General features: G+C 71.8%; 45 protein-coding genes, 3 rRNA genes, 1 pseudogene and 1 riboswitch (1 of these 50 only partly in view). Of the genes and pseudogenes, 23 read left to right on the plus strand and 26 right to left on the minus strand.

What is annotated here, in order from left to right; all coding sequences use genetic code 11:
• Positions 1–150: 150 nt before the first annotated feature.
• From BS75_RS19545 to BS75_RS19580, 8 genes are all read left to right on the plus strand, one after another.
• Positions 151–996, plus strand: a complete 846-nt coding sequence (locus BS75_RS19545; protein ID WP_231607832.1) for a hypothetical protein — start codon at positions 151–153, stop codon at positions 994–996.
• A complete protein-coding gene (locus BS75_RS19550) occupies positions 986–2,293 on the plus strand; it encodes a hypothetical protein (protein ID WP_034089176.1) in 1,308 nt (435 codons plus the stop codon). The genes BS75_RS19545 and BS75_RS19550 overlap by 11 nt, the downstream gene beginning before the upstream one ends.
• On the plus strand, positions 2,290–3,828 hold the full coding sequence (locus BS75_RS19555; protein ID WP_034089177.1) for an SCO6880 family protein: 1,539 nt from the start codon (positions 2,290–2,292) through the stop codon (positions 3,826–3,828). Before BS75_RS19550 ends, BS75_RS19555 begins: the two co-directional genes overlap by 4 nt.
• 24 nt (positions 3,829–3,852) lie before the next feature.
• The gene (locus BS75_RS19560; protein ID WP_034089178.1) at positions 3,853–5,211 is read left to right on the plus strand and encodes an ATP-binding protein; all 1,359 of its coding nucleotides are present in this window, start codon (positions 3,853–3,855) and stop codon (positions 5,209–5,211) included.
• The gene (locus BS75_RS19565; RefSeq protein ID WP_052069549.1) at positions 5,211–7,043 is read left to right on the plus strand and encodes a TraM recognition domain-containing protein; all 1,833 of its coding nucleotides are present in this window, start codon (positions 5,211–5,213) and stop codon (positions 7,041–7,043) included. The genes BS75_RS19560 and BS75_RS19565 overlap by 1 nt, the downstream gene beginning before the upstream one ends.
• 103 nt (positions 7,044–7,146) lie before the next feature.
• A complete protein-coding gene (locus tag BS75_RS19570) occupies positions 7,147–8,496 on the plus strand; it encodes a glycerophosphoryl diester phosphodiesterase membrane domain-containing protein (RefSeq protein ID WP_034089179.1) in 1,350 nt (449 codons plus the stop codon).
• A 115-nt stretch (positions 8,497–8,611) separates the two neighbouring features.
• Positions 8,612–9,397 carry an aminoglycoside phosphotransferase family protein gene (locus tag BS75_RS19575; RefSeq protein WP_034089180.1) on the plus strand — a complete coding sequence of 262 codons (786 nt, stop codon included), beginning with the start codon at positions 8,612–8,614 and terminating at the stop codon, positions 9,395–9,397.
• Positions 9,398–9,505: 108 nt separating this feature from the next.
• A complete protein-coding gene (locus BS75_RS19580) occupies positions 9,506–9,958 on the plus strand; it encodes a hypothetical protein (protein WP_231607833.1) in 453 nt (150 codons plus the stop codon).
• Positions 9,959–10,065: 107 nt separating this feature from the next.
• Here the strand turns inward: BS75_RS19580 and rrf are convergent.
• From rrf to BS75_RS19605, 5 genes are all read right to left on the minus strand, one after another.
• A 5S ribosomal RNA gene (rrf, locus tag BS75_RS19585) occupies positions 10,066–10,182 on the minus strand.
• Between the two features lie 80 nt (positions 10,183–10,262).
• Positions 10,263–13,385 (minus strand): 23S ribosomal RNA (locus BS75_RS19590).
• A gap of 307 nt (positions 13,386–13,692) precedes the next feature.
• Positions 13,693–15,211 (minus strand): 16S ribosomal RNA (locus BS75_RS19595).
• The 16S, 23S and 5S rRNA genes sit together here, the layout of an rRNA operon.
• A gap of 530 nt (positions 15,212–15,741) precedes the next feature.
• Complete coding sequence (locus BS75_RS19600) at positions 15,742–17,643, minus strand: ATP-binding SpoIIE family protein phosphatase (RefSeq protein WP_034089181.1); 1,902 nt, start codon at positions 17,641–17,643, stop codon at positions 15,742–15,744.
• Between the two features lie 189 nt (positions 17,644–17,832).
• The gene (locus BS75_RS19605) at positions 17,833–19,179 is read right to left on the minus strand and encodes an NAD(P)/FAD-dependent oxidoreductase (RefSeq protein ID WP_042441102.1); all 1,347 of its coding nucleotides are present in this window, start codon (positions 19,177–19,179) and stop codon (positions 17,833–17,835) included.
• Positions 19,180–19,530: 351 nt separating this feature from the next.
• Between BS75_RS19605 and BS75_RS19610 the strand changes: the two genes are divergently transcribed.
• Both BS75_RS19610 and BS75_RS19615 read left to right on the plus strand, forming a co-directional pair.
• A complete protein-coding gene (locus tag BS75_RS19610; RefSeq protein WP_081982451.1) occupies positions 19,531–20,337 on the plus strand; it encodes a TetR/AcrR family transcriptional regulator in 807 nt (268 codons plus the stop codon).
• Positions 20,338–20,588: 251 nt separating this feature from the next.
• Entirely contained in the window at positions 20,589–22,571 is a 1,983-nt protein-coding gene (locus tag BS75_RS19615) for a sigma-70 family RNA polymerase sigma factor (protein ID WP_034089182.1), read from the plus strand.
• Between the two features lie 48 nt (positions 22,572–22,619).
• Here BS75_RS19615 and BS75_RS19620 read toward each other — a convergent pair whose 3' ends face one another.
• The 3 genes from BS75_RS19620 to BS75_RS46730 all read right to left on the minus strand — a co-directional run bounded on the left by BS75_RS19620 (position 22,620) and on the right by BS75_RS46730 (position 26,528).
• A complete protein-coding gene (locus tag BS75_RS19620; protein WP_034089183.1) occupies positions 22,620–23,294 on the minus strand; it encodes a DsbA family oxidoreductase in 675 nt (224 codons plus the stop codon).
• 38 nt (positions 23,295–23,332) lie between these two features.
• On the minus strand, positions 23,333–23,839 hold the full coding sequence (locus tag BS75_RS19625) for a universal stress protein (protein ID WP_042440630.1): 507 nt from the start codon (positions 23,837–23,839) through the stop codon (positions 23,333–23,335).
• A 127-nt stretch (positions 23,840–23,966) separates the two neighbouring features.
• A complete protein-coding gene (locus BS75_RS46730; RefSeq protein ID WP_052069550.1) occupies positions 23,967–26,528 on the minus strand; it encodes an asparagine synthase-related protein in 2,562 nt (853 codons plus the stop codon).
• 538 nt (positions 26,529–27,066) lie between these two features.
• Here BS75_RS46730 and BS75_RS19635 point away from each other — a divergent pair.
• The 6 genes and pseudogenes from BS75_RS19635 (at position 27,067) to BS75_RS43435 (ending at position 34,765) form a co-directional block, all read left to right on the plus strand.
• Positions 27,067–28,530 (plus strand): hypothetical protein, encoded by a 1,464-nt coding sequence (locus BS75_RS19635; RefSeq protein ID WP_034089184.1) that lies wholly within the window; start codon positions 27,067–27,069, stop codon positions 28,528–28,530.
• A gap of 74 nt (positions 28,531–28,604) precedes the next feature.
• Entirely contained in the window at positions 28,605–29,801 is a 1,197-nt protein-coding gene (gene lhgO / locus BS75_RS19640) for an L-2-hydroxyglutarate oxidase (RefSeq protein ID WP_034089185.1), read from the plus strand.
• 231 nt (positions 29,802–30,032) lie between these two features.
• Positions 30,033–30,683: a tRNA (guanosine(46)-N7)-methyltransferase TrmB gene (gene trmB, locus BS75_RS19650; protein ID WP_408022545.1), complete on the plus strand. Its 651-nt coding sequence runs from the start codon at positions 30,033–30,035 to the stop codon at positions 30,681–30,683.
• A gap of 71 nt (positions 30,684–30,754) precedes the next feature.
• Positions 30,755–32,539, plus strand: a complete 1,785-nt coding sequence (locus BS75_RS19655; protein ID WP_231607834.1) for a PrsW family intramembrane metalloprotease — start codon at positions 30,755–30,757, stop codon at positions 32,537–32,539.
• Positions 32,540–32,720: 181 nt separating this feature from the next.
• The gene (locus BS75_RS19660; protein ID WP_034093378.1) at positions 32,721–34,361 is read left to right on the plus strand and encodes a coiled-coil domain-containing protein; all 1,641 of its coding nucleotides are present in this window, start codon (positions 32,721–32,723) and stop codon (positions 34,359–34,361) included.
• Positions 34,362–34,454: 93 nt separating this feature from the next.
• Positions 34,455–34,765: pseudogene (locus tag BS75_RS43435) on the plus strand (hypothetical protein).
• 33 nt (positions 34,766–34,798) lie between these two features.
• Here the strand turns inward: BS75_RS43435 and BS75_RS19670 are convergent.
• From BS75_RS19670 to BS75_RS19690, 5 genes are all read right to left on the minus strand, one after another.
• Entirely contained in the window at positions 34,799–35,827 is a 1,029-nt protein-coding gene (locus BS75_RS19670) for a M23 family metallopeptidase (protein ID WP_052069553.1), read from the minus strand.
• A 12-nt stretch (positions 35,828–35,839) separates the two neighbouring features.
• A riboswitch (cyclic di-AMP (ydaO/yuaA leader) is annotated at positions 35,840–35,993 on the minus strand.
• A 156-nt stretch (positions 35,994–36,149) separates the two neighbouring features.
• Positions 36,150–36,572, minus strand: coding sequence for a VOC family protein (locus tag BS75_RS19675; protein WP_408022546.1), 423 nt, complete (start codon positions 36,570–36,572; stop codon positions 36,150–36,152).
• A 65-nt stretch (positions 36,573–36,637) separates the two neighbouring features.
• Positions 36,638–37,285: a thioredoxin family protein gene (locus BS75_RS46735; protein ID WP_052069554.1), complete on the minus strand. Its 648-nt coding sequence runs from the start codon at positions 37,283–37,285 to the stop codon at positions 36,638–36,640.
• 148 nt (positions 37,286–37,433) lie between these two features.
• The gene (locus tag BS75_RS19685) at positions 37,434–38,369 is read right to left on the minus strand and encodes an undecaprenyl-diphosphate phosphatase (protein ID WP_034089187.1); all 936 of its coding nucleotides are present in this window, start codon (positions 38,367–38,369) and stop codon (positions 37,434–37,436) included.
• Between the two features lie 187 nt (positions 38,370–38,556).
• Positions 38,557–39,933, minus strand: coding sequence for an MFS transporter (locus tag BS75_RS19690; protein ID WP_081983317.1), 1,377 nt, complete (start codon positions 39,931–39,933; stop codon positions 38,557–38,559).
• Between the two features lie 122 nt (positions 39,934–40,055).
• On the opposite strand from BS75_RS19690, the gene BS75_RS19695 reads away from it, so the two are divergent.
• Positions 40,056–40,619 (plus strand): MarR family winged helix-turn-helix transcriptional regulator, encoded by a 564-nt coding sequence (locus tag BS75_RS19695; protein ID WP_034089188.1) that lies wholly within the window; start codon positions 40,056–40,058, stop codon positions 40,617–40,619.
• A 117-nt stretch (positions 40,620–40,736) separates the two neighbouring features.
• Here BS75_RS19695 and BS75_RS19700 read toward each other — a convergent pair whose 3' ends face one another.
• A complete protein-coding gene (locus tag BS75_RS19700) occupies positions 40,737–41,696 on the minus strand; it encodes an ABC transporter substrate-binding protein (RefSeq protein ID WP_231607836.1) in 960 nt (319 codons plus the stop codon).
• Positions 41,697–42,000: 304 nt separating this feature from the next.
• Here BS75_RS19700 and BS75_RS51535 point away from each other — a divergent pair, with 304 nt between their 5' ends.
• The 4 genes from BS75_RS51535 (at position 42,001) to BS75_RS19720 (ending at position 46,340) form a co-directional block, all read left to right on the plus strand.
• Positions 42,001–44,514, plus strand: a complete 2,514-nt coding sequence (locus tag BS75_RS51535) for an ATP-binding protein (RefSeq protein WP_081982454.1) — start codon at positions 42,001–42,003, stop codon at positions 44,512–44,514.
• Positions 44,511–44,978, plus strand: coding sequence for a roadblock/LC7 domain-containing protein (locus BS75_RS19710; protein WP_034089190.1), 468 nt, complete (start codon positions 44,511–44,513; stop codon positions 44,976–44,978). Before BS75_RS51535 ends, BS75_RS19710 begins: the two co-directional genes overlap by 4 nt.
• Positions 44,979–45,247: 269 nt before the next feature.
• Complete coding sequence (locus BS75_RS50400) at positions 45,248–45,718, plus strand: DUF742 domain-containing protein (RefSeq protein ID WP_034093384.1); 471 nt, start codon at positions 45,248–45,250, stop codon at positions 45,716–45,718.
• Positions 45,719–45,812: 94 nt separating this feature from the next.
• Complete coding sequence (locus tag BS75_RS19720; RefSeq protein WP_231608151.1) at positions 45,813–46,340, plus strand: GTP-binding protein; 528 nt, start codon at positions 45,813–45,815, stop codon at positions 46,338–46,340.
• A gap of 42 nt (positions 46,341–46,382) precedes the next feature.
• Here BS75_RS19720 and BS75_RS19725 read toward each other — a convergent pair whose 3' ends face one another.
• Genes BS75_RS19725 through BS75_RS19735 form a run of 3 tightly spaced genes read right to left on the minus strand, consistent with a single transcriptional unit; the run spans position 46,383 to position 48,822 of the window.
• Positions 46,383–47,054 (minus strand): ABC transporter permease, encoded by a 672-nt coding sequence (locus BS75_RS19725; protein WP_034089192.1) that lies wholly within the window; start codon positions 47,052–47,054, stop codon positions 46,383–46,385.
• Positions 47,051–47,689: an ABC transporter permease gene (locus BS75_RS19730; protein WP_034093385.1), complete on the minus strand. Its 639-nt coding sequence runs from the start codon at positions 47,687–47,689 to the stop codon at positions 47,051–47,053. The genes BS75_RS19725 and BS75_RS19730 overlap by 4 nt, the downstream gene beginning before the upstream one ends.
• Complete coding sequence (locus tag BS75_RS19735) at positions 47,686–48,822, minus strand: ABC transporter ATP-binding protein (RefSeq protein WP_034089193.1); 1,137 nt, start codon at positions 48,820–48,822, stop codon at positions 47,686–47,688. Before BS75_RS19735 ends, BS75_RS19730 begins: the two co-directional genes overlap by 4 nt.
• Before the next feature lie 459 nt (positions 48,823–49,281).
• Between BS75_RS19735 and BS75_RS19740 the strand changes: the two genes are divergently transcribed.
• Entirely contained in the window at positions 49,282–50,979 is a 1,698-nt protein-coding gene (locus BS75_RS19740) for an LCP family protein (protein WP_231607837.1), read from the plus strand.
• A gap of 87 nt (positions 50,980–51,066) precedes the next feature.
• Here the strand turns inward: BS75_RS19740 and BS75_RS19745 are convergent, their stop codons facing one another.
• Positions 51,067–51,732 (minus strand): LysE family translocator, encoded by a 666-nt coding sequence (locus BS75_RS19745; protein WP_034089194.1) that lies wholly within the window; start codon positions 51,730–51,732, stop codon positions 51,067–51,069.
• A gap of 88 nt (positions 51,733–51,820) precedes the next feature.
• Between BS75_RS19745 and BS75_RS19750 the strand changes: the two genes are divergently transcribed.
• Positions 51,821–52,486, plus strand: a complete 666-nt coding sequence (locus tag BS75_RS19750) for a class I SAM-dependent methyltransferase (protein ID WP_042440631.1) — start codon at positions 51,821–51,823, stop codon at positions 52,484–52,486.
• 23 nt (positions 52,487–52,509) lie between these two features.
• Here BS75_RS19750 and BS75_RS19755 read toward each other — a convergent pair whose 3' ends face one another.
• The 8 genes from BS75_RS19755 to BS75_RS19790 all read right to left on the minus strand — a co-directional run.
• Positions 52,510–53,466 (minus strand): phosphotriesterase family protein, encoded by a 957-nt coding sequence (locus BS75_RS19755; RefSeq protein WP_034089195.1) that lies wholly within the window; start codon positions 53,464–53,466, stop codon positions 52,510–52,512.
• A complete protein-coding gene (locus tag BS75_RS19760) occupies positions 53,463–53,903 on the minus strand; it encodes a carboxymuconolactone decarboxylase family protein (RefSeq protein WP_034089196.1) in 441 nt (146 codons plus the stop codon). The genes BS75_RS19755 and BS75_RS19760 overlap by 4 nt, the downstream gene beginning before the upstream one ends.
• On the minus strand, positions 53,891–54,478 hold the full coding sequence (locus BS75_RS19765) for a DUF4865 family protein (protein WP_034089197.1): 588 nt from the start codon (positions 54,476–54,478) through the stop codon (positions 53,891–53,893). Before BS75_RS19765 ends, BS75_RS19760 begins: the two co-directional genes overlap by 13 nt.
• 30 nt (positions 54,479–54,508) lie before the next feature.
• Complete coding sequence (locus BS75_RS19770) at positions 54,509–55,075, minus strand: TetR/AcrR family transcriptional regulator (RefSeq protein ID WP_034089198.1); 567 nt, start codon at positions 55,073–55,075, stop codon at positions 54,509–54,511.
• Positions 55,076–55,126: 51 nt separating this feature from the next.
• Positions 55,127–55,885 carry an anti-sigma factor gene (locus tag BS75_RS19775; protein ID WP_034089199.1) on the minus strand — a complete coding sequence of 253 codons (759 nt, stop codon included), beginning with the start codon at positions 55,883–55,885 and terminating at the stop codon, positions 55,127–55,129.
• Positions 55,882–56,469, minus strand: a complete 588-nt coding sequence (gene sigK, locus BS75_RS19780; protein WP_042440632.1) for an ECF RNA polymerase sigma factor SigK — start codon at positions 56,467–56,469, stop codon at positions 55,882–55,884. The genes BS75_RS19775 and sigK overlap by 4 nt, the downstream gene beginning before the upstream one ends.
• Positions 56,470–56,567: 98 nt before the next feature.
• Positions 56,568–56,894: a hypothetical protein gene (locus BS75_RS19785; RefSeq protein ID WP_152646296.1), complete on the minus strand. Its 327-nt coding sequence runs from the start codon at positions 56,892–56,894 to the stop codon at positions 56,568–56,570.
• 118 nt (positions 56,895–57,012) lie between these two features.
• A protein-coding gene (locus BS75_RS19790; RefSeq protein WP_034089201.1) for a vWA domain-containing protein crosses the window boundary here: on the minus strand, positions 57,013–57,671 show its final stretch. The gene runs 1,168 nt beyond the window's last position; only the last 659 of its 1,827 coding nucleotides appear in the window; its start codon lies off the right edge, out of view; its stop codon occupies positions 57,013–57,015.

A 57,671-nucleotide genomic window follows, 5' to 3' on the forward strand; every position in this document is an offset into this window, starting at 1 on the left:
CGCGTCCTCCCATGAGTACCGGATCGGCCAAGCTCTCCCCACGGGCCGCCGTTCAGGTGACACCCTTCTACTCAGCCATGCCGTTCTGCCGCTCTGATCCGTCTCCGTCCACGTCCCGCCCACCCTCGTCCCAAGGGGGCCGCTGTGTCTGTGCCTGAAGACCAGCCGCACACGCGTACCCGCTACCCGGCGGGGGATGCGCCACCAGACCCGGCACCGGGCCGCCGTCCACTGCGGACGCTGGCGCTGGTCCTTGCTGCGGTGGTGGCGCTGTTGGTCGTGGTCGCGGTGGTCAACCGCACCAGCGGCAGCAGCACGCCGTCCGGCGCGGCGGCGGGCGGCAGCACCTCGAGCAACGGCGGCGGGAGCGGCGGGAGCGGGAGCGGAAGCGGAAGCGGAAGCGGTGCGAACGCCTCGGCGACCGCGCCGACCGGAACCAACCCGGTGACGACCTCTCAGGACGGCATCGCCACCGGCTTCCCGGACACCTCGGAGGGCGCGCAGTCGGCGGCGGTGAACTACAGCGTGGCGCTGGGCTCCAGCGAGATGTACGCGACGGACTCACGGCACGCGATAGTGGCCACGGTTGCCGACCCGGCAGATCAGAGTGCGCTGGACGGCCAGATGGATCCGTCCTACACGTCGCTGGCGGCAAGGTTGGGACTCCAGAACGGCGCAGGGCCGGCCGGGCAGACCTTCGTCTCACGAACAGTTCCCGTCGGAACCAAGGTCGACAGTTACAGCGATGACCACGCAACGGTGGAGGTCTGGTCGACAGGCATGATCGGCTTGGCAGGCACGGGTTCCACGAACCCGGTGACTCAGTACTGGTTCACCGTCACCATCCAACTTCACTGGACGGATGGCGACTGGAAGGTCACCTCCTTCAGCCAAAAGGACGGCCCCACACCAGTGTCCGGAAGTCAGGCTGCCTCCAGCGCCAACGACATCGCCAACGCCGTGAACCAATTCGGAGGGTTCCGCTATGCCCGCTAACCTCCGTCGGATCGCGGGCCTGAGCATGGCGCTGGCGACCGTTCAGCTCGTCGCTCTTACTGTCGCAGCTGCCGCCTTCGCGGCGCCCAGCCCGTCCGCGTCGCCCACCGCATCAGGTAGCGCAAGTTGCAGCGGGCTCATCGGCTTCGGCAAGACCGTCTGCGAGAACCAGAACAAGACCGGGTCCACCGGCGGCGGCAGCAGCATCCTGCCGAGCTCCGTGGACCCACTGCAGTCGCTGGCCAGCGGCTGCGCCACCGCCGCGGCGTGGGTGATCCGGAAGCTCTCCGACGGGATCAACGCGACCACCACCGTCGACTTCACCAACTCCTCCTTCCTCCGCGCCTACGCGGTGGTCTTCGCCGCCTCGACCTTCCTGACGCTGATCCTCTGGCTGCTCGCCGTCGCCAAGCGGGCGGTCCGCGGCGTGCCGTTCCACCAGGCGATCGGCGAGGCCATCGGCTTCCTCTGGCTGACGGTGATCGCCTCGGCGTTCACGCCGCTGATCCTCTACACCGTCGTCAGCGCCACGGACGGGCTGACCACAGCCATCGCGGCCGGCACCAAAACCAATACCGCCGACTATCTGGGCTCCTTCGCCAACGCCCTCACCAGCGGGAACATCGGCGGCGGGCCGATCATCCTGGTGCTGGTGTCACTCGTGGCGATCCTCGCCGCGGCCGTGCTGTGGATCGAGATGCTGATCCGCGCAGCCATGCTCTACGTCGGCGCACTGCTCGGCACCGCCGTCTACGCCGGGCTGGTCGACAAGCAGCTGTGGACGCACGTGCGCCGCTGGGCCGGGGTGATGGTCGCGGTGGACCTGATCAAGCCGGTGATCGTGATCGTGCTCGGCCTGGCCGGGGCCATCGCCAGCAACGCCGGGGCCAACGACGCCTTCTCGACCGTGCTCTCGGGCGTGGCGATCCTCGTCCTCTCCATCTTCGCCAGCAGCGCGATCTACCGCTTCGTGCCCGGCTTCGGCGACGAGATGGTCGCCATGCGCCGGGCCCGCGCCAGTGCGGTCAGCGCCGGCTCGGCCGTGGTGAACGGCCCGGCGAACTTCATGAAGCAGGGCATCAACACCCACGCCGGCCGGGACTCCGGCGACGGCGGCGGCGCCCCCAGCGGCAAGAGCGGCACCAGCGGATCGACCGGCGCCGGCGCGGGCATCGCCGCGCACGGCTCGCGGACCGCGCCCGCGCCTCCCCAGCAGTCCACCGGCAGCAAGGCTCCGGCCGGCACCGGCAGCAGTTCCGGATCCAACAGCAGCACCGCTCAGGGAGGCCGTCCGTGACCACCCAACCCGTCGGGGGTTACCGGCGTACGTATCTGATCGGCAAGGCCAAGCCGAACGCCGTCATCGGCAAGAACCGCGACAGCGGCGAGGTCTTCCTGATCATCTTCGGGGCCTTCCTCGGGATGATGTGGGGCATCCTGGTGCCGGTCCTGGCACTGCGGCTGCTCGGGCTGCTCTTCTTCCCGCTGGTGGCGTTCGCCATCGTGTACATGCCGTACCGCAAGCGGACCTTCTACCGCTGGGCGGAGATCAACCGCACCTACCGCCGCACCGTGCGCTCCTCCGCCGCCGCCTGGCGGTCGGATGTCCATGAGGCCGGGACCCGGCTGGACGGCCGCGAGGTCGAGATCGGGCCGCCGCCCGGGATCGGCCGGATCCGCTGGCTGGCCGCGCCCTTCGGCCCGGACGAGGTCGCGGTGCTGATGCACCTCAACCGCCGCACGGTGACCGCCGCGATCGAGATCGAGGGCCCCGGCGTCGGCCTGCGCGACTCGGAGGACCAGGAGGCCCTGGTCGAGCGCTTCGGCACGCTGCTCAAGCACGTGGCCAACGGCGACGGTTTCGTGACCCGGCTCCAGGTCCTGGCCCGGACCCTGCCGGCCGACCCGGACGCCCACGCCAAGGACGTCGCCCGGCGCGGCGACCCGGACGCGCCGCCGTGGCTGATGGACTCCTACGACCAGCTCCAGGCGATGGTCTCCACCTCCTCCGAGCAGCACCGCGCCTACCTGGTCGCCTGCATGCCCTACACCCGCGACCTGGCCGCCGAGGCCCATGTGATGGGCCGCACCGAACGCGGCGGGACCCGGGGCGACGAGGGCCTGGCCGCGGTGATGGCCCGTGAGCTGAACGACATCTGCGCCCGGCTGGCCGAGGCCGACATCCGGGTCCGCCAGCCGCTGGGACAGGCCCGGCTGAGCTCGCTGCTGCACTCGATGTACGACCCGGACCACCAGATCGACCACCTCCAGGCGATGTCGAGGCGCAACGCCTGGCCGGCCGAGCTGGACGCCACCCACCCCAACTACCTCCAGGCGAAGACCCGCGAGTCCGCCACCCGCGAGCCCTGGTGCCACGCCACCGCCTGGATCAAGGAGTGGCCGCTGACCCCGGTCGGCGTCAACTTCCTCGCCCCGCTGCTGGTGCACACCCCGGACGTGATCCGGACCGTGGGCGTCACCATGGACCTGGAGCCGACCGACGTCGCCATCGAGCGGATGCTGACCGAGAAGACCAACGACGACGCGGAGGCCAGCCGCCAGGCCAAGCTGAACCGCACCGTCGACCCCCGCGACGCCGCCCACAGCGGGCGCGTGGACCAGCGTGGGGAGGATCTCGCCTCGGGCGCGGCGGGCGTGAACCTGGTCGGCTACATCACCGTCAGCTCCCGTACGCCGGAGGCACTTGCCCGTGACAAGCGGACAATCAGAGCGTCGGCGGGAAAGAGCTACCTGAAGCTCGAATGGTGCGACCGCGAGCACCACCGCGCCTTCGTCAACACGCTCCCGTTCGCCACCGGCATCCGTCGCTGACCACCAGCCCACAGGAGGCACCGCATGCCAGCAGCACCCGTGGGCGGCCTGACCGAGGCCTTCACCACCTTCTTGTTCGGCAAGAACGAGACGACCCGGCTGCCCGTCCGCACCTCCACCGGACAGGCACAGGCCGTCTACCTGCCGACGGCGGCCCCGGGTCTCGGCGACTCCGGCGTGATCATCGGCCGTGAGGTCTACAGCGGCAAGGGCTACGTCTACGACCCCTTCCAGCTCTACGGCCAGCAGCTGCCGGCCCCGCACTGGCTGGTGCTCGGCGAGTCCGGCAACGGCAAGTCCGCGCTGGAGAAGACCTATGTGCTGCGGCAGCTCCGGTTCCGCGACCGGCAGGTCGTCGTCCTGGACGCCCAGGGCGAGGACGGCGTCGGCGAGTGGAACCTGATCGCCCGGGCCCTCGGAATAACTCCGGTCCGGCTGGACCCGCAGGCGGCCCTCGCCGGCGGGGTCAAGCTCAACCCGCTGGACCCGGCGATCACCTCGACCGGCCAGCTGGCGCTGCTGCGCACCATCGTCGAGGTGGCCATGGGCCGTGGCCTGGAGGAGCGGGCCGGCTTCGCCCTCAAGGCGGCGCACGCCCACATCCTGGCCACCGTCACCGACCGGCAGCCGGTGCTCGCCGACATCATCGACACCCTGCGCTCCCCCAACACCGACTTCATCGACCCGCTGGGCGTCTCGCTGCCGGACATCCAGACCTGGGGCCTGGATGTCGCGCTGGTCCTGGACCGGCTGGTCGACGGCGACCTCCAGGGCATGTTCGACGGCCCGACCACCACCGACATCGACCTCGACGCGCCGCTGATCGTCTTCGACCTCTCGCACATCGACCGCAACTCGATCGCCATGCCGATCCTGATGGCGATCGTCGGAGTCTGGCTCGAACACACCTGGATCCGCCCCGACCGGAAGAAGCGGATCTTCCTGGTCGAGGAGGCCTGGCACATCATCAACTCGCCCTTCGTGGCCCAGCTCTTCCAGCGGCTGCTGAAGTTCGGCCGCCGGCTCGGGCTCTCCTTCATCGCCGTGGTCCACCACCTCTCCGACGTGGTCGACGGCGCTGCGGCCCGCGAGGCCTCGGCGATCCTGAAGATGGCCTCGACCCGCACCATCTACATGCAGAAGGCCGACGAGGCCCGGGCCACCGGCCGGGTGCTCGGCCTGCCGCGCTGGGCCGTGGAGATCATTCCGACCCTCGCCCCCGGCATCGCGGTCTGGGACGTCAACGGCAACGTCCAGGTCGTCAAACACCTGATCACCGAGCACGAACGACCGCTCGTCTTCACCGACCGGGCCATGACGGAGGACGCCATCATCGAGCGAACACGGGCGTCGAAACAGCTGGCCGACGACCCGGCGGCGTGATGTCCGAGCAGACCTACCGCAACAAGGGCGGACGGCAGTCCCCCGGCTCCCCCGAGCCCTCGCGAGGCGTCCCCGACGGCGCGATCGTCGGCCTGCTGGCGGTGCTGCTCGGGACCACCGCGCTGGTGTGGACCTCGACGGCGCTGGCCGGCCTGGCCACCCACGGCCATCTGCCGCACCCGCTCCCCTTCGAGGACACCCCGGAGGCGATCCGGCAGCTGGCGACCGGCCCCGGCAACCTCGCCGCCGCCTGGTCCGACACCCCGGCGGCCCAACTGCCGTCGGCGACGGCCTTCTGGACGGTGTTCGCGGTCCTGCTGGCCGTGCTGCTCGCGGTGGTGCTGACCATACTCACGGCGTGGACCCGACTGCGCCGGGCCGCGCGCGACTCCGTCCGCACGACAGCGGGGACGCGAGACACGGAACCGGAACCAAGAGCGGGGCAGGGAGCGGGACCGCTGCGCGGAAGCACCGCCTCCGCCGCAGCGCCCGTGCACCGGCCGCCGGCCGATCTGCCCGCCCCACGCAGCGTCCCTTCTGTCCCGGCCACCCCAGCTGTCCCCGCCGCCCCGACCGTCACAGCGCCGGCCGAGCCGCCGGCCGAGCCCGCACCGAACCGTCCGTTCGCCCTGCCGGCCGGCGCGGTCTGCCTCCTCACCCCCGACCCGGTCGCCTCCGCCCCGGCGAAGCACCGCCTCCTGCACAAGGCCCTGCACAGCGCCACCGGGCCGGTCCTGGTCGTCAGCGACGACCTCGGCCTCTGGGAGGACCGTCCCCCGCACCGCGACGCCCGCCTCTTCGACCCGCTGCAACTGGTCGACGCCGACAGCGAGACCCGCGTCCGCTGGGCGCCGCACAACCACTGCGAGGACCCCGCCGTCGCCCTCTCCCGCGCCCGCGCCCTGCTCTTCCCGACCAGGCGCGGCGGGGACTCCGCCGGGGAACGCGACATCCAGGAGACCGCGCAGACCCTGCTCCGCTGCTGGCTGCACGCCGCCGCCCTGGACGGACGCCCGTTCCGGCACGTGCTGCGCTGGGCCACCGGAACCGCCCGGCACGAGGCCGTCACCGTCCTCCGCACCGCCGACCCGCTCGCCAGCGGCCCGGGCTGGGCCGGAGAGCTCCAGGCCGCTCTCTCCGGTACCGAGGACATGCGCGAAGCCGCCTTCGACCGGGTCCTGTCCGCCCTCGACGGCCTCTCCGACCTCCACGTCCTGAAGGCCTGCTCACCGGGTACCCCGCAGGACTCCCTCGACCTGGACAGCTTCCTGCAGAACCGGGGAACGCTGTACGTCGTCGGACGCGGCGACGAGTCCCGGGTCAGCCGCGCCACCCACAGCGCGATGCCACTGCTCACCGCACTGGTCGAGGACGTGGTCGAGCACGGTCGGCGGACGGCCGTACGGTCGGCCTCCGGCCGGCTCGACCCCCCGCTGCTCTGCGTCCTGGACCGGGTCGCGGCGGTGGCGCCCTTCCCCGGGCTCCCCGACCTGATGGCCCGCGGCGGCCCGCTCGGCCTCAATGTGCTGACCGTCCTCCGCTCCCCCGAGCAGGCCCGGGCCCGCTGGGGCGAGCGCGCCCTCCACAGCCTGTGGACAAACTCGGACGCCGGCGCCATCCTCGGCCCCGCCCGCGGACCCGTCGCCCTGCCCGGCGGCAGCACCGGCAGCAGCGGCACCCCCGGCACCCCCTCCGGCCAGGCTCCCGGCCCGGAGGCCGAGGCCGGCCTGGCCCAGGACGAGCTGCTGCTGCTCCGCCCCCGCCACCCCGCCGAGCGCTTCCAACTGCCTCCCGACGTGATATACGACGGATCGGCTGCCGCAAAGGCCTGAGAGTCACGTAATCTCGGGGGCCACAGGCGTCCGCACCACAATCGGTGGTACCGACGGCAAGCGGCGACGGCAAGCGGCGACGCAGGAAGCGAGCATCAGCAGTATGAGCACCTACGGGGGATGGCCGAGCCCGCCCACCGCGCCCGGCTGGAACTACCGGCCACAGGCACCACAGCCAGGGGTCGTTCCACTGCAGCCGCTGCGGGTCGGAGACATCGTCGGCGGGGTGTTCCGAACCCTCGGCCGCTACTTCTGGTCCGTCTACGGACCGATACTCCTGACCGCCCTGGCCTTCTACGCGGTCTTCGCGGTCGGCCTGGCCTTCAGCTACAGCCCGCTGCACGACGTCTACAACGACTTCCAGGCCCAGGACAAGCTGACGGGAGGCCAGGTGGGCGAGCTGCTGACCGTCGTCGGCCTGCTGTTCGTCCTGCTCATGCTCGGCTCCCTCGTCGGCTTCCTGGTGACCACCGTGACCTCGACGGCGGTACTCCGCCATGCCGTCATCGGGCGCCCGGTGACGCTCCGGCAGATCGTCCGTGAATCCGTTCCGCACCTGTGGCGGACGATCGGCACGGTCCTGCTGATGGTGCTCTGCGCCATCGCGGTCCTCTTGGTGCCCATGATCCTCTTCGTCGTCCTGGCCGCGGTCGGAGGCGGCGGAGGCGCGGCCTTCGGCTTCCTGCTGCTGCTCGCCGGCTACATCGTGATCTTCTACGCCGTGATCCGGCTGACCCTCGTCGTCCCCGTCGTCGTCCTGGAGAACCAGCGACCGGTGGCGGCCATTCGACGGGCCTGGCGGCTGAACCAGAACAACTGGTGGCGCACGCTCGGCATCACCCTCCTGGTCTCCCTCATCGGCGGCATCGCCTCACAGCTGGTCAACACCCCCGTCTCGCTGATCACCAGTGGCTCTGTCCTCACCACGCTCGTCCCGCAGCCGGGCACGACCTGGAACGTGGCCACCAACCTGCCCTCCTTCGGTTCGCTCTGGCTCTACGCCCTCGGGCTGGGCGTCAGCTCGCTGTTCAGCCTGTTGTTGATGCCGCTCACCGCGCTGACCAACGGCCTGCTCTACATCGACCAGCGGATCCGCCGGGAGAGCCTCGACGAGCAGTTGGCCGCCGAGGCCGGCATCACCCTGGTGACCACCCCGCCGGCCGGAGCCTGGGGCGCCGGCTGGGGCCAGCAGCCTTACGGCCAGGCCCCGTACGGCGGCCAGGCCCCGTACGGCCAGCCGTACGGCGGGTGGCCCGGCCAGCAGCCTCCGGCGTACGGCCAGCCCCCGTACTCCGCCCCGCAGGCGCCGACCGCACCTACCGGGTCGGGCGCGCCGACGGTCCCGCCCCAGTCCACCCCGGTCGACGAGCCCACCCCGGCCGCGCAGGCGACACCGGTGACACAGACCGAGGACACGGCGTCCCCCGAGGACGGCAGGCCGACGGCCGAGTAGCCCCTGCCGACGCCGAAGCACCAGGCCCTCTGCCCGATTCCTCCTCGGAGGGAGAGAAGCAGAGGGCTTCGTGCTGCTCCGGAAACCGATTGCTGCCCTGACTAGGGTCGTCTGCATGGAAGAGATCGAACTCGTCGGCGGGGTCAACCGCGTGATCCGCCGTGGTGCGACCGTCAGCCGTCCCACCGGACCGTGGACCTCCGCCGTCCACCGGCTGCTCGACCATCTCGCGGCACAGGGCTTCACCGGTGCCCCGCGCGTGCTCGGCACCAGCCCGGACGGCTCGACCGAGACCCTGACCTACCTCGACGGCGAGGTCCTCGACTACCCGCTCCCGGCCTACGCCCGGAGCGACGCCGCCCTCCGCAGCGCGGCCCAGCTGCTGCGCCGGTTCCACGACGCCACCACAGGCTTCGTCGCCGCTCCCGGGGACGTCTGGCAACTGCCCGCCCGCGAACCGGCCGAGGTCATCTGCCACGGCGACGCGGCCACCTACAACTGCGTCTTCCGCAACGGACTCCCGGTCGCCCTCATCGACTTCGACACCGCCCACCCGGGGCCCCGGCTCTGGGACGCCGCCTACACCGCCTACCGGTTCGTCCCACTGCACGCGGCCCACGCGGACGAGGGCACGCTGCCCCTGCCCGAACAGGCCCGTCGACTGGCCCTGTTCGCCGCGGCCTACGGCTTCGACGAGACGGAACTCGGCCGGCTCCCGGCCATGGTGGCCGACCGGCTCCAAGCCCTGGTGGACTTCATGACCGCCCGAGCCGCCGAGGGCCATCCGGCCTTCACCCAGCACCTGGCCGAGGGCCACCACCAGCGCTACCTCGCCGACGCCGACTACGTCACCAGCCATGCCGACGCCCTCGGCGCAGGCACGTCACAGTCTCGGCCATGACAGCTGTCATGCCGGACTGAGGACAGCTGATCCTGACGGCAGCAGGGGTGACTACGGAAGACTCTTCCTTGTCGGCAGGGGCCGACTGAGGATCCATCAGGGGGAATCATGTCCATCGCCGCCACCGCCACCGCTGACACCCAGCCGAGCGAGGTCACCGCCGCGCCTGTGGACCCGCAGCTGCGGCCGCTGCCGGTCTGGTACTTCGCCCTGGAAGGGATCCTCGGCGGGACCTACGACATCTGCAAGGCCGACCCGCAGCTCTTCCCCTACATCGTCGGCATGATCGCAGTGAACGCCGTCATCTCCATGACCGTGCTCCGCAAGCGCCTCCGGCTGGTCCGGAAGATGCTCAAGAACAGCCGCACCCGATTCATTGCCATCGGCCTGGTTGCCCTCCGCTTCGGGGTGCACTTCCTGCTCGCCTTCCTCGGCACCATGTTTGCCGGCGCCACCGGGCACTACCTGCTCGCCGGCCTGATGTCCGTCACCACGGTCACCCTGCTCTGGTTCGACCAGCGCGTGAGCTTCCGCGCCCTCGGCCTCGACCTCAAGCGCTGAACCGGACGGGACCCGGGCACCCAGGGGGTGCTCGGGTGTTTCCGTCTGTGTCCGGACATGCCGAAGAGCCCCCTGACCACTGGTCAGGGGGCTCTTCGGCAAAGGTTGTTCGGCGGCGTCCTACTCTCCCACAGGGTCCCCCCTGCAGTACCATCGGCGCTGTGAGGCTTAGCTTCCGGGTTCGGGATGTAACCGGGCGTTTCCCTCACGCTATGACCACCGAAACACTATGAAGATATCGACTAACACGCTGCCGGAAGCAGGGGTCGTTTCTTCAGAACAACACAGTGGACGCGTAGCAACTATGGACAAGCCCTCGGCCTATTAGTACCGGTCAGCTCCACCCCTCACAGGGCTTCCACATCCGGCCTATCAACCCAGTCGTCTACTGGGAGCCTTACCCACTCAATGGTGGTGGGAGTCCTCATCTCGAAGCAGGCTTCCCGCTTAGATGCTTTCAGCGGTTATCCCTCCCGAACGTAGCCAACCAGCCATGCCCTTGGCAGGACAACTGGCACACCAGAGGTTCGTCCGTCCCGGTCCTCTCGTACTAGGGACAGCCCTTCTCAAGACTCCTGCGCGCGCAGCGGATAGGGACCGAACTGTCTCACGACGTTCTAAACCCAGCTCGCGTACCGCTTTAATGGGCGAACAGCCCAACCCTTGGGACCTACTCCAGCCCCAGGATGCGACGAGCCGACATCGAGGTGCCAAACCATCCCGTCGATATGGACTCTTGGGGAAGATCAGCCTGTTATCCCCGGGGTACCTTTTATCCGTTGAGCGACGGCGCTTCCACAAGCCACCGCCGGATCACTAGTCCCTGCTTTCGCACCTGCTCGACCCGTCGGTCTCACAGTCAAGCTCCCTTGTGCACTTACACTCAACACCTGATTGCCAACCAGGCTGAGGGAACCTTTGGGCGCCTCCGTTACATTTTAGGAGGCAACCGCCCCAGTTAAACTACCCACCAGACACTGTCCCTGATCCGGATCACGGACCCAGGTTAGACATCCAGCACGACCAGAGTGGTATTTCAACGACGACTCCACAACCACTGGCGTGGCCGCTTCACAGTCTCCCACCTATCCTACACAAGCCGAACCGAACACCAATATCAAGCTATAGTAAAGGTCCCGGGGTCTTTCCGTCCTGCTGCGCGAAACGAGCATCTTTACTCGTAATGCAATTTCACCGGGCCTATGGTTGAGACAGTCGAGAAGTCGTTACGCCATTCGTGCAGGTCGGAACTTACCCGACAAGGAATTTCGCTACCTTAGGATGGTTATAGTTACCACCGCCGTTTACTGGCGCTTAAGTTCTCAGCTTCGCTCCGTCGAAACAGAACTAACCGGTCCCCTTAACGTTCCAGCACCGGGCAGGCGTCAGTCCGTATACATCGCCTTACGGCTTCGCACGGACCTGTGTTTTTAGTAAACAGTCGCTTCTCGCTGGTCTCTGCGGCCGGCCCCAGCTCGGAGTGCAAGACTCGTCACCAGTTCCGGCCCCCCTTCTCCCGAAGTTACGGGGGCATTTTGCCGAGTTCCTTAACCATAGTTCACCCGAACGCCTCGGTATTCTCTACCTGACCACCTGAGTCGGTTTGGGGTACGGGCCGCCATGAAACTCGCTAGAGGCTTTTCTCGACAGCATAGGATCATCCACTTCACCACAATCGGCTCGGCATCAGGTCTCAGGCTCATGTTGTGCGGATTTGCCTACACAACGCCCTACACCCTTACCCCGGGACTACCACCGCCCGGGCTGGACTACCTTCCTGCGTCACCCCATCGCTCACCTACTACCCTGTTGGGTCAGCGGCTCCACCACTCCTCATCACCCGAAGGATCCGAGACGGCTTCACGGCTTTAGCATTCAGAGGTTCGACGTTGGCGCTTCAAAGCGGGTACGGGAATATCAACCCGTTGTCCATCGACTACGCCTGTCGGCCTCGCCTTAGGTCCCGACTTACCCTGGGCAGATCAGCTTGACCCAGGAACCCTTGGTCAATCGGCGCAAGAGTTTCCCACTCTTGTATCGCTACTCATGCCTGCATTCTCACTCGTATACCGTCCACGACTGGCTTCCGCCGCCGCTTCACCCGGCACACGACGCTCCCCTACCCATCACAGCCCCCGTTAGGAGTTAAGCTGCAATGACACGGCTTCGGCGGTGTACTTGAGCCCCGCTACATTGTCGGCGCGGAATCACTTGACCAGTGAGCTATTACGCACTCTTTAAAGGGTGGCTGCTTCTAAGCCAACCTCCTGGTTGTCTCTGCGACTCCACATCCTTTCCCACTTAGCACACGCTTAGGGGCCTTAGCCGGTGTTCTGGGCTGTTTCCCTCTCGACCATGGAGCTTATCCCCCACAGTCTCACTGCCGCGCTCTCACTTACCGGCATTCGGAGTTTGGCTAAGGTCAGTAACCCGGTGGGGCCCATCGCCTATCCAGTGCTCTACCTCCGGCAAGAAACACGCGACGCTGCACCTAAATGCATTTCGGGGAGAACCAGCTATCACGGAGTTTGATTGGCCTTTCACCCCTAACCACAGGTCATCCCCCAGGTTTTCAACCCTGGTGGGTTCGGTCCTCCACACGGTCTTACCCGCGCTTCAACCTGCCCATGGCTAGATCACTCCGCTTCGGGTCTTGGGCGCGCTACTAAACCGCCCTATTCGGACTCGCTTTCGCTACGGCTACCCCACACGGGTTAACCTCGCAACACACCGCAAACTCGCAGGCTCATTCTTCAAAAGGCACGCAGTCACGACAGCTATGTGCAAGCACACGCTGCGACGCTCCCACGGCTTGTAGGCACACGGTTTCAGGTACTATTTCACTCCGCTCCCGCGGTACTTTTCACCATTCCCTCACGGTACTGTCCGCTATCGGTCACTAGGGAATATTTAGGCTTAGCGGGTGGTCCCGCCAGATTCACACGGAATTTCTCGGGCTCCGTGCTACTTGGGAGAAACTCAAGAGAGCCGTACAGGTTTCGTCTACGGGGGTCTTACCCTCTACGCCGGACCTTTCGCATGTCCTTCGACTACCCATACGGTTTCTGACTCTCCGACCGGCCGGCAGACCGATCAAGAATTTTCCCACGACCCCGCAATGGCAACCCCTGCCGGGTATCACACCACTACGGTTTAGCCTCATCCGATTTCGCTCGCCACTACTCTCGGAATCACGGTTGTTTTCTCTTCCTGCGGGTACTGAGATGTTTCACTTCCCCGCGTTCCCTCCACACTGCCTATGTGTTCAGCAGCGGGTGACAGCCCATGACGACTGCCGGGTTTCCCCATTCGGACACCCCCGGATCAAAGCTCGGTTGACAGCTCCCCGGGGCCTATCGCGGCCTCCCACGTCCTTCATCGGTTCCTAGTGCCAAGGCATCCACCGTGCGCCCTTAAAAACTTGGCCACAGATGCTCGCGTCCACTGTGCAGTTCTCAAGCAACGACCAGCCACCCATCACCCCCACACCACAACGGCATAAAGTTCACTGGGGCCGGCGTACCGAAGACAGACCTTGCGGCCGTGCCCTCAGGACCCAACAACGTGCCCGACCCGACCAACACCCACAGAACTTTCCACGCCGAAGCAGTACTCGTGTCCATGACGATGATCGCGCCGAATAGTCAACGTTCCACCCATGAGCGAACCAGCACCGGACAGTCGCCGGTGTACTGGCCCTCTGCCCGACCGAAGCCGGGAGAAGAGCTCCTTAGAAAGGAGGTGATCCAGCCGCACCTTCCGGTACGGCTACCTTGTTACGACTTCGTCCCAATCGCTGGTCCCACCTTCGACAGCTCCTTCCCTTGCGGGTTAGGCCACCGGCTTCGGGTGTTACCGACTTTCGTGACGTGACGGGCGGTGTGTACAAGGCCCGGGAACGTATTCACCGCAGCAATGCTGATCTGCGATTACTAGCAACTCCGACTTCATGGGGTCGAGTTGCAGACCCCAATCCGAACTGAGACCGGCTTTTTGAGATTCGCTCCACCTCGCGGTATCGCAGCTCATTGTACCGGCCATTGTAGCACGTGTGCAGCCCAAGACATAAGGGGCATGATGATTTGACGTCGTCCCCACCTTCCTCCGAGTTGACCCCGGCAGTCTCCTGTGAGTCCCCGACATTACTCGCTGGCAACACAGAACGAGGGTTGCGCTCGTTGCGGGACTTAACCCAACATCTCACGACACGAGCTGACGACAACCATGCACCACCTGTATACCGACCACAAGGGGGCGACCATCTCTGGCCGTTTCCGGTATATGTCAAGCCTTGGTAAGGTTCTTCGCGTTGCGTCGAATTAAGCCACATGCTCCGCTGCTTGTGCGGGCCCCCGTCAATTCCTTTGAGTTTTAGCCTTGCGGCCGTACTCCCCAGGCGGGGAACTTAATGCGTTAGCTGCGGCGCGGACCACGTGGAATGTGACCCACACCTAGTTCCCAACGTTTACGGCGTGGACTACCAGGGTATCTAATCCTGTTCGCTCCCCACGCTTTCGCTCCTCAGCGTCAGTAATGGCCCAGAGATCCGCCTTCGCCACCGGTGTTCCTCCTGATATCTGCGCATTTCACCGCTACACCAGGAATTCCGATCTCCCCTACCACACTCTAGCCTGCCCGTATCGAATGCAGACCCGGAGTTAAGCCCCGGGCTTTCACATCCGACGTGACAAGCCGCCTACGAGCTCTTTACGCCCAATAATTCCGGACAACGCTCGCACCCTACGTATTACCGCGGCTGCTGGCACGTAGTTAGCCGGTGCTTCTTCTGCAGGTACCGTCACTTGCGCTTCTTCCCTGCTGAAAGAGGTTTACAACCCGAAGGCCGTCATCCCTCACGCGGCGTCGCTGCATCAGGCTTTCGCCCATTGTGCAATATTCCCCACTGCTGCCTCCCGTAGGAGTCTGGGCCGTGTCTCAGTCCCAGTGTGGCCGGTCGCCCTCTCAGGCCGGCTACCCGTCGTCGCCTTGGTAGGCCATTACCCCACCAACAAGCTGATAGGCCGCGGGCTCATCCTGCATCGCCGGAGCTTTCCACGCACACCCCATGCGGGGATGCGTCGTATCCGGTATTAGACCTCGTTTCCAAGGCTTGTCCCAGAATGCAGGGCAGATTGCCCACGTGTTACTCACCCGTTCGCCACTGATCCACCCCGAAGGGCTTCACCGTTCGACTTGCATGTGTTAAGCACGCCGCCAGCGTTCGTCCTGAGCCAGGATCAAACTCTCCGTGAATGTTCTCGGGATATCCCGATCGCACTCGCGTTGAGCGGCACAGCGACCGGCGGAATAGCCGATCCCGTGCACTGCGTCCTCGCTAGTGTTTACTACAGTTTTTCCCAAAGGAACCTCGACCGTCCACATGATGTGGCCGGACGGGGTATCAACATTTGGCGTTGACTTTTGGCACGCTGTTGAGTTCTCAAGGAACGGACGCTTTCTTCAAGACCCTTTCACCGGTCTCTCCGAGCGCTTCGTTTCGTTCTTCGTTGTTTAGCTTAGCAGACCGTTTCACCAGTCTGTTTCGCCAGTTCTTGCTCCGTCTTCCCGCGCCGTTTCCGGCCCGTTCCGACGAGTGAAACTCTAGCGGTTTCTCGTCAGTGACGCGAATTCCGCCGCATTCCCCGAATCAGGGCATCACGAACCAGAGGTCGCCTTGCGTCTGATTGATCAGGGGATGGCCGCTCCAGGACCGGCCGCGCTCAGCGCGTTCGGGGCTCCTGTTCTTGCAGCTCGACGTACATTAGGCGGCGGGTGAGTCGATGTCAAACCGATCGCTGACGGACCGTCTGGCGTGGCGTGGGCAGCAGGAAGTCGCACCAGACGGCCTTCCCGCCGTCCGGCGTACGACGGGTGCCCCAGCTGGAAGCGATGGTCGCGATGATGGCGATGCCCCGGCCGGACTCGTCCACCGGTTCGGCCCGGCGACGGCGTGGCAGGTGGTCGTCGGCGTCGGTCACTTCCACCGTGAGCCGGCGGTCGGTGCGGCGCAGTCGCAGTCGCATCGGCGGATGTCCGTGGGTGAAGGAATTGGAAACGAGTTCGCTCACCGCCAGTACGCCCAGATCGAGGAGTTCCTCGCCGAGTCGCCAGGAGGCGAGGACGCCGCTGGTGAAGGCTCGCGCACTGGAAACCGCCTCGGCGCCGCCGAGCAGGTCGAGCGAGGCGCTGCGGAAGAGCTCGGCCGAGTCGGCGTCCCGTTCGGGGAGCTGGAAGACCAGGGCGGCGACGTCGTCGTCGTGGTCCGGGGTGACGCCCATAGCACGGAGCAGCCGGGCGCAGATGACCTCCGGGTGGCCGGTGGCGCCCGCGAAGGTGCCGGCCAGTCCGTCCAGGCCCTCGTCGATGTCCTGGCCCCGGCGTTCCACCAGGCCGTCGGTGTAGAGGACGCCGGTGGCCCCGGTGACCAGGGCGACGTTGGCCGAGGTGTGCAGCCAGCCGCCGGTGCCGAGCGGCGGGCCGCAGGGGTCGTCGGGGCGGGTCACCGAGCCGTCGGGTTCGCGGATCATCAGCGGCAGGTGGCCGGCCGAGGAGTAGGTGAGCAGCTGCTCACTGGGGTCGTAGACGGCGTAGAGGCAGGTGGCGATGAGGGTGGGGTCGATCTCGGCGGCGAGGACGTCGAGGAGTTGCAGGATCTCGTGCGGCGGCAGGTCGAGCCGGGCGTAGGCCCGGACCGCCGTGCGGAGCTGCCCCATGACGGCGGCGGCGCGCATGCCGCGCCCCATGACGTCGCCGATGACCAGCGCCGTCCGGCCGCCGCCGAGGGTGATCACGTCGTACCAGTCGCCGCCGACGGCGGCGTCCGGGCCGCCGGGCTGGTAGGTGACGGCGACACGGAGGTCGTCGGGCTGTTCGAGCTTCTGCGGGAGCAGGCTCCGCTGGAGGGTGACGGCGGCCTCGCGGTGCCGGCGCTCGCTCTCCCGGAGCCGTTCGGTGGCCAGCACCTGGTCGGTGACCTCGGCCCCGAAGACCAGGACGCCGCAGACGTCGTCGGCACGGGTGGTGCGGCGCGGGTGGCCGAAGGGCGCGAGGGAGGTGCGCAGCAGGCCTCGTCCGCTCTGCTCGTGCTGGTCCCGCTCCTGGCGGTGGTCGGCCGCCAGGGCTTCCAGCTGCAGACCGAGGTCCTCGTTGTCGCGCACCGGGGCGCAGACGAAGGTGTAGAAGCGGGGGCGCTCGGCGGCGGCGCCATTGGTCGTACTGGCGCGCGAGGGGTGGGTGACCTTCCGCGCCTTGACGGTGCGGGGGCGGCCGGTACGGAAGGCCTGGTCCATCAGCGGCAGCAGTCCGAGCTCCTCCAGCTCCGGCATGACCTGGTGGGCGGGCACGCCTGTGGGGCGGGGCCCGAAGACGTCCGTGTACGCCCGGTTGAGGTAGCCGATCCGGTGTCCGGGGCCGTAGCTGACGGCGACCAGCGCGGGCAGGTGGGCCAGCACGTCGTGGACGGTCGGCTGGTCGTGGCTGCCGAACCCGTCCGAGTCGCTGTGCTGGGTCGGCAGCTCGGCGGCGGACAGCGGTTCGCCACCGGCGGCCGTCTCCGGCTCGGCCGGGGAGGTCCGGGGCGCGGCTGGGCCGGCGGTCGCGGTTGCAGCCGCGACCGCCGCCTTGGCCGAGGCCGAGGCTCGTCGCTGTCCTCCGGGTAGCCGGGCACTCCAGCGCGTGAGGTTCACAGGGCCTTTCCTCGGCCTTTCCGGGCGGGTCGGTCGGCACAAGCCGAACCACCGGAACGCCCCGGGACCTGGACCGGTACCGGGGCCGCGACGGCGGACGTTCGGACCAGTGTGACCGAAGTCCTGGGCGGGCGACATCATGACCGGGTACCCGACTCATTCCTCGCAGCGCGCTTTCAGGAATGATCCCTATCCACCATCGCCGTCCCGAAGCTCGCGTTCGACGAAGGTCTCGAAGACCGCGCGCGGCTGCTCCAGGGCGCCCATCGAGACGATCTCGCGCTTCAGCAGCCCGGCCAGCAGCCAGTCGGCCAGTACCCGGGCCTTCCGGTCCAGTGTCGGGACTCGCCGCAGGTGCACCGCGCGGTGCAGTAACCAGGCCGTCCGCCCGTGCAGCGCCCGGCCGCGCAGCTGCGCCACCCCCTGGTGCAGGCCGAGCGAGGTGAGCGAGCCCTTGAGCTCGTGCCGGTACTCGGTGGTCGGCTCGCCGCGCAGCGAGGCGAGCAGGTTGTCGGCGAGCACCCGGGCCTGACGGACCGCATGCTGGGCGTTGGGGGCGCAGCACTCCCCGGGCCGGGTGACGTCCGGTACGGCGGCGGCGTCCCCCGCCGCCCATACGTGTTCCGTACCGAGCACGCGCAGGGTGGAGTCGCAGCGCAGCCGCCCCTGGGCGTCGACGGGCAGCCCGGTCTCCCGGAGCACCGGGTTGGCGCGGACCCCGGCGGTCCAGACGAGGGTGCGCGCGGCGATCCGGGTGCCGTCGGAGAGCACCACCGCACCGTCCTCGTCGACCGAGATCAGCCGGGTACCGAGGCGCACCTCGATATTGCGCCCGCGCAGCTCCTCGGTGGTCCGCAGGCCGACGTCGGGTTCGGTCTCGGGCAGGATCCGTTTGCCGGCCTCGACCAGCACCCAGTGCATGTCCTCCGGCCGGAGACCCTGGTAGTGCCGGACCGCGTACCGGGCCATGTCCTCCAGTTCGGCGAGCGCCCCGGTGCCGGCGTAGCCGCCGCCGACGAAGACGAAGGTCAGCGCGGCCTCGCGGAGCGCCGCGTCCCTGGTGGAGGAGGCCAGGTCGAGCTGGGTGAGGACGTGGTTCCGCAGCGAGACCGCCTCCTCCACGCTGCGGAAGCCGATGCCGTGCTCGGCCAGTCCGGGCACCGGCAGGATCCTGGCGACCGCGCCCGGCGCCAGGACCAGGACGTCGTAGGGGATTTCGAGGTCGCGCGGCGGCCGTCCGGCGATGGCCGAGGGCACCGTGACGGTGGCCGTGCCGGGGGACGTCCGGAGCGAGCTCAGCCGCCCGTGCACCACCCGGGCGCGGGGCAGTACCCGGCGCAGCGGCACGATGACGTGCCGGGGGTCGACCGCCCCGGCGGCGGCCTCGGCCAGCAGCGGCTGGTAGGTCATGTACGACTTGGGGTCGACGACCGTGAGTTCGGCCTCCTCGGGGCGCAGCCGCTGCTGCAGCCTGAGGGCGGCGTAGAGGCCGACATGGCCGCCTCCGATGATCAGGATACGGGTGGGTGGGGTCACCGGTGTCACCGCTCCATTCCGCACCCTCGGCGGCTTCTTGTACATACTCTGTGCGAGATCCGTCGGGACGGCTGTGGTGAATGGGACTGCCCGAGCGGACCGGGCATGTGGACGTTAATCCACTGATCTGCGCATATGATCTACGCCGCGCCGGGCCCGCCCGGTGTGCAGCACCTAGGTGAGAGCTGACCAATTCCTTCAGGCAACCCCTGTTCGCTCCGATCTGCCCTCAACTATGGTCAGGAAGTCGTGAATCTATGGGGTGAGGCTTCGCCGCATGGTTCGCTACATCGAGTGCGTGTTGGGGGCATCGCATCCGAGCGGGGTGCCCACGGGGGGAGGACGATCGTCATGGTTCAACAGGAGCAGATTCTTCCGCATGTGGCGGAGGGTTCGATTCCGGAGCAGCGCAACGGGCTGTCACCGGCGCGGCGGGGCAACCAATTGCGGGTCGACGCGCGCCGCAATCTGGAGAGCGTGCTGCGGGCGGCCCGTGAGATCTTCGGCGAACTGGGCTACGGCGCACCGATGGAGGAGGTCGCCCGGCGCGCGGGGGTCGGGGTCGGCACGGTCTACCGGCGGTTCCCCAGCAAGGAGGTGCTGGTCCACCGGATCGCCTCGGAGGAGATCCAGTGGCTCACGGCGCAGGCCGAGGAGGCGCTGAGCGGCGATCAGCAGCCTTGGGACGCACTGGCCGGCTACCTGTCCCGCGCGGTCGCGACCGGCGCGGGGCGGCTGCTGCCGCCTGAGGCGTTCCAGCGCGCGCTGCTGCTGGACCGGGTTCCGCCGCAGTACGCGGGGGCGTCGCGGAGCGGCGAGGGCCTCCCGGCACAGCCGGCCGCGGACCCGACCGCCGGGCAGGCGGACGTCGATCCGGCCAGGCTGCAGGACCTGCTCGAACTGCTCTCCCGGCTGGTGGCGCTGACCCGGGCGGCCGGGGACCTGCGGCCCGGGGTGACCGTGGCCGACGTGGTGCTCGTGCTCACCGCCTCGGTGCCGGTGCAGCCGGCGGCGCCCGAGGCGGCACGGCCGGAGTCCAGGGGCGGTGCGGTCGAGCCGCTCGGCTCCGGGAACGGCCGGGCCGAGGCCGGAGCTGCTGACGGCACGTCGGCGCGGCTGCTGCGGATCCTGCTGGACGGGCTGCGGGCGGGCTCCTAGCCCGCCGCCACCGGACCACCGCCGAGCGCCGCCGGACCACCGCCGGGCGCAACGGGACCACCGCCGGGCGCCACCAGGTCCCGGAGCCGGGCCAACCCGGCTCCGGCGGAGGACCGGTGGTAGCTCCTGTCTGCGATCCTCGCTCAGGCGTATGACCCGACGGCTCACGGACGGGTGATCTGCGCCCGGCACAGCGGTTGCGGCCGGTCCCCCGTGGCAGTCTTCAGCCGTGGAGCGACACAGGGCCGACCATGCGGGCTGACGGCCAGGACGAGCATGTCCCGGACCCGGCCGACCCGGGTACGGACGGGCCGGAGGGTGCGGGTCGGCAGGCGCCGGCTCCGGAGCCCCACGCCTCCTCGGAGCCCCCGGTCGCGGCGCTGGCCCAGGTGCCGCCGCAGGGCGGCAGCCGCCAGGTCCGCGCCCGGGGCGCAGCCGCCTCCGCCCCGACGGTCCCCGCCCCCGGCGGTCCGATCGACGACGACCTCGGCGGCGAACTCCCGCCCTCCGACGCCGCCCTGGCGGCGGCGGTGCGGGCGGGTGACGACGACGCCTTCGAGGAGCTCTACCGGCGCCACAGCGCCGCCGTCCGCCGCTACGCCCGTTCCTGCTGCCGCGACAACTTCACCGCCGAGGACCTGGCCGGCGAGGTCTTCGCGCGCACCCTGCAGGCGCTGCGCGCGGGCCGGGGACCCGATCTCGCGGTCCGCGCCTACCTGCTGACGGCAGTCCGCAACATCGCCGCGACCTGGAGCCGCAGCGACCGGCGCGAGCAGCTGGTCGACGACTTCACCGCCTTCGCGGCCACTTCCTCGGCCGTGGCCGCCGTGGACGTCACCGACCCCGGCGCGGACACCCGGGCGATGGCGGAGCTGGACCGCTCGCTGGTCTGGCGGGCGTTCAGCCGGCTCGACGCCGACGACCGGATGCTGCTCTGGCACACCGCCGTGGAGCAGGAACCGCCGCGCCAGGTAGCCCTGCTGATCGGCAAGACCGCCAACGCCACGGCGGTGCAGGCGAGTCGGGCCCGCGACCGGCTGGCGATGGAGTTCCTGCAGGCCCATGTCTCGGACACGCAGGCCTCCGACTGCGAGCGCTACGCCAGCAAACTCGGGGCGTTCGCCCGGGGCTCGTTGGGCAAGCGCGCGGCCGGGGGCGTGCAGGGACACCTGGAGGACTGCGCCCGGTGCAGCGCCGCCTGCCTGGAGCTGGTGGACCTCAACCACACCCTGCGGGAGGTGCTTCCGGCCGGGCTGCTGGTCTGGGTCGGCTCGGGCTATGCCACGGCGCTCGCCGCCGGGCTCGCGGGCGGAGCCGTCGTCGGCGGCGCGGCGGTCGGCGGTGCGGCAGTGGCCGGCGGCACGACGGCCACCGGTGCGGCGGCCGGTGCCGGTGCGGCGGCCGGTGCCGGTGCGGCGGCCGGGACGGGTGCGGCCGGCTCGGGCGGGTCGGCGGCGGGCGGAGCGGCTGCGGAGGGCCTCGGCCTGCCGGCCAAGGCCGGCATCGCGGCGGCGGTGACGATCGTCGGGATCGCCGGAATCGCGTATGCGCTCTCCGGCAGCGACCCCAAGAAGCCGGCTCCGCCGAAGCCCCGTCAGGTGGTGGCTGCGGCACGTCCGACGGTGGCCCCGCCACCGCCCGCACCGAAGCCGACGCCGCCCACCCCGCCGCCACCGCCGCCCGTTCCGGCCCCGCCGCCGCCCAGGCCCCGGCCCACGCCGCCGCCGAGGCCCCGGCCCCGGCCGGCCGCCCGGCCCCGGCCGCGCCCGCGACCCGCACCGCCGGTCCCGCTGGCGGACTACTACGCGGACGCGCTGCCGTACGAGGGCTTCGGCAGCGTCGACGGGCCGAGCCTGAGCAACGATCCCGGCAGCGGGGTGTGGCAGCGGACCGGGGACGTCCGGGTCGGCGGCACCACCTATGCGCGCGGCATCACCATGAACGCCCCGGCAGCCACCACCATCGACCTCAATACCGGCTGCAGCGAGTTCGACGCCTACGTCGGGATCGACGATCTGACGATGGACATGGGGGCGGTGCAGTTCTCGGTGCTGGACGACGGCAGCGGTCGCACCCTGTGGCAGTCGGGTGTGGTGACCGGTGGCGAGGCCGCGGTGCCGGTCCGGGTCGGACTGCGCGGTGTGGCCGCGATCCGGCTGGTGGTGGTCCGGGCCGACGGCTCCTACCTCGGGGACGCGGCCGACTGGGCGGACGCCCGCTTCAGCTGCCGGTAGCCGCACCCCGCGCCACCCGCCGTGCCGGCGCCCCCGCGCCGGCGCGGATCAGATCGCGCAGCTGCCGTCGTCGCCGCAGGCGTCGCCCTGGGCCGACGGCGGCACCGCCTGCTCCAGCGCCTGCAGGAAGGCGGAGGTCTCCTGCGCGCCCTGGACCGCCCAGCTGCCGTCGAAGACGAAGGTCGGCACGGCGGTGATGCCCAGCGCCCGAGCCTCCGCCAGCTCCGCCCGGACCTCGGCCAGGCCCTCGTCCGAGGGGAGGAACGCCTCGACCCGGGCCCGGTCCAGGCCGGCCGCGACGGCGGTCCCGGTGAGCGCGGCGAAGTCGCCGACGTCCACGCCCTCGGCGAAGTGGGCGGCGAGCAGCCGCTCCTTGAGGTCGTGCTGGACCGACAGCGGGTACTCGGTGGCGGCGAGCCACAGCAGCCGGTGCGCGTGCAGGGTGTTCACGTGCAGCGCGGTGTCGAAGTCGTAGGTGATGCCCTCGCTGCGGCCGAGCGCCGCCACCCGGTCGTCCATGGCGCGGGACTGCGGCCCGTAGCGCTCGGCCAGCCAGGCGCGGTGCGGCACGGCCTCGGCGGGCGCTTCCGGGACCAGCTGGTAGGGCTTGTAGACGACCTCGACCTGCTCGGCGCGGGGGAAGGCCGCGAGCGCCCGCTCGAAGCGGCGCTTGCCGATGTAGCACCACGGGCACGCGATGTCACTGTAGATCTCGACCTTCACGGAACCGCTCCCAGCTGTCGTACTCATTGTCTGCCTTGTCAGGAATGAGAACGGGCGCCGACGTCCCGGTATTCCGGCGCCGGGACGATCAGCACCGGGCAGCTCGCGTGGTGGGTCAGCGTGCTCGCCACCGAGCCCAGCAGCAGCCGGGCGAAGCCGCCGTTGCCGCGTGCCCCGAGGACCAGGGTGTGGTGCCGGACGGAGGCGGTGAGCAGTGCCTCCACCGGGTTGCCCAGGATGATGTGCAGCGAGAGCCGGGGCGGGTCCGGGTGGCGGGCGAGGACGGCGTCCACCCCGCGCACCACGACCTCCGACATGCCGCCGATCAGCCGTTCGATGCTCTCCTGGACCAGGTCGGCCATGCCCGGCGTGTAGCCGCTGGGGGCGGGGTTGACGGAGGCGACGACGTACACCGGGAGGCCGTGGGCGGCGGCCTCGTCGACGGCGCGGTCCAGGGCCCAGAGCGAGCCGTCCGAGCCGTCCACGCCGACGACCACGCCGGGCGTCGCATTGGCGTCGGGGAGCTGGCGGGAGACGAGGTACATGCTGCCCATCGTGCGGCCCGGGGCCCTGCCGGAACGCGGGGCACGCCGGGACGCGGGACACGCCGGTCGCCGTCCGGCACGGGCCCCGGCCGAGCCGGGGGGGGTCAGGGCACGCCGATGCCGGGGGTCAGGGCACCCCGATGGGGTCGGCGGCCGGCGGGCTCTTCGGCCCCGAGGGGCCGGTGGGGCCCGGCGGGCCGCCCGGGTACGGGGCGCGCGGGTGCGGCGTGTGGGCGGCGGGGGCGCTGCCGGCGCCGTACACGGTGTGACCCAGGGGGCTGTGGGACGTCTGGGAGCCGTGGTCGGCACCCTCCGCCGGCACCGCCTGGCCCGGTGCGGTGTGCCCCGGCGCCGGCCGGGCGACCAGGGCGAGCCGTTCCCGCAACGGCATGCCGGTCCAGCAGGAGCCCTGCCGGGCGTGCAGCCGGCGGAGCCACAGCTCGGTGGCGACGATGTCGGCGAGCCCGTCGAGCGGGACCGCCCCGCCGCCGCAGGCGCGGTGCAGTGCGGCGCGGAAGACGTCCGGCTGGAGCAGGCCGAGCTCGGCCAGCAGCGGCGCGGCGAAGATCCGGTCCAGCGCGCCGGCCGAGCGGCGCAGCCCGGCGCGGACGGTCTCGACGGCGGCGTACGGGTCGGGCGGCACGCCGTTGCCCCAGCCGTCCGGGACCCGGTCGATGCCGACGCCGGTCAGTACCGACCGGAGGATCGCGTGCCGGGCGCCCGGCTGGACCCGGACCGAGTCGGGGACGAGTCGGCAGGCGCGGACGACCTGGTTGTCCAGGAAGGGGGCGTGCAGCCGCTGGCCGTGCGCCTCCTCGACTATCTGGGTGAGCACCCGGAACTCGGCGGCGTGCCGGTGCATCGCCTGCCGGGCCCGGCGCGCGCCGGGCCGCTCGTCCGGGGCGGCCCGCCGGGCGGCCAGCCGCAGCCGGACCGCGACCGCCGCCAGCGCGTCGTCGCTCAGCCAGCGGGCGGCGGGGCCCGGCGTGCACCAGGCGAGGGCGTCCACGGAGGCCCCGCCGGCGCTGTCCGGCTCGGAGGCGCGGCGGGCCATCAGCGCGACCGCCGCGTCCTCCAGCCCCTCGGCGTAGGAGGTGCGGGCGAGTCGGCGGGCGGCGCGCAGCACCGCGACCGGGGTGCCCAGGGTCCCGTGCACCGGGTGGCCGAGGCTGTCCGCGCGGGCGAGCGCGGCGACCGGACGCATCAGCGGCATCCGGTTGCGTTCCAGCAGCAGGTCGGCCAGCCGGGCCGGGTTGCCGTCCAGCACCTGGCGTCCGCCGTGGCCGCTGAGGTGGTCGGTGCCGGCGTCGGCGAACCGGTGGCGCTGGCGCAGCGCCGCGACCAGCGCGGACCCCGGCTCGTCGGTGAGCGGGCCGGCGAGCGGGCCGTCCAGCAGGTCGGCGTAGGGCAGTGCCTCGGGTCCGCCGGGGACGACCAGGTGCCGCAGTCGGGGATGGCCGGAGGCGAGGGCCTGGGCGCGGACCAGTTCGGCGGTGCGGGAGGGGGCGGGCGGCTCCTCCGTCGCCTCGTGGGTGTCGGTGTAGGTGACGACCAGCAGCAGCCGGTCGGCCGGGGCGGCGGGCGGTCCGCCGGGGCGGGCCCAGGAGCCGCGCACGGCGCCGGTGGTGCGCGGCTCCCCGCCCGGACCGGGCGGGCCGTGGTGGACGCTGCGGTAGCTGGTGGGGTCGCCCCAGCGCTCCTCGGTGGTCGGCCGCCGGGGCGCGCCGGCCTGCTCCTCCTCCTGCTCCTGTTCCTGCTCCAGGTACGGGTACCTGGCCGGGTACCCGGGGCCCGCGCCCCCGGGCCCGACGGCCGGGCGCGCGGGGACGGTCGGGACGGTGGCGGCGAGCAGGGTGAGCACGCTGGAGGCGCTGCCGCCGGAGAGGTCGGTGCTGACCCGGTGGTCCGGCACCGGCGGCGCGTCCGGCTCGCCGCGGACCCGGCAGCGGACGGCTCCGAGCAGGCTGCGGGTGACCTCGCCGGTGGCGGCGGCCTCGGTGACCGCGACGCTGCCGGGGGCTCCCGCCCCGGGTTCGTAGGCGGCGGTCTGCGGGCCGCCGGCGAAGATGCTGAGCGCGTACGCGGGCTGCACCCGGCGCACGCCCAGGAAGGGGCTGCCGTCGCCGAGGGAGTCGGCGGCGTCCGGCAGCGCGAGCCGGGCGGCCAGGTGCAGCGGGTCCACCGGGGCGCCGACCAGGTCGGCGAGCGGCAGGGCGGCGGTGGCGTAGGCGGTGCCGCCGCACCAGGCGGTGTGGAAGACCGGCCGGACCCCGGCCAGGTCGCCGAGGACGGTGGTGCGGCTGCCCTGCTGCAGCACCACCGTGTAGCTGCCGGGCCAGCTGGTGAGGTGGCGCAGCGCCCCGCCGCTGGCGGCGAGCAGCGCGGTGCGCAGCTCGCGGTCGCTGGCGCCGCAGCGGCCGAGGACGGCGAGCCGGGCGACGGCGCCGTCGGCCGCGGAGGGGTCCTCGGGATCGTCCGGCAGGTTCGGGAAGCCCCGGTGCACCCGGTCGCTGGCGTGGTGGTGCTGGCGGAAGACGGCGACGGTGTGGATCTCCTCGGGCCGCCAGTCGCCGACCGCCCAGAGCGGGTCGGGTCCGGGCCAGAGCAGCCGGCCGCCGAGGGGGCGCAACTCGCGCAGCCCGGGCTCGTCGGCGGCGGACGCGCCGTTCCATCCCACCAACCACCGCATGGCTGCCTCCACAGGCTGTGGACAAGATGCTCGCGGCCTGCTGTCGCACCGTCAGAACACATGGTGCCACCGGCCGGCCGAGTCATCCGCTGGGAAGACCGGACCGATTTGCGGAAGATTCAGGGTGTTAACAGTCCATCAACGGACGAAACGCCGTTCGTCGGACGCACACCCGTCCTGACCTGGACGGGAAAATGCAGATCCAAATGCAGACCGGGAGGCGTCCGCACACCCCCCGGTCCGACCCACCACCGCGCGGGGATGTACGGCGGCGGTCTCCCCCGACCTGCCGGGTCCTCAAGGCGCTCTGGCTCCGCGCCGGCAGGCCGACCCACACCGGTCATCCAACCCCCGGCCCGCGGCACCGGGCAGGGAGCACGACAGGGCGCACGGCCACATCGCACGGGGGCACGGCCGAAAGATATTTCGGAGCGGTATCGCGCCATCCGGCCCGCCGCCCCTTAACCCTGGGAACCTGGGGAACTACTCTGGGTGTACCGGGGCACCGTCGGCAGAGCGCGAGGGGGTGGAACCAGGCATGACCACCAGCGTACGAGGACCGAACGAGAAGCTCGGCACACTGCTGTCGCTCGCCGGGATCAGCAATGCCGGGCTCGCTCGCAGGGTCAACGACCTGGGCGCGCAGCGGGGGCTCACCTACCGGTACGACAAGACGTCGGTGGCCCGCTGGGTGACCAAGGGCATGGTCCCGCAGGGGGCGGTCCCGCATCTGATCGCGACCGCGATCGGCGGGAAGCTCGGCCGGAGCGTGCCGCTGGAGGAGATCGGGCTCGGCGGCAGCGACCCCATGCCCGAGATCGGCCTGGCCTTCCCGCGCGAGGTGCAGGAGGCCGTGCACCACGCGACCGAGCTCTGGCTGCTCGACCCGGACGCCGCCGGGGGCCGCAAGGGCGGGTGGTGGGACAGTCTGGCGGGTACGTTTTCGGTCACCGCGTACGCGACCCCGGTCTCCCGCTGGCTGATCACCCCGGCGGACGGCTCGGTCGCCCGGGAGGCGCCGGTACTGCTCGGCCTGGAGGACGCGCCGCGCACCCGGACCCTGCTGGGCACCGGCGAGCGCACCCACCGGGTCGGCCACACCGACGCCGCGAAGCTGCGGCAGGCGGCCGAGGAGGCCCGGCGCTGGGACTCCCGCTACGGCGGCGGCGACTGGCGGTCGTCGATGGTGCCGGAGTGCCTGCGGCAGGACGCGGCGCCGCTGCTGCTCGGCTCCTACAGCGACGAGGTCGGCCGGGCACTGTTCGGCGCGACCGCCGAGCTGACCAGGCTGGCCGGGTGGATGGCCTTCGACACCGGGCAGCACGAGGCGGCGCAGCGCTACTACATCCAGGCACTGCGGCTGGCCAGGGCGGCGGCGGACGTGCCCTTCGGCGGCTACGTGCTGGCCTCGATGAGCCTGCAGGCGACCTACCGGGGCGCGGCGGACGAGGGCGTCGACCTGGCCCAGGCTGCGATCGAGCGCAACCGGGGCCTGGCGACGGCCCGGACCATGAGCTTCTTCCACCTGGTGGAGGCCAGGGCGCACGCCCGCGCCGGGAACACCCAGGCGTGCGAGCTGGCACTGGCCGCCTCCGAGAGCTGCTTCGAGCGCTCCCGCCCGGGGGACGCCGATCCGGCCTGGATCGACTTCCACTCCTACGACCGGCTCGCCGCCGACGCCGCCGAGTGCTACCGCGACCTGGGCATCCCGGTGAAGGTGCGGGAGTACACGGCCTACGCGCTGGCCGCCCCGACCGAGGAGTACGTCCGCTCGCACGGGCTGCGGCTGGTGGTCTCCGCGCTGGCCGAGCTGGACGACGGCGACCTGGACGCGGCGGTGGCGGCCGGCAGCCGGGCGGTGGCGGTGGCCGAGCGGATCTCCTCCCAGCGCACCCGCGAGTACGTCCAGGAGATGCTCCGCCGGCTGGAGCGCTACCAGGGCGAGGGCCAGGCCGAGGAGTTGGCCCGGCGCGCCCGGATGGTGCTCGCGGCGCCGGTCTGAGCCGTCCGCCCCTGGCTGTCGGTCGCGCGTGGGACGATCTCTGACGTGCGGGGCCGGGACGGAAGGGGTACGGCGTGGGGTACGACTGCGACGTGGTGGTGATCGGCGGCGGGATCGTGGGCCTGTCCACGGCCTACGCCCTCAATCGGGCCGCGCCCGGGACCTCGGTGATCGTGCTGGAGAAGGAGACCCGGATCGCCGCGCACCAGACCGGGCGCAACAGCGGGGTGATCCACAGCGGCCTCTACTACCGCCCGGGTTCGCTGAAGGCCAGGTACGCGGTCGAGGGCGCCCGGGAGACGGTCGAGTTCTGCCGCGAGCAGGGCGTCCCGCACCGGGTCACCGGCAAACTGGTGGTCGCCACCGACAGCACCGAACTGCCCCGGCTGCACGCCCTGGCCCAGCGCGGGCGCGAGCACGGGCTGCCGATACGCGAGCTGGGACCGGCCGGGATAGTCGAGTTCGAACCGCACGCCGCGGGCATCGCCGCGCTGCACGTCGGCTCCACCGGCATCTGCGACTACCCGGCGATGGCGGCTGCGCTCGCCGAGCTGTCCGGTGCGCAGCTGCGCACCGGGGGCGCGGTCACCGCGGTCGTGCGCCGGAGCGACGGCGTCACCGTCACCACCCCGCTGGCCGAGGTCCGGGCCCGGGTGGTGGTCAACTGCGCCGGGCTGCAGAGCGACCGGATCGCCCGGCTGGCCGGGGACGAGCCCGGGGTCCGGATCGTGCCGTTCCGCGGCGAGTACTTCACCCTCGCCCCGCGCGCCCGCGACCTGGTCCGGGGGCTGGTCTACCCGGTGCCCGACCCGGCCTTCCCCTTCCTCGGCGTGCACCTCACCCGGGACCTCCACGGCGGGGTCCACGTCGGCCCCAACGCGGTGCCCGCGCTGGCCCGCGAGGGCTACCGCTGGGCCGACCTCAGCCCGCGCGACCTCGCCGGGACCCTGGCCTGGCCCGGCGCCTGGCGGCTCGGCGCCCGGCACTGGCGGGCCGAGGCGGCGGAGCTGCACCGCTCGCTCTCGCTCCGCGTGTTCGCCCGCGAGGTGCGCCGGCTGCTGCCCGAGTGCACCGCGGCCGACCTGGTCCCGGCCCCGGCCGGGGTCCGCGCCCAGGCCGTCGCCCGCGACGGCTCGCTGCTCGACGACTTCGTCTTCGCCCGTGCGCCGCGCACCGTCCACGTGCTGAACGCCCCCTCCCCGGCCGCGACCGCCTCGCTCCCGATCGGCCGCGAGGTCGCCCGCAGGGCGCTGGCCGCGCTGGCCGAGTGAGGCCGACCCGGACGGCTGCCAGAACCGGCACCGTAGACTTGGCGCCACTGTGACCAGCCATCTCCTCACCCCAGCCGACGCCGCCGGCGAGCCCGCTGCCGGGCCCGCCGACCGTGAGCCCGCCGACCGTGAGCCCGCCGACCGGCCGGAGCCGCCCCGCCCCGGGTCCCCGTCTCCCGGGAGATCCACACCGAGCAGCGGATCCGCAGCTTCCACCCGCGCAAGGGCCGGATGAGCGACGCCCAGCGCTCGGCCCTGGCCCGGCTGTGGAAGGTCTACGGCATACGCGTGGACGGCAAGGGCCTGCTCGACCTGCCCACCCTGTTCGGCTCCGCCGGGCAGCCGTCCGAGCTGCCGGTGGTGCTGGAGATCGGCTTCGGCATGGGCGACGCCAGCGCCGCCATGGCCGCCGCCGACCCGGCCACCGGCCTGCTGGCGGTGGACGTGCACACCCCCGGGCACGGCAACCTGCTGCGCCGGATCGAGTCCGACGGCCTGGCCAACGTCCGGCTCGCCGAGGGGGACGCGGTGGTGCTGCTGCGCGACCAGCTCGCGCCCGCGTCGCTGGCCGGGCTGCGGATCTACTTCCCCGACCCGTGGCCCAAGGCCAGGCACCAGAAGCGGCGGCTGGTCCAGCCCGAGTTCGTCGCGCTCGCGGCCTCGCGGCTGCGCCCCGGCGCGACCGTGCACCTGGCGACCGACTGGGAGCCCTACGCCGAGCAGATGCTCGAAGTCCTCAGCGCCTCGGCCGAGCTGGAGAACCTCCACCCGGACGGCGCCGGCTGGGCCCCGCGCCCCGACTGGCGCCCGGTGACCAAGTTCGAACGGCAGGGCATCGCCAAGGGCCACGTCGTCCACGATCTGCTCTTCCGCCGCCGCTGACGGTCCGGCCGTACCTCCGGGCTGCGGCAAACGCCTTACCTGCGGCTACGTGCCCCCGCTAGAGTCGTACGGTGAGCAGCTCCGAGCCCCAGCCGTCCCCGTCGCTCGACGACATAACCGTGGTGGCAGCAGCGGACCCGGCCGCGGACCTGCCGACCCACCCCGGCCCTCCACCGGAGGACGCCGGGCAACCGGCCGCCCTTCCGGTGCCCTCGGCCGAGGAGGGCAGCTCGGGCCTCGACCTGTCCGGGCGGTTCCGCTACAAGCCGCGCGGCAACCTGTTCGAGAGCAAGCTGCTGCGGCTGATCGCGCTGACGCTGCTGCTGGTCCTCTGCGGCGTCGGGATCCTGGCCAAGGTGCAGCGCCAGACCGGCACCTCCGAGATGCTGATCGGCATGGCGCTGGCGGTGCTGCCGGTGCCGCTGCTGCTCGGGGCGTTCTACTGGCTGGACCGGGTGGAGCCCAAGCCCCTGCGCAACCTGCTGTTCTGCTTCGCCTGGGGTTCGTGCGCCGCGACGCTGGTGGCCTTCGTCGCCAACACCTGGGCCACCGACCTGCTGATCAGCCATCAGATCGGCGGTGACGGGCAGACCCTGGGCGCCACCCTGGTCGCGCCGCTGGTCGAGGAGAGCGTCAAGGGATCCGCGATCCTGCTGCTGTTCCTGTTCCGCCGCAAGGACTTCAGCGGCATCGTCGACGGCGTGGTCTACGCGGGGTTCACCGCCACCGGCTTCGCCTTCACCGAGAACATCCTCTACCTGGGCCGCTCGGTGCTGGAGGGCCGTACCGAGGGCGAAGGCATCGCCTTCACCATCGAGACCTTCATCACCCGCGAGGTGATGTCGCCGTTCGCGCATCCGCTGTTCACCTCGATGACCGGGGTGGGCTTCGGCATCGCCGCGATGACCAGCAAGCGCTGGCTGAGGATCCTGGCGCCGATCTGCGGCTGGATCGTGGCGATGTTCATGCACGGCTCCTGGAACGGCTCCTCCGCGCTCGGCGGTCTCGGCTTCCTCGGCGTGTACTTCCTGTTCATGGTCCCGGTCTTCGGGCTGATGGTCTGGCTGGTGGTCTGGTCGCGGCGGAACGAGCTGCGGGCGGTGGGACGGCAGCTCCCGGTCTACGCCGGGGCCGGCTGGATCAGTCCGCCGGTGCCGCTGGTGCTCTCGTCGATGCGCACCCGCCGGCAGGCGGTCGACCTGGCCCGCTTCAACCAGGGCCAGGTCGGGGCCAAGCAGATGCGGGACTACCTGGGCTTCGCCACCTCGCTGGCGTTCCTGCGGCAGCGTGCCGAGCGCGGACTGGTCGGCGCCGAGTTCCCGGAGCGGGAGCAGGAGCTGCTGCACCACCTGTGGGAGCGCAAGGAGGCGGTGACCGGCGCGATCGCCCAGGTCGGCGCCCTGGAGTGGCAGCGGCTGCACCCGCCGCTGCGCCCGTTCCACGGCTACGCCCGGCCCCCGGGGGCCGGGTTCCCGCCCCCGCAGTACCCGGGTCCGGGATACCGCGGCCCGCAGTACCCGGGTCAGTACCCCGGCGCGTACCCGGGCGCCCACCCCGCGCCGGGCCGCGGCCCCTACCCGGTCGGGTACCCGGGGGCCTATCCGCCGGCCGGCTACCAGCAGCCGCCGGCGTACCTGCCCGCGCAGCCGCAGCCCGGCACCGGCTACCAGGCGCCGCCGCAGCCGTACCCGCAGCAGCCCTTCCCGCAGCAGCCGGCCCCGCAGCCGCACCACCCGTACCAGCCGCAGCCGCACCATCCGACCCATCACCACCCCGCGCCGCCGCAGTCGGCGGCGCCCACGGCCCCCGCGCCCGATCCGGGGCCGCCGGCCCCGCCGCCGCACCACCACCACTGACCGTTCCCCACGCGTCACTCCGCACCCTCGGGCCCCGGCCGGGCCGCACCTCCCGGCCGGGCACCGGATCGCACCGGAACCATCCGGGACACTTCCCGCGTTGTCCCTCTTATCCGCACGTCGCGTGCGGGACGCCGATATTGCGTCAGGAGGCCCGCGGATGACCGATGGCATCTATCGCATGGCTGTGACCAGCGGCCACGTCCACAAAGAGACGGTGTCGCTGGCCGAGGAGCAGGTCAGACAGTGGCTGAAGGCACAGCACTACGACGGCCCGGTCGGCGAAGAGGGACGGCACCGGGTCGGGGCGCAGGCCGTGCTCGACTGCTCGCTGAAGGAGCGCGTGCGCGGAGCCGGGGGCGCGAAGGAGTCACTCGCGCGCTGGCGACTTCGCGAGTTCACCACCCAGGGCATCTGGCAGACCACGCTCGCGGTGTCCACCCCCACCGGCGCGCGCACCTGGGTCCGGCTGGACACCGAGCTGCTGCCCGCCCGTGGCGTGCCCACCGCCAAGGCCCCCGTCCCCTCGCTCGCCCGCGGCCTGCTCGACGTCCTGGCCGCCACCGAGGGTGAGCACGCGGGCTCGGCCGCGGTGCACGGCATGCCGACGGTGATCGAGCGCGGCGCGCTGGACGAGGTCCTGGACGAGCTCTGCGACCCCGACCGGCGGCTGCCCATCGTCGTCGCCAGCACCCCCTCCCACACCGACTTCGAGGACTGGCTCGCCGAGACGGTCGACCCGCTGCTGCGGGGCTGCGCCGGCACCGCCGTCCTCTACGCCCTCGCGCCGGGCGCCGAACGGGAGTTCAACCGGGCCCTGGAGCACCACCGGGTCTACGGCGGCGCGGTGCGCACCTACCTCCCCGGGCTCGACCCGGCCTGGCAGCCGGACGCGCCCCGGCACCGGGTGATGGCCCGGCACACCTTCGAGACCGACCTGCGCCGCGCCTCCGGGCTGCTGGCCTGGCTCCCCCGGCGGCTGGCGGTGCAGACCCCGCTGCCGGAGGCGCTGGAAGCGCTCCCGCCGCTGCGCGCCCGGGGTCTGAGCGACGTCGGCGCCGAGATCGACGGGGTGCAGCCCGGATCGCTGCTGGTGGACGAGCACGAGGAGGAGGTGCTCGAACAGCGGGCCCGGGCCGGCGAGATCCAGGAGGTGCGGCGCTGGCTGCGCGCCGCCGAGGAGCGCGAGTCGGAGCTGGCCGCCGAGTACGACGAGCAGTACAGCGAGCTGCGCGCGGCCCGGACCCAGGTCCGCTCGCTGCGCGGACGGCTGGCCGAGGCCGGCTACTCGGACCTGCCGGAGCACGACCGGTTCGAGCGCGACCAGCAGCACGACCCGGCCTCGTTCGCCGAGCTGCTGGACCGGCTCGAAGGCGAGTTCCCGCTGCTCCGGTTCACCGGAGACGCCCGGCTCGGCCGCGACCTGGACCTCCAGACCGACCATCCGACCTGGGTCCGGATGGCCTGGGACGCGCTGCTCGCGCTCCAGGACTACGCGGCGGCGGCGGTACGCGGCGCCTCCGGCGGGGACTTCCGGCGCTGGTGCGAGAACACCCCGGCCGACTGCCACCCCTTCCCCCCGCGCAAGGTGATCCGGGACGAGTCGCGCACCGTCCGCTCGCACGGCAAGTGGAAGAGCGAGCGGGAGCTGCCGGTCCCGGTCGAGGTCAATCCGGCCGGCGAGGTCTTCATGGGCGCCCACCTCCGGATAGGCGGCGGCGGTACCGCTCCCCGGCTGCACTACCACGACGACTGCTCGGGGACGGGCCTGATCTACATCGGCTACATGGGCCTGCACCTGCACAACACCCGCACCAACTGACCGTCCGCCGGCCGGGTTAGGGTGCTGGGAGCGGATCCGGACCACCGGGTCCGGAGCCCGCACGCCCCACCCGTCCCCGGAGGTCGAACAACGATGGCACGCATTCCCTCGTCCCTGGTCGCCGCGAGCGGGCTGATCGGCGGCTTCGGCCTGGCCCGGCGACGAAGAAGCGCGAGCTCGGCGGCGCGGCACTGCTCGCCGCCGGGACGGTCGCGGCGGTGCAGTGGCAGCGGGCCGCCGGTCCGGCCGCGACGGCCGCACTCGCGGGGCTCTATGTCGCCGCGTTCGCCGGCTCGCACCCGCTGGCCAAGAAGCTCGGCGCCTGGCCGTCGGTGCTCACCGTCGCGAGCGGCGTGGCCGTGGCGTCCTGGGCGGTGGCGGACCGCCGGGTCGCTCCCCGCTGAGCCGGGGCCCTTCGGGGAGCAGCAGCGGCCGGGTCAGATACCGAGGCCGTGCTCGGCCAGCCAGACGGACGGGTCGACCGGCTCGCCACCGCCGGGGCGGACCTCCAGGTGCAGGTGCGGGCCGCTGACGTTGCCGGTCGCGCCGACCCGGCCGATCGGCTGACCGGCCGTCACCTCGCCGCCGCCGACGCCGATCGAGGAGAGCTGGCAGTACCAGATCTCGGTGCCGTCGGGCAGGGTCTCCACGATCCGGTAGCCGTAGGCCCCGGCCCAGCCGGCCGAGGTGACCGTGCCCCGGCCCACGGCCACGACCGGGGTGCCGGTGGCGGCGGCGAGGTCCAGACCGGTGTGGAGGTGCGACCAGTAGGAACCGGACTGTCCGAAGCCGGCCCCGGGCACCGCGCCCGGCACCGGGACGACCAGCTCACCGAGGTCCTGGGCGCTCCGCGCCTGCTCCGCCTCGGCATCGCGCGCCTGCTCCGCCGCCCGGGCCTCCGCCTGCGCTGCTGCCCGGGCCGCCGCCTGGGCGTTCTCCTGGGCCAGGGCCTCGGCCCGGAGCGCCTGCTCGTGCTGGACGGCCTGCTCCGCGGCCAGCTGTGCCGCCCGGCTCTCCGCCTCCGCCTGCGCCGCGGCCTCGGCCCGGGCCGCTGCCTGCGCCCGTTCCTCGGCCTCGGCCTTGGCCGTGGCCTCGGCCTTCGCCGCCGCTGCGGCGGCGGCCTGACGACGGGCCGCGTCGTCCGCGTCGGCGCGCTGCTGCGCGGACTGGGTCCGGATCCGCTCGGCCAGGGCCGTGCCCGGGTCGAGCAGTCGGCTGCCGACGGCGGTGGCCCCGGCGGGCAGCGCGTCGTTGCTGTGGTCGGCCACGCTCACCGTGCCCTTGTTGCTCAGCGTCAGCGTGTCGCTGACGGTCGCCGCTCTGGCGGGGGCCGCGAGGCCGATCGCCCCGGTCGCGCCGACGGCGGCCATGGCCGCGAGTCCGAGGACGGTGCCGGAAGCGATCCCGGCGGGGCGCTGCGGCACCTCGGTCTGTACAGGTGCCCAAGCGGACTGGTACGACGCCACGGCCGGCGTACTCCTTTCCTTCCCTCACGCCGACCGGGTTAGCTGACGGGTTCGGAGAGGAAGGTCCCCTACGGCCGCGAACGGCCGATTCACCCCAGATACGTGGTTCCCCGGCTCCCGGCCGTCACGGGAAGTGACGGCCAGCAGGATTAGGCGACAGCGCACGACGCCGTTCGTCGAACAGCAGAACTTCGTGCTGCGTTATCAAACGTTAATCCTAGAGGCGGTTGATTCCAAGTGGTTCGGGGAGCCAGCTGGGACTTGACGCACCGTCTGCGGCCTTTGTCCGTATTCGAGGCGTCCGGGTTCGTCCGGTCCGGACTCAGCGGACCAGGCAGAACTCGTTCCCCTCCGGATCGAGCATCACCTGGAACGCGCCCTCCGCGTCCCGCTGGACCTCGCCCACAGCCACCGCCCCGATCCGGAGCAGGGCCGCGCGCACCAGCGCGATGTCGGCCACGTCGATGTCCAGGTGCAGCCGGTTCTTCCGGCCCGGCTTTCCCTCCGGCACGGCCTGGAAGGCGAGTCGGGGCTGTCCTCCCGGCGGGTCCACGTAGGACCAGTCGCCGGCCCGGTCCACCGGGCTCCCGCCGAGCAGCGCCGCCCAGAACCGCACCAGCCGCGCGGGGTCCGCGCAGTCGACCACGATCTCGTCCAGCCGCCCTATGCCGAGGCCCACGACCGGCCCCGGATACGTGTCCGCACCTGTTCCGCTGTCCGTGTCGGTCTCCGCACTCGTCGCCACAGGGCCACGCTAGCCCCGGAGCGCCCCGCTGCGGGAGGTCCGTGCACGTGGGAGGCCGAAATCCGTCAGCCCCCGGTCGTGTAGAGCCAGTTCACCAGGGTGCCGGCCAGGGCGTCGGCGCTGAGGTCGCGGGCGTCGGCGTACACGCCGCCGGTGCCGGAGTTGAGCACCCGGCCGTCCGGGCCGAGTTCGACCAGCGCCGGGATGCCGACGGCGCTGAGCCGGAGGTAGCGCCCGGCCAGGTCGGTGTTCCGGTCGAAGTGCCCGACGTCCACGGTGACCAGGTGGTAGTTGCGGGACAGCACCTGGTGCACGCCGACGTTCTCCAGCAGCGCGGACAGCGCCTGGCAGTCCTCGCACCAGGCGGAGCCGAAGTCCAGCAGCACCGGCCGGCCGTCCGCCTTCGCCGCCGCGAGGGCCGAGGCGACGGCCGCCGGGGCGTCCGCCGCCGGGTTGTAGCTGTCGGGCACCGGCGCGGGGGTGACCGTGGGCAGCGGCGGGAACGGCCGGGCGACGCCGAGGTAGCCGGGCCCGCCCGCCCGGTGCGCGTCGTCGGCGCTGCCGTCCGAGGAGGAGGAGCGGGACGCGGCCGGGCCGGAGCCGGGCCGGGGGCGTCCGGTGCCGGCCACGGTGGTGCAGCCGGCCAGCGCCGAGGCCGCCAGCGAGCCGGCCAGGGCGAGCGCCAGCGTCCCGAGCAGTCCGCGGCCGGTCACGGCGGGCCCTCCCTCGTCCGGGTCGGGGCGAGGACCGCCCCTCGGACCCATTCGAGCAGGCCCGCCGGGCGGGGCGGGGCCGACCGTCCAGCCGCCGCGCGGCAATCACCCGTGCGGGTGAGCCAGGGGCGCACCGGTGCGAGCCGGTTCAGGTCAGCGAGAGGTAGGCGATGCTGCCGAGGCCGGCCAGGGTGCAGTAGATCGCGAACGGGGTGAGCGTCCGGGTCTCGAAGTACTTCGTCAGGAAGCGCACCGCGACGTAGCCGGCCACGAAGGCGGCGACCGAGCCGGCCAGCACCTGGCCGCGGATGCCGTCCCCGGCCGAGCCGAGCAGCGAGGGCACCTTGAGCAGCGCGGCCGCCCCGATCACCGGGGTGGCCAGCAGGAAGGCGAAACGGGCGGAGTCCTCGTGGCGCAGGCCCTTGAAGATGCCGGTGCTCATGGTGACGCCGGAGCGGCTGATGCCGGGCAGCAGCGCCAGGATCTGCGCGCCGCCGACCACCAGGGCCTGCTTCCAGGTCAGCTTGGCGGTGATCCGGCGGTCGGAGACCTCGTCCGGGTGCAGCGCTTCGCCGTCCGGGCCGTGCTCCTCGATCCCGGCGTCGCCGGCCCGCCGCCGGCCGCTGCCGCCCCGCTTCAGCCGCTCGGCGACATAGAGGACCAGGCCGTTGAGGGTGAGGAAGACCGCGGCCACGATCGGCGTGCCGAGGGCGTCCTGGAAGAACTTGTTCAGCGCCAGGCCGACGACGCCGACCGGCACGGTCGCCACGATCAGCAGCCAGGCGAGCTTCTCGTTCACCGTCTCTATGCGGCGGTGGCGGACGGAGCTGATGAAACCGCCGATGACCCTGACCCAGTCCCGCCAGAAGTAGACGACCAGGGCGAGCGCGGTGGCCAGGTGCAGCCCGATCAGCACGCTCAGGTAGGGCGAGCCGGCCGCGGAGACATTGAGGTCCCGCTTCCAGGAGCCGCCGATCAGGGCGGGCACCAGGATGCTGTGGCCGAGGCTGGAGACCGGGAAGAGCTCAGTGACGCCCTGCATGAGGCCGACGCCGATCGCTTCTGGATACGTGAGGACGGACATCGAAGGGCCTTCGGCTGTAAGGAATGCAGAGTCTGGGCAGTCAGAAAGTACTACAGCCGTGTAGACCCCTCGTGACCGGGCGACCCTTGTTCACCGCTCCGATGCCGGGTGTTCACCGGCATCACAGCGGGCGGTCGCCCGGCACTCGCGTGCCCGACGACCGCCCGCCGGAGGGGGTCTGCCCGGTTCAGCCCGCGTGCTGGAGCTCCGGCACCAGCCGCGCGCCCTCGGTCGGCACCGCGCCGCCCGTGCCCTCCAGGATGTGCTCCGAGCGCACGGCGTTGTCCTGGAGCGGGGTCAGCCGACGGCGCAGCCGCAGCGCCAGCACCATGATCAGCACCGTGCAGCCGACCATCACCAGCAGGTAGGGACCGGACAGGCCGGCTCCGACCAGCAGCACCCCGGCCGCCGGGCCCATCGCCACCGCGAGTTGCTTCACCAGCGCGAAGGCCGCGTTGTAGCTGCCCAGCAGCCGGCTCGGGGCGAGGTCGGCGACGATCGGCCCGAGGGTGGGCGCGAGCAGTGCCTCGCCGACCCCGAAGAGCACGTAGACCGAGATCATCGCCACGGTCGCGAACATCGCGTCGCTGCGGATCAGCCCGGCGACCCCGGCGGCGGCCCAGGCCGCGAGCCAGACCGCGCCGGTGGCGGCGATCGCGGTGCTGCGGCGGCGGCGTGCGGTGATCCGCACGACGATCATCTGCAGCAGCACGATGGCCAGGGTGTTGGCGCCCAGCGCGAAGCCGAGCATGGCCGGGGAGATCCCGACGACGCTGGTCCCGTAGGCGGCGACGCCCGACTCGAACTGGCCGTAGCAGGTGAAGAAGATCAGCGCGGCGAGCACGCAGACACTGATCATCGCCTTGTCGCCGAGCAGCGTCCGCAGGTCGGAGCGCGGTGCGCGCCGCTCCGCGCCGTCGACGGCGGCCGTGGACACGGCCGGCAGCGCCGGGGCGGCCGGGATCCGCACGCCGCCGGTGACCGCCCCGAGCACCAGGAACATCAGCGCCTCGATGGTGAACAGCAGCGTCAGACTCGACGGGTGGTGGACGTCCACGATCTGCCCGCCGATCATCGCGCCGACCCCCATCCCCAGGTTGACCAGGGTGAACTGCATGGCGAAGGCGTGCGAGCGGGTGGCCGGGGTGGAGCAGCGGACGATCATCGTGGCCAGCGCGGGCTGCACCGTGGTGACCCCGGCGCCGAACAGGAAGGCCGAGGCCAGGATGTGCGGGGTGCCGGTGGCGTGACCGAAGGCGAAGGCGCCGAGGGCCGAGACGACCGCCCCGGCGATCAGCACCGGGCGGGGCCCGTAGCGGTCGATCCCGCGCCCGCTGAAGGGCAGGACGACCAGGGCGGCCAGGGCGAACACGGTGAACATCAGCCAGGCGGTCATCGAGCCGAGCCCGCGCACCTCGTCCACGTAGACGAACATGTAGGGGACGGTGAAACCGCTGCCGAACGCGCTGAGCGCGTTGCCGACCTGGACACGGCGCAGCGTGGCCGCCGCCGTCGCGTTGCGCCCGGTCGTCCCGTTCCGCCCTGCCTGCTTCTGCTGCCGCATCGTGCGGGTCATGCTGCACCGCCTTCCACTCTCTGTTGCTCCGCCGGTTCCCCAGCCTCTCACTTTCTCAGGAAAGACTACACTACTAAAGTCTTAACAGAGCAAGGCTATACACTGGACGCATGACCGAGTCAGCGCAGGAGCCTCCCGCAGCAGTGTCCGAACTGGACATCAGCGAGCAGGTAGCGGCCTATCAGCGCGAGTTCCCCCTGGTGGACCCGCAGGTCGAGACGATCGTGAGCACCATGTCCCGGCTCGCCCGGCGGATGTCCGTCGCCTACGGGCGGCAGCTGGCGGACCTGGGCATCGGCTCGGCCGACTGGGAGGTGCTGAAGGCGCTGATCGTGGCCGGCGACCCGTACCGGCTGGGCCCCGGCGAGCTGGCCAAGCGGCTGGGACTGACCCCGGCGGCGATGACCCACCGGATCGACCGGATGGCGGCCGCGGACCTGGTCACCCGTACCCGTGACGAGAACAACCGGGTGCGCGTGATCATCGAGCTGACCCGGCTCGGCCGGGAGAAGTGGCTGGAGTCGATGCGGATGGCGGCCGTGTTCGAGGAGGCCCTGCTGCAGGACGCCGGCCCCGAGGAGCGCGCGCTGCTCGCCGGGCACCTGGGCCGGATGCTGCGGCGGGTCGAGGAGCAGCAGCCCGACGCCCTCGGCCGCTGCGACGACCTGGACTGATCCGCCCGACCGGGCCGCCCGGGAATGCGGAGAGGCCGCCCGTCGCAGCACAGCGACGGGCGGCCTCGGCCGTTCGCGGGCCGGTGGCCCGCGGATCGGCGGATCAGGAGATCAGGATCAGGAGGTCAGACCGACCGACTTCAGCCAGGTGTCCGCGACCGTCATCGGGTCGGAGCTGCCGACCTGGGTGTCCAGCTTCAGCAGGATGGGCGTGGTCAGCTGGGCCGAGACGGCGTTCAGCGCGGCCGTGACGGTCGGCGTCAGCGCCGACTTCTGGCCGACCGGGATCACGTTCTGGAAGCCGAAGAGGTCCTTCGGGTCCTGCAGCGTGATCCAGCCCTGGGCACTGATCGTGGTGTCGGTGGTGAAGATGTCGCCGACCTGGATGTCGTTGCTCTTCAGGGCGCCCTCGGTGAGCGAGCCGCCGGCGTCCAGCGCCTTGAAGGACTTGAAGGTCAGCCCGTAGACCGACTTCAGCCCCTCCAGGCCCTCCTCGCGGGTCTGGAACTCCGGCGAGGCGCCGATGGTCAGCTGACCCATGTCGGGGACGAGGTCGGCGATGGTGGAGCTGCTGGTCAGGTGGTACTTGGCCGCGGTGGCCGCGTTGACCGTCAGCGAGTCCTTGTCCTCGGCGGCGGCCGGGTTGAGGATCTCCAGGCTCGAATCGAGCTTGGCGCTGAGCTGGGTGTCGGTGTCGGCGGCGCTGGTCGGCGTGGCCTTCGGGTCGAGGTAGGCGAGCAGGGCCCCGTTGTACTCGGGCATCAGCTGCACGGCGCCGCTCTTGAGCAGCCCGTAACTCACCTCGCGGCTGCCGATGTTGGGCTTGTAAGTGACCTTGATGCCCTTGGCCTTCAGCGCTTCGCCGTAGATGTCGGCGAGCAGGGTGCTCTCCGAGAAGTTGTTGGATCCGATCACGATCGAGCCGCCGCCCGCCGCCGCCGGCGTCGGCGCCAGCGGGTTGCTGGCCGCCGTGCTCTTCGACGAGGAGGAGCAGGCCGACAGCGAGACGGCGACGGCAGAGGCGATGAGGAGGGCGGCAATACGCGTGGATCGGCCGCTGATACCGGTTGTAGTCACTGTTCCATTCCGCATGTTCGGTGAAAGGGGCGGTGCAGAGGTCGTGCCTCGCGTACGGACCGGACATCTGTCTGCAACAGGCGGTCAACTCCCGTACCTCAGAGATACTGGGGGGTTACAGGAGGTTCCGGAAGACTCTTGATGACTTCGTATCACAATGTTCACAGGGCCTTCTCTGACATCTGGAACCCCGACCCGGTAGTCTCCGCACGGTCACACGTTCGCCGGGCAGACATCCGAACGACCCCTCTGTGACTGATACATCGTCAATCGCGCAGGTGCGGAGCCGATCGAGGAGCCTTGCATGTCCCCCCAGGACGCGCCCCCGGAGCCATCCGGCGTCCCCGCCTCCCCCGGCCTGCGAAGGCGAGTGGGACGCAGCTTCGACCGGGTCCCCTTCCGGCGGAAGCTGAACACCCTCGTCCTGGTCCCGGTCGTGGTGATCTCGCTGCTCTTCGGGGTGATCATCGTCCAGGAGATCGGACTTGCCGAGACCTCGGGCACCCAGGCCGAGCTGATGCACAGCAGCAGCCAGGTGGCGCTGCTCGGCGACGACGTGATGGCGGAGCAGCAGCAGGCCATCCTGCTCTGGACCAACTACGACGCCCAGTCCACCAACCCGACCGGCTTCGTCCCCGACAGCACCCCCTACGTGCTGGCCCAGCAGGCGACCGACGCCCAGGCCGTCAAGGTGGTCCAGGCCTTCGGCTCGACCATCCCCGCCGCCGAGGTGGCGGCCCTCCAGCAGGTCTCCGCGCTGCGCAACGTCCGCTCCCGGATCGCCGCCGGCGAGCTCCCCGCCGCCGTCATCGACTCGGCCTACAGCGACGCCTCCGGCGCCCTGGTCGACGCGCTCGGCCTGGCCAGCGACAAGGACGGCGACATCGCCCTCTCGCAGCGGCTGGACGCGCTGCTGCGGGCCGACAGCGCCCACGCCGCCTTCGAGACCAGCCTGCTGTCCGCGCAGACGGACGACGCCAGCGCGCTGCTGGAGTACAACACCGCGGTCGGCGCCTACAGCCAGTACGAGTACCAGGAGCAGCGCTTCGGCGAGCTGGCCGACAGCGCGCAGACCTCCGCCTTCGCCGCGATCGACTACAACTCCGCGCAGACCCAGCTGACCGCCGAGTTCTCCATGCTGCAGAGCGAGCCGCAGTCGCTGGCCAGCGACGACAACGAGAAGGCCGGCGTCAAGGCGGCACTCGCGGCGAGCGAGGTGACCGCGCACGAGGCCACCATCCGCCAGCACACCGTGTCCACGCTGGCGCAGCAGATCACCGCGAGCGCCGACTCGGACGCCGCCGACGCCGGCTGGCAGGCGATCCTGCTGCTGGTGCTGGCCGTGCTGATCTTCGCCACCTGGGTGACCCTGTCGGTGCTGATCCGGCACTCGGTCGTCCGCCCGGTGCAGCGGCTCACCGCCGCCGCCCGCAAGGTCGCCGAGGTCTCCGGGCAGGAGCTGGCCCGGGTCGCCGACGAGGACGGCGAGGACGAGACGCCGCCGCAGCTGGAGGCGGTGCCGGTGCTCGCCCAGGACGAACTCGGCGAACTGGCCGTGGCCTTCAACCAGGTCCAGATCACCGCGGCCGGCCTGCTGGAGCGGCAGATCACCAGCCGCCGCAACATCGCCGAGATGTTCGGCAACGTCGGCCGCCGGGTCAGCAACCTGACCAACCGTCAGCTCTCGCTGATCGACGCGGCCGAGCGCAGCGAGACCGATCCGGAGCTGCTGGAGCGGCTCTACCGGATCGACCACATCGCGGTCCGGATGCAGCGCAACGCCGACAGCCTGATGCTGCTGGCCGGCATCCGCGAGACCGAGCTCGACGGCCGTCCGGCCCCGGTCACCCACGCGGTGCGCGCGGCCCTCGGTCAGATCGAGGGCTTCCAGCGGGTCTCGCTGCTGTCGGAGGCGGACGCGGCGGTCTCCCCGGACGCCCTGGGCGACCTGGTGCTGATGCTCGCCGAACTGCTGGAGAACGCCGTCTCCTTCTCCCCCGCGCACAGCGACGTCGAGGTGACGGTCCGCAGCGCGCCGGGCGGCCAGGCCGCCATCGAGATCGTCGACCACGGCCTGGGCATGGGCTCCGACCGGCTGGCCGAGGAGAACGCCCGGCTGGTCCGGCGTGAGCGGCTCGACCTGGTGCCGACCAAGGTGCTCGGCCTGTTCGTGGTCGGCACCCTGGCCCGGCGCTGGGGCATCACGGTCACCCTGGCCCGGACCCCCGGCGGCGGCGTGACCAGCCTGGTGACCGTGCCCTCGGCACTGCTGTCGGACCTGACCGCGGTGCCGTCGCCGGAGCAGTCGCCCGCCCCGGTGCCGACCGCGCTGGTCCAGGCCGCGGTCCCGGCCCCGTCCCCGGCCCCAGCGCTGCCGACCAGGCCACAGCCACAGCCACAGCCACAGCCCGCTCCTGCGGCTGCCGTCGCGGTGGAACGGACCGGTCCCGCACCGGCGCCGGTCACCGCCCCCGCACCGGGCGGCGCGCTGCCGCGCCGCGAGATCCGGCGTCCGATCGACGAGCCGGTGCACAGCCAGGCCGCCGCCGAGACCGTCGAGATCGGCGACACCGCCCGGCCGGCGGCCGAACCCGGCGGCGGCGGACTGCGCCGACGGGTCCGCGGCGCCACCCTCGAAGGCCGTCCTGATGCCCTACAGCTGTCGGGCGTACCGTTCGTCTCGCCCCCCAGGGAAGTCGATGCCGAGGCCGTACGCGACTCCATGGAGGAGTTCGAGGCCGCCATCCGGCGCGCCGAGCTGGACAGCACCCGCAACGATCTAGGCACACCAGAACGTCCGGAAGGAACGGGCTCATGACCTCGCCCACTGAACACACCCCCACCGAGCCCGCCGACCTGCGCAGCGCCGCAGCCGACTTCACCTGGCTGCTCAACCGCTTCGCCACGGAGACCGCGGGGGTCGTCGACGCCATCGCCGTCTCCTCCGACGGGCTGCTGATCGCCGTCTCCCGGCTCCGCGACCCGGCGGACTCGGAGCGCCTGGCGGCGATCGTCTCGGGGATCACCAGCCTCGCGGCAGGCGCCTCCGGCAACTACGGCCTGGGCGGCCTCAACAAGGTCATCATCGATCTGGAGGGCGGCCACCTGCTGGTCTCCGCGATCGGCCACGGCTCGGTGCTCGGCGTGGTCGCCTCCAAGGAGGCGAAGCTGGGGAACATCGCCTATGAGATGACCCTCTTCGCCAACCGCGCGGGGGCGGCGCTCAGCCCGCAGCTGATCATCGAACTCAAGAACGGCGTCGGCGCACCGGCCACTCGCTGAGTCGGCGGTCCGGCGGATCAGGTCATCAGTTACGGGGGGCAAGAGATGAGAGGACGGGCATCGTGGCCAGCGCACCACCCGCCGAGGGCGCGCAGGGCTCCCCGCATCAGGGCCTTATCCGCCCACTGCGCCCCTATGTCATGGCGGACGACAGCACGCCCGCGCCCGCCGCGGCCGAACGGGTCGACCCCGCCGTCCGCGGGGCCGGAGCGCGTGACGACGTCCCGTTCGACCCCGGTCACCGGCCTGTGGCGGAGCCCGGGGCTGCCGTGCGTCCGGAACCGGACCGAACCGCGGCTGCTCCCGCCGCCGGCTTCGACGACGGCGAGGCCCAGCCCGCCGGGCGGAGCAGCCTCGCGCTGCGCCCGTTCCTGCTCACCGCCGGCCGGGTCGCCGGGGGCAGCGCCGGCAGCAGTGCCGTGCCCCCGCTCCCACTCGAGACCCAGCTCGTCACCACCGCCGAAGGGCTCGCCGCGCTCAGCGGCCTGACCTTCGAGCGCCAGGCCATCGTCGCCGCCTGCCGGGTGCCGCTCTCACTGGCCGAACTCGCGGCCCGGCTGCACCTCCACCTGAACGTGGTGCGGGTGATCGCCGGAGACCTGCACAGCGCACACCAGTTGGCCGTCTACATACCGCAGGCCAGCACTGCCCAGGATGTATCCGTACTGCGAAGGGTTATCGATGGTCTCCGCGCCGTCCCCGACTCCCGAGGGCTCCCGCGTGGCAACCGCCCCGCCTAGCGCCGCCGCTGCCACCAACCCAAACCATGCTTTGCCCCAAGGGAGTTCCGGTCGCCACGCCGCCCCGCAGCTCCGCCCGCCGCTGCCGGTCAAGATGGTGATCGCGGGCGGATTCGGCGTCGGCAAGACCACCACCGTGGCGTCCATCTCGGAGATCGAGCCGCTCACCACCGAGGCCAGCATCACCGAGGTCGCGGCCGGGGTCGACGACCTCACCCACACCCCGCACAAGACCACCACCACGGTGGCCATGGACTTCGGCTGCATCACGCTGGACCCGACGCTGAAGCTCTACCTCTTCGGCACCCCGGGCCAGGACCGCTTCGGCTTCATGTGGGACGACCTGGTCGAGGGCGCGCTCGGCGGCCTGGTCATCGTCGACACCCGCCGGCTGGACGACTGCTTCGCGGCGGTGGACTTCTTCGAGAACCGCAACCTGCCGTTCGCGATCGGGGTCAATGTCTTCGACGGCAGCCTCAGCCACGACCTGGACGAGGTGCGCTGGGCGCTGGACGTCAGCGAGTCGGTGCCGCTGGTGCTGTTCGACGCGCGCGAGCGGGGCTCGGTCCGGGACGCGCTGCTGGTCGTCCTGGAACTCGCCCTCGCCCGCGCGGAGCGCTGAGCACGGCCCCGCCCTGCTCCTCCCGCCCCGGCGGACCGGGGGTCAGCGGGCGCTGCGCCTGACCCCCGGGGACACGAACACCCGTGCCGCCAGCCAGAACAGGCCGAGCGTCAGCAGCGCGAGGCCGGCCACCAGCGTCGCCCCGCCGACCACCTTGGCGTAGTTCTCCTGGTAGAGCCCGTCGACGATGTAGCGGCCGAGGCCGCCGAAGGCCACATAGGCGGCGATGGTCGCGGTCGAGACGATCTGCACGGCCGCCGAGCGCATCCCGCTGAGGATCAGCGGGAGCGCCACCGGGAGCTCGACCTGGAACAGCACCCGGGCCGGGCCCATGCCCATGCCCCGGGCGGCGTCCACCAGCGAGCGGTCCACCGAACGCACCGCCTCGTAGCTGGTGACCAGGATCGGCGGGACGGCCAGTGCCACCAGCGGCACCATGACCGGGGTGAGGCCGAGCCCCATCAGCAGGGTGAGCAGCACCAGCAGGCCGAAGCTGGGCAGCGCCCGGGCGGCGGTGGCGACGAACGCGAGGGCGTTGCCGCCGCGTCCGGTGTGCCCGGTGACCAGGCCGATCGGCAGCCCGATCGCGGTGGCGACGGCCAGCGCCAGCAGCGTGTACTGGACGTGCTCCCAGAGCCGCTGCGGAATGCCGTTGGCCCCGCTCCAGTTGGCGCCGCTGCTGTAGAAGATGTCGAGGTAGTGGAACAGGTTCACCGCGCCGCCCAGGGGGTGAGAAGCCGGCGCAGGAGCACCAGCAGGCCGTCGATGAGGATCGCCAGGACGGCGGTGGTGATCACGGAGCTCCAGGCCAGGATCGGCCGGTGGTACAGGTTGGCGTCCTCCAGCAGGTTGCCCAGCGCGCCCTGGTCGCCGATCAGCGCCCCGACGCTGACCAGGCTGATGCTGGAGACCGTGGCGACCCGCAGCCCGGCGACGATCGCGGGCACCGCGATCGGCAGGTCCACCTGGAGGAACCGGCGCGCCGAGCCGAAGCCCATGGCGGTCGCGGCGGCGTGGGTCTCCTCGGGCACCGAGCGCACCCCGTCGATGATCGCCGGGATCAGCACGACCAGGGTGTAGACGGTGAGCGGGATCATCACCGTGGTGTCGCTCTGCCCGGTCCAGTCGATCAGGACCACGAAGAACGCCAGCGAGGGAATGGCGTAGAAGACGGTGGTGACGCCGAGCATCGGGGCGTAGAGCCAGCGGAACCGCACGCAGAGCCAACCCACCGGGACCGCGATCAGCAGGCCCACCAGTACCGGGATCAGCGCCAGTTGGAGATGCCAGGCGATCAGGCCCAGGTAGCTGTGCTGCAGGTCGCTGGGCATCGTGAAGAAGCCCATCAGACGGCCACGTCCTCGTCCGCGAACGGGTGGGCCGCGGTCCGCTCGGCGTGGGCGGCGCGGATGGCTGTGGCGATGGTCTCCTGTGCGACCACCCCGACCGCACGGCCGCTCTCGTCGACCGCGACGGCCCAGCCGGTGGGTGAGAGCACCGCCGAGTCGAGGGCGGCGCGCAGCGAGTCGCGGCCGGCCCGGAAGCTGTGCCCGAAGGGCACCAGCTCGGTGCGGCCCGCCGCCCGCTCCTTGCCGTGGGCCCAGCCCAGCGGGCGCCCCTCGACATCGGTGACCAACAGGTATGGGGTCTGCTTCAGGGTCCGGGCGGCGATCTGCCCGGCGTCGCTGTCCTCCGCGATGATCGGCGTGGCGGTGAGCTCCAGGCCGGCCGCGGTGAAGAAGGAGAGGCTGCGGATGCCCCGGTCCAGACCGAGGAAGTCCTCGATGAAGTCGTCGGCGGGCGCGGCCAGCAGCTTGGCCGGCGGGGCGTACTGGGCGAGCCGGCCGCCCTCGCGCAGCACCGCGACCATGTCGCCGATGGTGATCGCCTCGTCGATGTCGTGCGTGACGAAGACGATGGTCTTGCCCAACTCGGACTGGATCCGCAGCAGTTCCTCCTGGAGGCCCTTGCGCACGATCGGGTCGACGGCCGAGAAGGGCTCGTCCATCAGCATCACCGGCGGGTCGGCCGCGAGGGCGCGGGCGACGCCGACGCGCTGCTGCTGACCGCCGGAGAGCTGGTAGGGGTAGCGCTTGGCGAGGGCGGTGTCCAGGCCGACGCGCTCCATCAGCTCCATGGCGCGGATCCGGGCCTGCCGCCGGTCCCAGCCCAGGAGCCGGGGCACGGTGGCGATGTTCTCCACGATGGTCCGGTGCGGGAACAGGCCGGCGTGCTGGATGACGTAGCCCATCGAGCGCCGCAGGGCGTTCACCGGGCGGTCGCGGATGTCCGCGCCGTCGAGGGTGATCCGGCCCTCGGTGGGCTCGATCATCCGGTTGATCATCCGGAGCGTGGTCGTCTTGCCGCAGCCCGAGGGTCCGACCAGCACGGTTATCGAGCCGTCCGGGATTTCGAGCGTCAGCCGATCCACCGCTGTCGTGCCGTCGGGGTATCGCTTCGTCACAGCATCGATCAGTATCAAGGCCGTACATAACCCTTCGGGCATGTAAACGTGTGGGCCCTCACATTTTCCGAGACGGCGACTGCCCCCGTCAACGCTCACCTGTTCGATCCGGGCAGATAGGGCCCCAGCTGTGACCCAAGGCACTCCGGCAACGGCCGGCCGTTACACCCCGATGAGCTCTTCTGATCATTCTCTTTATGTATTACTCACAAACCCTTGCTACATTGCCCAGTCGTGGAACCAGCCACCACGGTCCGGATGTTGCGGCCCCGACGGTGCCACGCCCACTAGAGGAGTGACGGGGCTCCGACCGATGCCACCGCCGTGCCGACGTCTTCGGCACGGCGCACCGAGGATGTGACGCATGAGCGAGTTCCCCCCGGCCCGCGAGGGCCATGGTCTGCGCTCTGGCCAGGACCGTCTCCTCAGGGCAGCGGGCGGACCGCGCCGCACCGGCCTCTCCCTGGCGGTTCACGCGTGAGCGGCAACCGGTCCCGCCGCGGCGACACCACGACTCCGCCGGTCGACGACCCGGCCTTCGACCCGTCCGGCGACCGGCCTGCCGGCCAGGTCCTGACCGGCGGCGGGCGCTCGGCCGCGCGGAAGAGCCGACAGAACCGGCGGCGGCGCACGCTCAAGGTCATATCCATCAGCGCGGCGGCGGCACTCGTCCTCGTCGGCGGCTTCGCCTTCTACGAGTACCAGAAGCTGAACGGCAACATCACCGCCGACAGCCTCTACAACGGCACCAAGAAGTCGAACCTCGCCGAGAAGCCCGACGCCTTCGGCCGCACCCCGATAAACCTGCTGGTCATCGGCTCGGACACGCGGAGCAGCGCGGCCGACTGCAAGATCGGCGGCGACTGCGGCGACGGCGGGGCCGGCGCCAACGCGGACGTCGAGATGGTGGTCCACCTCTCCGCCGACCGCAGCAACGCCACGGTCATGAGCATCCCCCGCGACCTGATGACCAACCTGCCTGCCTGCACCGACTCGAAGACCGGCACCAGCTTCGCGGGCGGCTACGCCCAGATCAACAGCTCGCTCCAGTACGGGCCCGGCTGCACCGTGGCCGCCGTCCAGCAGCTCACCGGCATCCCGATCGACCACTTCGCCATGGTCGACTTCGGCGGCGTGGTGAACATGTCCGACGCCGTCGGCGGCGTCAACGTCTGTGTGAACAACAACGTCTACGACCCGTACTCGCACCTCAAGCTGGCCAAGGGCGAGCACACCCTCAAGGGCCTGGCGGCGCTGGAGTTCCTGCGCACCCGCCACGGCTTCGGCGACGGCAGCGACCTCGGACGCACCTACGCCCAGCACATCTTCCTCACCCAGATGATCAACAAGTTGAAGAGCGCCGGGACCCTCACCGACCCGACCGCCCTGCTGAGCATCGCCAACGCCGCCACCAAGGCGCTGACCGTGGACAACGGCCTGGACAGCATCCCCAAGCTGCTCGGCCTGGCCGACGACCTGAACAAGGTGAAGACCGACCGGATCACCTTCACCACCATGCAGAACGCGGCCGACGGCAACCGGGTGGTGATCGCCCCCGGTGCGCAGACCCTGTTCAACGCCATCGCCAACGACCAGTCGCTGACCACCGCGAGCGGCGGCTCCACCGGCGCCGGCACCGCGACCTCCTCCGCCTCGGCGGCGGCCCCGGCCGCCGCGAGCGTCCCGGCCTCGCAGATCGTCGTCCACGTGGAGAACGGCAGCACGCAGAACGGCGCCAGGGTCTCCGGCCGCGCCACCACCGTCCAGGGCGCGCTGGTCAACCAGGGCTACAGCAGCAACAGCACCATCGCGGACGCCCCCTCGTCGGCCGCCACCACCACCCTCAGCTACCCGACCGCCGACGCCGTCGCCGCCAAGGAGGTCGCGACCAGCCTCGGACTCCCGGCCAGCGCCCTCAAGGCGGGACACGGCTCGCAGATCACCCTGGTCATCGGTGCGGACTGGACCTCCGGCAGCACCTTCCCCGGGGGCAAGGCCTCACCGGCCGCCGTCGACACCAAGGTCGCCCTGAACGGCACCCACGACCAGACCGGCAACCAGACCAACAGCTGCGCCCCGGTCAGCACCCAGTACACCGTCGTCGTCAACGGCATCGGGATGAACCCGACCCAGGCCTACGCGGCCAGCAAGGGCGTCCCCGACTCGGCCCCCTGAGCCTCGGGGCCCTGAGGCTCGGGGCCCGCTGCCCCGGGGCCCTGAGGCTCAGGGCCCTGAGGCTCAGGGGCGCCCGCTGCCCGGAGCTCAGTCGCCGAGGGCCAGGCGGAGCCCGAAGCCGACGATGACCACGCCGGTCACCCGGTCCAGCACCCGGCGCGCGACCGGGCGCCGCAGCCAGCCGCGCAGCACCCCGGCGAAGGCCACCAGCACAGCCGACCAGAGCAGGCCCTCCAGCACATGGACGGAGGTCAGCAGCATGCCCATGGCGAAGTGCGGGGCGTCGGCGGGGATGAACTGCGGCAGCACCGCGACGTAGAAGACACCCATCTTGGGGTTCAACAGGTTGGTGGTCAGCCCGCGCCGCAGCCCGGACCGGAGCCCGCCGACCCGTCCGAGGCCCAGGCCCGCCTCCACGGCAGCCGCCGCGTCGCCCGGCTGCGCCGGGTCCTCGGCCCGGCGCCGCAGGCTTGCCCAGAGCATCCGCGAGCCCATCCAGAGCAGGTAACCCGCCCCGGCGACCCGCAGCACGTCGTAGGCGGTGTGCGAGGCGGTCAGCAGCGCGCTCACCCCGAGCGAGCTGAGGGCGCCCCACACCAGGGTGCCGGTCTGGATGCCCAGGACCACCCCCCAGGCCTCCCTTCGGCGGCCGAGCGCGGCCGTCCGCAGGATCAGCGCCGTGTCCAGACCGGGGGTGATCGTCAGCAGGCCGACCACCAGAGCGAATGACCAAAGCGCCGTCGGAGTCTCCATGTTCGTTCACCCTAGCGATGCCCGGAGCTGTCGCGGCAGCCGGAGGATGGCCGGACGACTGTCAGTGGCGGCTGCGAGGATGCATCACATGAGCGAGCACACCCCCACCCCCACCATCACCGAGTACTGGAACGACGCCGCCCCCACCTTCGACGCGGAGCCCGACCACGGCCTCCGCGACGCCGACACCCGCGCCGCCTGGGCGCGGCTGCTGGGCGGCTGGATACCGGCGGGGTCCAGGTCCGTGCTCGACGTCGGCTGCGGCACGGGCACGCTCTCCCTGCTGCTCGCCGCCGACGGGCACCGGGTGACCGGGGTCGACCTCGCGCCCCGGATGGTCGCCGAGGCCCGTGCCAAGCAGGCCGCGACCGGCCACACCGCCCGCTTCCTGGTCGGCGACGCCGCCGCCCCGCCGGTCGGCGAGGACGCCAGGTTCGACGTGGTGCTCGCCCGCCACCTGCTGTGGACCCTGCCCCAGCCCGAGGCGGCGCTCGGCCGCTGGTGCGGGCTGCTGCGGCCGGGCGGCGTACTGATCCTGATCGAGGGACGCTGGGCGGAGGCCGCCCCGGGCTCCACCCCCTATGCCGCCGACGCCGAACTCCTGCCCTGGCCGGGCGGGGTCGGCGCGGAACAACTCGCCGACACCGTCCGGCCGCTGGTCGCCTCGTTGCGGATCGAGCAGCTCGGCGGCGACCCGCAGCTCTGGGGCCGCCCGGTGACGGACGAGCGCTATGCGCTGATCGCCCAGGTCTGAACGGGCAGATCTGAACGGGCAGGTCAGGCCCTGCCGCGCCAGTCCACCGCGAAGGCGCGGGCCGGATTGGCGCGGAACAGCAGCTCCACCGTCTCCCGGCCCAACTCACGCTCCAGGCGCGGTCGCAGGCCGGCGAGCAGATAGGGGATGCCGGGGCCGCCGTCGGTGGCGGCCCGGGCCCCGGCGGTCGTGGTGTCCCCGCCGAGCAGCAGTCGCTCGCCGTGGCCCGCGTCGACCAGTGCCGTCAGCACGTCCAGCAGCCGCCAGTCCGTGGCCTGGTTGGCACGTGACGGTCCGTCGAAGCAGAGGTAGGCTCCGCGCTCGGCCGCCTCACGGTGCACCCGGGGCTCGGGGAACCGGTTGAGGTGGCCCAGCAACACCCGCCCGGCCGATACGCCGAGCTGCCCGCAGAGCAGGTCGAGCACGTCCAGGGCCGCCGAACCGTGTTCCAGGTGGACGCCGATCGGCGCTCCGGTGGCGTGGTGCGCCTCGGCCGCGGCCGCCATGACGGTCCGGGCATGGCGGTCCAGGGTGTGGAAGGAGCCGGCCACCTTCACCATCCCGGCACGGTGCGGCAGCCGTGCGTCGCCCTCCGCGCCCGACTCCCCCGCGAGCAGGCCCTCCGTCAACTCGCCGATGAACAGCCCCGCCAACCCTCCGGCGAGCACCCGCTCGACCGTGCCCGGCGGGTAGTGGGCCGCCTGGTGCAGCCCGGTCGCGGCGACGACATGCACCCCGGCCGCCCGCGAGACCTCCGGGAGCAGCGCCGAACCGCGCCCCAGGCCGTAGGGCGTCCACTGGACCACCGTGCCGCCGCCGAGCGCGGCGAAGGCGCGCAGCTCGTCGGCGGCCGCGCCGGGATCGTCCAGCTCCTGCCCCGGCGGGAACCGGGCGCTGCGGAAGAAGAGGTGGTCGTGGGCGTCGACCTGGCCGAGCGCGGCGGCGGGGACGTCCCCGAGCACGGTCCGGACCGCGGTCATGCCGCCCCCGCCGGCACCCCGGCCCCACCCCCGGCGTCCGCCTCGGCCTCGGCCTCCGCCAGCGCCGCCGCCGCGACCCGCAGTCCGGCCAGCGCCTTCGGCACCCCGAGGTACGGCGCGAGGTGCACCATCACCTCGACCACCTCGGCCGGGTCCATCCCCACCCGGAGGCTCGCCCGGACATGCTGGGCCAGCTGCGGTTCGACCCCGCCCATCGCGGTGAGCGCGGCCAGGTTGGCGACCTGCCGGTCCCGGAGGCTCAGCCCCTCGCGCTGGTAGGTGCCGCCGAAGAGCGTGGTGACGATCCAGTCCGGGAACCCCGGCGCCAGTCCGTCCAGCGCGGCCAGGGTGGAGAGTTGCGCCTGCTCGTCCTGGAGCTGGGCCATCAGTTCGTAGCCGGCGGCCCGGTCGAGCCGGGCGTCGGTCAGCGGTCGCATCGGACGGCCTTTCCGTGGGAGAGGTGGAGCACCTGGTAGCGGTCGCCGGGCTGGTCCGGCGGGACGGCTCCGGTCCAGAGGGTGAAGTGGGTGAGCTCCCAGCGCCGGGGGTCGAGAGCGACCACCGTGCGGTACACCCCGGGGGTCCGCGCCCGGCGGTCCATGGCCGCCAGGGCCTGCGGCACGGCCTCGGCCGGGTCGACGCCCCCGGGGAGCGCCTCGGCGTACCCGCTCGCGGCGGTCGGCCCGGCGGTGGGCTCCCCGGCCCCGGGGCCACCGGCGTCGCCGGCGACGGCCCAGTGCCGGACGGCCGGGCGGCCGAAGTCCGTGACGATGCCGCCGAAGCCCTCGCCGCCCCAGAGGAATCGGTTCATCCCCTCGGTCTCGCGCCACAGGTAGAAGGAGCCGTAGAGGTTGACCGGCGAGCCGTCGACGCCGCGCTCGCGCAGCAGGTAGGCCTTGGTCTCCAGGCCGGGGAAGCCGTCCGTGCGGTGGCTGCGGGTGAGCACCCGCTTCCGGATGACTTCCATGTCGTAGTCGGCGGGAAGGGCGATGGTGTACTGCATGGCGTGCATCCGGACATCTCCTTCGGACGATGACTCGGGTCAGGCGACGGCGCGGGCGGCGAGGAGGGCGATGGCGCCCTCGGCCGCCTGCTCGAAGGGCTCGGTCGAGTCGGCCGCCCGGGCCAGGACGTAGCCGCCCTGGAGCACGGCGACGACCGTGGCGGCGGTGGCGGCGGGGTCGAGCGCGGGGTCGAGCTCGCCCTTCGCCTGCCCCTCCGCGAGCACCTCGGTCAGCCGGCCGCGCAGGTGCTCGAAGGTCTCGGCGACCGGTCGGCGCAGCTCGGGGTCGGCCACGACCTCGGGGTCCTGGGTGAGCCGGCCGATGGGACAGCCCTTCAGCACGTCCCGCTCCCGGCGCAGGTAGGCCGCGACCCGCTCGACCGCCGTCCCCGGGAGCGAGAACTGCTCCTCGGCCAGGGCCGTCCGCCGGTCCGCGCTGCGGCGGATCGCGGCCAGCGCCAACTCGGGCTTGCCGGAGAAATGGTGGTACATGCTGCCCTGGCCGGCTCCGGCCCGCTGCTGAATGGCCTTGGGGCTGGTGCCGACGTAACCGCGCTCCCAGAGGAGCTCCCGGGTGCTCTCGATCAGACGCTCCGACGTACTCATGGAAAAACTGTACCTACTAGTATGTACAGTCCGCAAACGCGCCGCGCGGGCCTAGAGCGCGGTAAGCAGGATCGGCGCGGAGGTCGGCCTCGGCGAACCGCTGGCCGGCTCCACCGTCACCCCCACGCCGGCGGCGCCGTGCGCCGAACCGGCCAGCAGCTGCGCCCCGCTCGGCGCGCCCGAGCCGACCAGCCCGGCCGGGACCATCACCCCGCCCTTGCTGAACCAGAGTTCGTAGACCTTCGAGCCCGGCAGCGGCGGCAGGTCGTGGTAGACGAAGGCGGCCTGTCCCAGCAGCTGCGAGGCCACCACCGTGCTGCTGCCGCCACCGGCCAGTGGAGCGGAGTGGAAGGTCGCGTCCGGCGCCGCCAGCAGCGCGCTCAGCGAGGCCGCCTGCTGCTGGGCCGCCACCGTCCGCGCGTGCTGCTCGGAGACCTGGTGCTCCGCGTCGACCGCCACGCCGACCGCCGCCATCGCCACCACCAGGCAGGCGGCGAGCGCCAGTTGCGGCAGCCGGTGCCGCCAGGACCGCCAGCGGGACGGGCGGCCGGAGCCGCTGCCGGCGTCCGGTACCAGCGGCGGGAGCTGCCGCACCTCGGTTATGGCGGCCATCACCCGGGACCGGAACTCCGCACCGGGGGTCTCGGCGGCGGCGATGCCCAGCCTGGCCGCCGTCTCCCGCAACTCCCTGACCTCCTGGGTGCAGGCTTCGCAGACCTCCAGGTGCCGGACGAACTCCTCCGACTCACGGGCGGAGAGCGCGTGCAGCGCATAGGCACCGGTGAGCGTGTGCAGATCGGCAATGGTCACGAGGCCACCCCCAAGCAGTCGCGGAGCCGGATCAGTCCGTCCCGGAGTCGAGTCTTCACCGTGCCGAGGGCCGCGCCGAGCAGGTCGGCGGTCTCCTGGTACGTACAGCCCCGGTAGTAGGCGAGCAGCACCGACTCCCGCTGGAGCTCGGTCAGTGCGCCGAGGCAGCGGCGCACCTGCTCGCGTTCCAGCCGGCGCTCCACCTCCTCGCTGACCTCGTCGAAGGCCGGGGTGTGGTCGCGGGCCGCGACCCGCTGCTCGCGGTCGGTGGACGCCTGCGCGGAACGGACCCGGTCCACGGCCCGGCGATGCGCCAGCGTCATGATCCAGGACATGGCGCTGCCCTTGGCCGGGTCGAAGCGGGCGGCGCAGCGCCAGACCTCGATCAGGACCTCCTGGGCCACCTCCTCGGACTGCGCGGGATCCCGCAGCAGTCGCCTGACCAGCCCCAGCACCGGTCCGGCGACCGCCGAGTAGACGGTCTCGAAGGCCCGCTGGTCACCCCGGGAGACGCGGTCGAGCAGGGATTCCAGCGCGCCCGCGCCAGGGGGCACGGGCTGGTCGCCGGGTGCTACCGCGTGCATGGACACCTCCGGAGGATGGCTGCTCGACCATCATTCGTCACCGGTGCCCGTTCGGATTGGTGTTCGTCGGCGCGGCGTGGCGCGCGGGCGCCGACGGTTCAGCCGGCGGCGCGGCGCGCGGGCCCGGCGACCAGGTGCACCCACTCGCGGTCGCGCTCTCCGGGGATCATGCGGCCGGCCGCACGCCAGTCGGCCACCAGCGCGGCGTACAGCGGTTCGCCGCGTCCCGGGGCGCCGGTGGACGGCCGCCGCAGCGGGACCGGACGGACGAGGGACGAGTGGGCCGGCGCCGGGTGCGGCGCGGAAGCGGGCGGCGGCACCGCTGCGGCGGAGGAGCCGGTCTCCGCCGACGGGCCCGACGGCGCCGCGACGAACCGTTCCTGCGCGGGCAGCACGGTCACCGCGGTCCACCGGGAAGAGGTCACGCCCGCCCAACAGCCGGACGGCCGCAGGCGTCACGCGCGCTACGCCAACCCGGGCGTCCTGGGGTGCGCGGACACCTGGCGCGCCCCCGGGCGGCCGGGGCGGCCGGGGCGGCCCCGCTCAGCGCAGTTCGAAGACCGGGCCGCGCGGGGTGAACGGCAGCACCCCGCCGGCGGGCACCAGATAGGCGTGCTCGCGCCCCGGCACCCGCAGCACGTCGCAGTAGGTGTCGGTGATGATCAGCAGCGGCGCGGCGGCGGGGAAGTCCTCCGCCCGCCGGAGCAGGTCCACCCCCGGCTGCAGCACGGTGCCGCCGCGCCCGTGCACCCGCACCCGGCCGGCGATCTCCTCGACCGCCAGATAGCCGGCGTCGTGGGCGGCGGCGTCGCACATCACCACCCGCGCGGCCGGGACGTCGCGCGCGGCCGCGTAGGAGGCGATCGCGCCCAGCGCCTTGCCCAGCAGCGTCCGGTCCATCGAGCCCGAGGTGTCGAGCAGCACCCCGAAGGTGCAGCGGGCGACCTCCTCCGGCGGGAAGTACCGTCCGGCGCGCGGGATCCCGGGGGTGGAGGCCTGCCGCCGGGAGGGGCGGGCGTAGGAGCGCAGCGGCTCGGGACGGGGGACGAACTCGTCGAACCAGCGGGCCAGCCGGGCGTCCCAGGGCAGCGGCGGGTGCGCGAGCGCGCGGATCTCCTCGACCAGTCCGGCCGGCAGCAGCCCCCGGTCGCGGAGGTGCAGGTCGAAGCCCTGCTGGAGGCCGCGCCGGTAGAACTCGTCCA

It is taken from the genome of Streptacidiphilus albus JL83, from assembly GCF_000744705.1.
Taxonomy (GTDB): domain Bacteria; phylum Actinomycetota; class Actinomycetes; order Streptomycetales; family Streptomycetaceae; genus Streptacidiphilus; species Streptacidiphilus albus.

Excerpts from the sequence above, each read along its gene's own strand:
- BS75_RS19550 (WP_034089176.1), top strand. The coding sequence starts at position 986 with ATGCCCGCTAACCTCCGTCGGATCGCGGGCCTGAGCATGGCGCTGGCG.
- BS75_RS19560 (WP_034089178.1), top strand. The coding sequence starts at position 3,853 with ATGCCAGCAGCACCCGTGGGCGGCCTGACCGAGGCCTTCACCACCTTC.
- BS75_RS19565 (WP_052069549.1), top strand. The coding sequence starts at position 5,211 with ATGTCCGAGCAGACCTACCGCAACAAGGGCGGACGGCAGTCCCCCGGC.
- BS75_RS19570 (WP_034089179.1), top strand. The coding sequence starts at position 7,147 with ATGAGCACCTACGGGGGATGGCCGAGCCCGCCCACCGCGCCCGGCTGG.
- BS75_RS19575 (WP_034089180.1), top strand. The coding sequence starts at position 8,612 with ATGGAAGAGATCGAACTCGTCGGCGGGGTCAACCGCGTGATCCGCCGT.
- BS75_RS19580 (WP_231607833.1), top strand. The coding sequence starts at position 9,506 with ATGTCCATCGCCGCCACCGCCACCGCTGACACCCAGCCGAGCGAGGTC.
- BS75_RS19610 (WP_081982451.1), top strand. The coding sequence starts at position 19,531 with ATGGTTCAACAGGAGCAGATTCTTCCGCATGTGGCGGAGGGTTCGATT.
- BS75_RS19615 (WP_034089182.1), top strand. The coding sequence starts at position 20,589 with ATGCGGGCTGACGGCCAGGACGAGCATGTCCCGGACCCGGCCGACCCG.
- BS75_RS19625 (WP_042440630.1), bottom strand. The coding sequence starts at position 23,839 with ATGTACCTCGTCTCCCGCCAGCTCCCCGACGCCAATGCGACGCCCGGC.
- BS75_RS46730 (WP_052069550.1), bottom strand. The coding sequence starts at position 26,528 with ATGCGGTGGTTGGTGGGATGGAACGGCGCGTCCGCCGCCGACGAGCCC.
- BS75_RS19635 (WP_034089184.1), top strand. The coding sequence starts at position 27,067 with ATGACCACCAGCGTACGAGGACCGAACGAGAAGCTCGGCACACTGCTG.
- trmB (WP_408022545.1), top strand. The coding sequence starts at position 30,033 with ATGAGCGACGCCCAGCGCTCGGCCCTGGCCCGGCTGTGGAAGGTCTAC.
- BS75_RS19660 (WP_034093378.1), top strand. The coding sequence starts at position 32,721 with ATGGCTGTGACCAGCGGCCACGTCCACAAAGAGACGGTGTCGCTGGCC.
- BS75_RS19685 (WP_034089187.1), bottom strand. The coding sequence starts at position 38,369 with ATGTCCGTCCTCACGTATCCAGAAGCGATCGGCGTCGGCCTCATGCAG.
- BS75_RS19690 (WP_081983317.1), bottom strand. The coding sequence starts at position 39,933 with ATGCGGCAGCAGAAGCAGGCAGGGCGGAACGGGACGACCGGGCGCAAC.
- BS75_RS19695 (WP_034089188.1), top strand. The coding sequence starts at position 40,056 with ATGACCGAGTCAGCGCAGGAGCCTCCCGCAGCAGTGTCCGAACTGGAC.
- BS75_RS51535 (WP_081982454.1), top strand. The coding sequence starts at position 42,001 with ATGTCCCCCCAGGACGCGCCCCCGGAGCCATCCGGCGTCCCCGCCTCC.
- BS75_RS19710 (WP_034089190.1), top strand. The coding sequence starts at position 44,511 with ATGACCTCGCCCACTGAACACACCCCCACCGAGCCCGCCGACCTGCGC.
- BS75_RS19720 (WP_231608151.1), top strand. The coding sequence starts at position 45,813 with ATGGTGATCGCGGGCGGATTCGGCGTCGGCAAGACCACCACCGTGGCG.
- BS75_RS19745 (WP_034089194.1), bottom strand. The coding sequence starts at position 51,732 with ATGGAGACTCCGACGGCGCTTTGGTCATTCGCTCTGGTGGTCGGCCTG.
- BS75_RS19750 (WP_042440631.1), top strand. The coding sequence starts at position 51,821 with ATGAGCGAGCACACCCCCACCCCCACCATCACCGAGTACTGGAACGAC.
- BS75_RS19755 (WP_034089195.1), bottom strand. The coding sequence starts at position 53,466 with ATGACCGCGGTCCGGACCGTGCTCGGGGACGTCCCCGCCGCCGCGCTC.
- BS75_RS19760 (WP_034089196.1), bottom strand. The coding sequence starts at position 53,903 with ATGCGACCGCTGACCGACGCCCGGCTCGACCGGGCCGCCGGCTACGAA.
- BS75_RS19765 (WP_034089197.1), bottom strand. The coding sequence starts at position 54,478 with ATGCACGCCATGCAGTACACCATCGCCCTTCCCGCCGACTACGACATG.
- BS75_RS19770 (WP_034089198.1), bottom strand. The coding sequence starts at position 55,075 with ATGAGTACGTCGGAGCGTCTGATCGAGAGCACCCGGGAGCTCCTCTGG.
- sigK (WP_042440632.1), bottom strand. The coding sequence starts at position 56,469 with ATGCACGCGGTAGCACCCGGCGACCAGCCCGTGCCCCCTGGCGCGGGC.